The 56,624-nt window shown below is 58.8% G+C and carries 54 protein-coding genes and 4 pseudogenes; 30 read left to right on the plus strand and 28 right to left on the minus strand.

The window, feature by feature from the left end; genetic code table 11:
* Nucleotides 1-193: 193 nt before the first annotated feature.
* Genes AC07O1_RS25765 through AC07O1_RS25780 form a run of 4 tightly spaced genes read right to left on the minus strand, consistent with a single transcriptional unit; the run spans nt 194 to nt 1,272 of the window.
* Complete coding sequence (locus AC07O1_RS25765; protein WP_495090625.1) at nt 194-535, minus strand: hypothetical protein; 342 nt, start codon at nt 533-535, stop codon at nt 194-196.
* Nucleotides 536-540: 5 nt separating this feature from the next.
* Nucleotides 541-780, minus strand: coding sequence for a hypothetical protein (locus tag AC07O1_RS25770; RefSeq protein WP_494992920.1), 240 nt, complete (start codon nt 778-780; stop codon nt 541-543).
* Between the two features lie 49 nt (nt 781-829).
* Nucleotides 830-1,102, minus strand: coding sequence for a hypothetical protein (locus AC07O1_RS25775; protein WP_495090674.1), 273 nt, complete (start codon nt 1,100-1,102; stop codon nt 830-832).
* Nucleotides 1,099-1,272 carry a LysR family transcriptional regulator gene (locus AC07O1_RS25780; protein WP_495090626.1) on the minus strand — a complete coding sequence of 58 codons (174 nt, stop codon included), beginning with the start codon at nt 1,270-1,272 and terminating at the stop codon, nt 1,099-1,101. Before AC07O1_RS25780 ends, AC07O1_RS25775 begins: the two co-directional genes overlap by 4 nt.
* 148 nt (nt 1,273-1,420) lie before the next feature.
* On the opposite strand from AC07O1_RS25780, the gene AC07O1_RS25785 reads away from it, so the two are divergent.
* Entirely contained in the window at nt 1,421-2,041 is a 621-nt protein-coding gene (locus AC07O1_RS25785) for an isochorismatase family protein (RefSeq protein ID WP_495090627.1), read from the plus strand.
* Between the two features lie 187 nt (nt 2,042-2,228).
* Here the strand turns inward: AC07O1_RS25785 and AC07O1_RS25790 are convergent, their stop codons facing one another.
* Both AC07O1_RS25790 and AC07O1_RS25795 read right to left on the minus strand, forming a co-directional pair.
* A complete protein-coding gene (locus AC07O1_RS25790; RefSeq protein WP_495090628.1) occupies nt 2,229-4,229 on the minus strand; it encodes a peptidase U32 family protein in 2,001 nt (666 codons plus the stop codon).
* Nucleotides 4,230-4,365: 136 nt separating this feature from the next.
* Nucleotides 4,366-4,746, minus strand: a complete 381-nt coding sequence (locus AC07O1_RS25795) for a RidA family protein (protein ID WP_495090629.1) — start codon at nt 4,744-4,746, stop codon at nt 4,366-4,368.
* Between the two features lie 514 nt (nt 4,747-5,260).
* Here AC07O1_RS25795 and AC07O1_RS25800 point away from each other — a divergent pair.
* Nucleotides 5,261-6,097: an SDR family NAD(P)-dependent oxidoreductase gene (locus AC07O1_RS25800; protein ID WP_495090630.1), complete on the plus strand. Its 837-nt coding sequence runs from the start codon at nt 5,261-5,263 to the stop codon at nt 6,095-6,097.
* Between the two features lie 97 nt (nt 6,098-6,194).
* On the opposite strand, the gene AC07O1_RS25805 is transcribed toward AC07O1_RS25800, so the two are convergent.
* The 5 genes from AC07O1_RS25805 to AC07O1_RS25825 all read right to left on the minus strand — a co-directional run bounded on the left by AC07O1_RS25805 (nt 6,195) and on the right by AC07O1_RS25825 (nt 10,192).
* Nucleotides 6,195-7,109 carry an AraC family transcriptional regulator gene (locus tag AC07O1_RS25805; RefSeq protein WP_495090631.1) on the minus strand — a complete coding sequence of 305 codons (915 nt, stop codon included), beginning with the start codon at nt 7,107-7,109 and terminating at the stop codon, nt 6,195-6,197.
* Nucleotides 7,110-7,329: 220 nt separating this feature from the next.
* Entirely contained in the window at nt 7,330-8,394 is a 1,065-nt protein-coding gene (locus AC07O1_RS25810; protein ID WP_495090632.1) for an alpha/beta hydrolase family protein, read from the minus strand.
* 80 nt (nt 8,395-8,474) lie between these two features.
* Nucleotides 8,475-8,852: a DUF1330 domain-containing protein gene (locus AC07O1_RS25815; RefSeq protein ID WP_495090633.1), complete on the minus strand. Its 378-nt coding sequence runs from the start codon at nt 8,850-8,852 to the stop codon at nt 8,475-8,477.
* Entirely contained in the window at nt 8,849-9,142 is a 294-nt protein-coding gene (locus tag AC07O1_RS25820; RefSeq protein WP_495090634.1) for a hypothetical protein, read from the minus strand. The genes AC07O1_RS25815 and AC07O1_RS25820 overlap by 4 nt, the downstream gene beginning before the upstream one ends.
* Nucleotides 9,143-9,256: 114 nt before the next feature.
* Nucleotides 9,257-10,192 (minus strand): Ppx/GppA phosphatase family protein, encoded by a 936-nt coding sequence (locus AC07O1_RS25825; RefSeq protein ID WP_495024062.1) that lies wholly within the window; start codon nt 10,190-10,192, stop codon nt 9,257-9,259.
* Nucleotides 10,193-10,413: 221 nt separating this feature from the next.
* On the opposite strand from AC07O1_RS25825, the gene AC07O1_RS25830 reads away from it, so the two are divergent.
* From AC07O1_RS25830 to AC07O1_RS25855, 6 genes are all read left to right on the plus strand, one after another.
* Nucleotides 10,414-10,626, plus strand: a complete 213-nt coding sequence (locus AC07O1_RS25830; protein ID WP_495090635.1) for a hypothetical protein — start codon at nt 10,414-10,416, stop codon at nt 10,624-10,626.
* A gap of 661 nt (nt 10,627-11,287) precedes the next feature.
* Nucleotides 11,288-12,664: a pyridoxal-phosphate dependent enzyme gene (locus tag AC07O1_RS25835; protein ID WP_494993093.1), complete on the plus strand. Its 1,377-nt coding sequence runs from the start codon at nt 11,288-11,290 to the stop codon at nt 12,662-12,664.
* Entirely contained in the window at nt 12,661-13,839 is a 1,179-nt protein-coding gene (locus AC07O1_RS25840) for a trans-sulfuration enzyme family protein (RefSeq protein ID WP_495090636.1), read from the plus strand. The genes AC07O1_RS25835 and AC07O1_RS25840 overlap by 4 nt, the downstream gene beginning before the upstream one ends.
* Nucleotides 13,840-14,429: 590 nt before the next feature.
* A complete protein-coding gene (locus tag AC07O1_RS25845) occupies nt 14,430-15,170 on the plus strand; it encodes a response regulator (RefSeq protein ID WP_495090637.1) in 741 nt (246 codons plus the stop codon).
* Between the two features lie 5 nt (nt 15,171-15,175).
* The gene (locus AC07O1_RS25850) at nt 15,176-16,480 is read left to right on the plus strand and encodes an ATP-binding protein (protein WP_495090672.1); all 1,305 of its coding nucleotides are present in this window, start codon (nt 15,176-15,178) and stop codon (nt 16,478-16,480) included.
* Between the two features lie 127 nt (nt 16,481-16,607).
* Nucleotides 16,608-17,126 carry an HvfX family Cu-binding RiPP maturation protein gene (locus AC07O1_RS25855; RefSeq protein ID WP_495090638.1) on the plus strand — a complete coding sequence of 173 codons (519 nt, stop codon included), beginning with the start codon at nt 16,608-16,610 and terminating at the stop codon, nt 17,124-17,126.
* 370 nt (nt 17,127-17,496) lie between these two features.
* Here AC07O1_RS25855 and AC07O1_RS25860 read toward each other — a convergent pair whose 3' ends face one another.
* From AC07O1_RS25860 to AC07O1_RS25875, 4 genes and pseudogenes are all read right to left on the minus strand, one after another.
* Complete coding sequence (locus AC07O1_RS25860; protein WP_495090639.1) at nt 17,497-18,249, minus strand: HvfC family RiPP maturation protein; 753 nt, start codon at nt 18,247-18,249, stop codon at nt 17,497-17,499.
* Entirely contained in the window at nt 18,242-19,099 is an 858-nt protein-coding gene (locus AC07O1_RS25865) for an HvfB family MNIO-type RiPP peptide maturase (protein WP_495090640.1), read from the minus strand. The genes AC07O1_RS25860 and AC07O1_RS25865 overlap by 8 nt, the downstream gene beginning before the upstream one ends.
* A gap of 69 nt (nt 19,100-19,168) precedes the next feature.
* Entirely contained in the window at nt 19,169-19,612 is a 444-nt protein-coding gene (locus AC07O1_RS25870) for an HvfA family oxazolone/thioamide-modified RiPP metallophore (RefSeq protein WP_495090641.1), read from the minus strand.
* A 438-nt stretch (nt 19,613-20,050) separates the two neighbouring features.
* Nucleotides 20,051-20,242 (minus strand): annotated as a pseudogene (locus tag AC07O1_RS25875) (glucarate dehydratase); the annotation flags it as partial.
* Between the two features lie 4 nt (nt 20,243-20,246).
* Here AC07O1_RS25875 and AC07O1_RS25880 point away from each other — a divergent pair.
* The 3 genes and pseudogenes from AC07O1_RS25880 to AC07O1_RS25890 form a co-directional block, all read left to right on the plus strand.
* Nucleotides 20,247-21,040, plus strand: a pseudogene (locus tag AC07O1_RS25880) (LysR substrate-binding domain-containing protein); the annotation flags it as partial.
* A 246-nt stretch (nt 21,041-21,286) separates the two neighbouring features.
* Nucleotides 21,287-21,904: a hypothetical protein gene (locus AC07O1_RS25885; RefSeq protein WP_495090642.1), complete on the plus strand. Its 618-nt coding sequence runs from the start codon at nt 21,287-21,289 to the stop codon at nt 21,902-21,904.
* Between the two features lie 410 nt (nt 21,905-22,314).
* On the plus strand, nt 22,315-22,578 hold the full coding sequence (locus AC07O1_RS25890) for a hypothetical protein (RefSeq protein ID WP_495090643.1): 264 nt from the start codon (nt 22,315-22,317) through the stop codon (nt 22,576-22,578).
* A gap of 483 nt (nt 22,579-23,061) precedes the next feature.
* Here AC07O1_RS25890 and AC07O1_RS25895 read toward each other — a convergent pair whose 3' ends face one another.
* Complete coding sequence (locus AC07O1_RS25895) at nt 23,062-23,361, minus strand: hypothetical protein (RefSeq protein WP_495090644.1); 300 nt, start codon at nt 23,359-23,361, stop codon at nt 23,062-23,064.
* Between the two features lie 480 nt (nt 23,362-23,841).
* On the opposite strand from AC07O1_RS25895, the pseudogene AC07O1_RS25900 reads away from it, so the two are divergent.
* From AC07O1_RS25900 to AC07O1_RS25910, 3 genes and pseudogenes are all read left to right on the plus strand, one after another.
* Nucleotides 23,842-24,462: pseudogene (locus tag AC07O1_RS25900) on the plus strand (tyrosine-type recombinase/integrase).
* 182 nt (nt 24,463-24,644) lie between these two features.
* Entirely contained in the window at nt 24,645-25,361 is a 717-nt protein-coding gene (locus tag AC07O1_RS25905) for a hypothetical protein (RefSeq protein WP_495090645.1), read from the plus strand.
* Between the two features lie 410 nt (nt 25,362-25,771).
* Nucleotides 25,772-25,930 (plus strand): annotated as a pseudogene (locus AC07O1_RS25910) (bifunctional NADH-specific enoyl-ACP reductase/trans-2-enoyl-CoA reductase); the annotation flags it as partial.
* A 26-nt stretch (nt 25,931-25,956) separates the two neighbouring features.
* On the opposite strand, the gene AC07O1_RS25915 reads toward AC07O1_RS25910, so the two are convergent.
* From AC07O1_RS25915 to AC07O1_RS25935, 5 genes are all read right to left on the minus strand, one after another.
* Nucleotides 25,957-26,664, minus strand: coding sequence for an SDR family oxidoreductase (locus AC07O1_RS25915; RefSeq protein ID WP_495090646.1), 708 nt, complete (start codon nt 26,662-26,664; stop codon nt 25,957-25,959).
* Between the two features lie 557 nt (nt 26,665-27,221).
* Nucleotides 27,222-27,842 carry a dihydrofolate reductase family protein gene (locus tag AC07O1_RS25920; RefSeq protein ID WP_495090647.1) on the minus strand — a complete coding sequence of 207 codons (621 nt, stop codon included), beginning with the start codon at nt 27,840-27,842 and terminating at the stop codon, nt 27,222-27,224.
* A gap of 201 nt (nt 27,843-28,043) precedes the next feature.
* The gene (locus AC07O1_RS25925) at nt 28,044-28,523 is read right to left on the minus strand and encodes a VOC family protein (RefSeq protein WP_495090648.1); all 480 of its coding nucleotides are present in this window, start codon (nt 28,521-28,523) and stop codon (nt 28,044-28,046) included.
* A gap of 330 nt (nt 28,524-28,853) precedes the next feature.
* Nucleotides 28,854-29,777 (minus strand): NADP-dependent oxidoreductase, encoded by a 924-nt coding sequence (locus AC07O1_RS25930; RefSeq protein WP_495090649.1) that lies wholly within the window; start codon nt 29,775-29,777, stop codon nt 28,854-28,856.
* Nucleotides 29,778-29,853: 76 nt separating this feature from the next.
* Nucleotides 29,854-30,294: a DoxX family protein gene (locus tag AC07O1_RS25935; protein WP_495013557.1), complete on the minus strand. Its 441-nt coding sequence runs from the start codon at nt 30,292-30,294 to the stop codon at nt 29,854-29,856.
* Nucleotides 30,295-30,506: 212 nt separating this feature from the next.
* Here AC07O1_RS25935 and AC07O1_RS25940 point away from each other — a divergent pair, with 212 nt between their 5' ends.
* Nucleotides 30,507-31,406: a LysR family transcriptional regulator gene (locus tag AC07O1_RS25940; protein ID WP_495013556.1), complete on the plus strand. Its 900-nt coding sequence runs from the start codon at nt 30,507-30,509 to the stop codon at nt 31,404-31,406.
* A gap of 204 nt (nt 31,407-31,610) precedes the next feature.
* On the opposite strand, the gene AC07O1_RS25945 is transcribed toward AC07O1_RS25940, so the two are convergent.
* Nucleotides 31,611-31,940 carry a hypothetical protein gene (locus tag AC07O1_RS25945; RefSeq protein WP_495090673.1) on the minus strand — a complete coding sequence of 110 codons (330 nt, stop codon included), beginning with the start codon at nt 31,938-31,940 and terminating at the stop codon, nt 31,611-31,613.
* 360 nt (nt 31,941-32,300) lie between these two features.
* Between AC07O1_RS25945 and AC07O1_RS25950 the strand changes: the two genes are divergently transcribed.
* Both AC07O1_RS25950 and AC07O1_RS25955 read left to right on the plus strand, forming a co-directional pair.
* Nucleotides 32,301-32,780 carry a hypothetical protein gene (locus tag AC07O1_RS25950; protein WP_495090650.1) on the plus strand — a complete coding sequence of 160 codons (480 nt, stop codon included), beginning with the start codon at nt 32,301-32,303 and terminating at the stop codon, nt 32,778-32,780.
* A 406-nt stretch (nt 32,781-33,186) separates the two neighbouring features.
* Nucleotides 33,187-33,756 (plus strand): hypothetical protein, encoded by a 570-nt coding sequence (locus AC07O1_RS25955; RefSeq protein ID WP_495013545.1) that lies wholly within the window; start codon nt 33,187-33,189, stop codon nt 33,754-33,756.
* 315 nt (nt 33,757-34,071) lie between these two features.
* Here the strand turns inward: AC07O1_RS25955 and AC07O1_RS25960 are convergent, their stop codons facing one another.
* The gene (locus tag AC07O1_RS25960; protein ID WP_495090651.1) at nt 34,072-34,656 is read right to left on the minus strand and encodes a hypothetical protein; all 585 of its coding nucleotides are present in this window, start codon (nt 34,654-34,656) and stop codon (nt 34,072-34,074) included.
* A 131-nt stretch (nt 34,657-34,787) separates the two neighbouring features.
* Complete coding sequence (locus tag AC07O1_RS25965) at nt 34,788-35,246, minus strand: hypothetical protein (RefSeq protein ID WP_495090652.1); 459 nt, start codon at nt 35,244-35,246, stop codon at nt 34,788-34,790.
* A gap of 1,083 nt (nt 35,247-36,329) precedes the next feature.
* On the opposite strand from AC07O1_RS25965, the gene AC07O1_RS25970 reads away from it, so the two are divergent.
* From AC07O1_RS25970 to AC07O1_RS26005, 8 genes are all read left to right on the plus strand, one after another.
* A complete protein-coding gene (locus tag AC07O1_RS25970; protein WP_494992949.1) occupies nt 36,330-36,632 on the plus strand; it encodes a putative quinol monooxygenase in 303 nt (100 codons plus the stop codon).
* A gap of 541 nt (nt 36,633-37,173) precedes the next feature.
* Entirely contained in the window at nt 37,174-37,950 is a 777-nt protein-coding gene (locus AC07O1_RS25975) for an ABC transporter substrate-binding protein (protein WP_495090653.1), read from the plus strand.
* A 92-nt stretch (nt 37,951-38,042) separates the two neighbouring features.
* Nucleotides 38,043-38,732 (plus strand): ABC transporter permease, encoded by a 690-nt coding sequence (locus tag AC07O1_RS25980; RefSeq protein ID WP_495090654.1) that lies wholly within the window; start codon nt 38,043-38,045, stop codon nt 38,730-38,732.
* Between the two features lie 12 nt (nt 38,733-38,744).
* On the plus strand, nt 38,745-39,443 hold the full coding sequence (locus AC07O1_RS25985) for an ABC transporter permease (protein WP_494992952.1): 699 nt from the start codon (nt 38,745-38,747) through the stop codon (nt 39,441-39,443).
* An 8-nt stretch (nt 39,444-39,451) separates the two neighbouring features.
* Nucleotides 39,452-40,564 (plus strand): succinylglutamate desuccinylase/aspartoacylase family protein, encoded by a 1,113-nt coding sequence (locus AC07O1_RS25990; protein WP_495090655.1) that lies wholly within the window; start codon nt 39,452-39,454, stop codon nt 40,562-40,564.
* Nucleotides 40,565-40,582: 18 nt separating this feature from the next.
* Nucleotides 40,583-41,347 (plus strand): ABC transporter ATP-binding protein, encoded by a 765-nt coding sequence (locus AC07O1_RS25995; RefSeq protein ID WP_494992954.1) that lies wholly within the window; start codon nt 40,583-40,585, stop codon nt 41,345-41,347.
* A 132-nt stretch (nt 41,348-41,479) separates the two neighbouring features.
* Nucleotides 41,480-42,388: a MurR/RpiR family transcriptional regulator gene (locus AC07O1_RS26000; RefSeq protein WP_495090656.1), complete on the plus strand. Its 909-nt coding sequence runs from the start codon at nt 41,480-41,482 to the stop codon at nt 42,386-42,388.
* 489 nt (nt 42,389-42,877) lie between these two features.
* Nucleotides 42,878-43,771 carry a CHAD domain-containing protein gene (locus AC07O1_RS26005; RefSeq protein WP_495090657.1) on the plus strand — a complete coding sequence of 298 codons (894 nt, stop codon included), beginning with the start codon at nt 42,878-42,880 and terminating at the stop codon, nt 43,769-43,771.
* A 300-nt stretch (nt 43,772-44,071) separates the two neighbouring features.
* Here AC07O1_RS26005 and AC07O1_RS26010 read toward each other — a convergent pair whose 3' ends face one another.
* Together AC07O1_RS26010 and AC07O1_RS26015 are read right to left on the minus strand one after the other, a co-directional pair.
* A complete protein-coding gene (locus tag AC07O1_RS26010; RefSeq protein ID WP_495090658.1) occupies nt 44,072-45,685 on the minus strand; it encodes a PEP/pyruvate-binding domain-containing protein in 1,614 nt (537 codons plus the stop codon).
* 9 nt (nt 45,686-45,694) lie between these two features.
* On the minus strand, nt 45,695-47,632 hold the full coding sequence (locus AC07O1_RS26015; RefSeq protein ID WP_495090659.1) for a DUF47 domain-containing protein: 1,938 nt from the start codon (nt 47,630-47,632) through the stop codon (nt 45,695-45,697).
* 515 nt (nt 47,633-48,147) lie between these two features.
* On the opposite strand from AC07O1_RS26015, the gene AC07O1_RS26020 reads away from it, so the two are divergent.
* The 4 genes from AC07O1_RS26020 to AC07O1_RS26035 are packed head-to-tail and all read left to right on the plus strand — an operon-like array spanning nt 48,148 to nt 52,870.
* Nucleotides 48,148-48,669: a winged helix-turn-helix transcriptional regulator gene (locus tag AC07O1_RS26020; RefSeq protein WP_494992959.1), complete on the plus strand. Its 522-nt coding sequence runs from the start codon at nt 48,148-48,150 to the stop codon at nt 48,667-48,669.
* A gap of 23 nt (nt 48,670-48,692) precedes the next feature.
* Nucleotides 48,693-49,820 carry an HlyD family secretion protein gene (locus AC07O1_RS26025; RefSeq protein ID WP_495090660.1) on the plus strand — a complete coding sequence of 376 codons (1,128 nt, stop codon included), beginning with the start codon at nt 48,693-48,695 and terminating at the stop codon, nt 49,818-49,820.
* Nucleotides 49,817-51,382 (plus strand): DHA2 family efflux MFS transporter permease subunit, encoded by a 1,566-nt coding sequence (locus AC07O1_RS26030; RefSeq protein WP_495090661.1) that lies wholly within the window; start codon nt 49,817-49,819, stop codon nt 51,380-51,382. The genes AC07O1_RS26025 and AC07O1_RS26030 overlap by 4 nt, the downstream gene beginning before the upstream one ends.
* 21 nt (nt 51,383-51,403) lie before the next feature.
* Nucleotides 51,404-52,870, plus strand: coding sequence for an efflux transporter outer membrane subunit (locus AC07O1_RS26035; RefSeq protein ID WP_495090662.1), 1,467 nt, complete (start codon nt 51,404-51,406; stop codon nt 52,868-52,870).
* Between the two features lie 176 nt (nt 52,871-53,046).
* Here the strand turns inward: AC07O1_RS26035 and AC07O1_RS26040 are convergent, their stop codons facing one another.
* Nucleotides 53,047-53,709 (minus strand): hypothetical protein, encoded by a 663-nt coding sequence (locus AC07O1_RS26040; RefSeq protein WP_495090663.1) that lies wholly within the window; start codon nt 53,707-53,709, stop codon nt 53,047-53,049.
* A gap of 797 nt (nt 53,710-54,506) precedes the next feature.
* Between AC07O1_RS26040 and AC07O1_RS26045 the strand changes: the two genes are divergently transcribed.
* Entirely contained in the window at nt 54,507-55,058 is a 552-nt protein-coding gene (locus tag AC07O1_RS26045) for a GNAT family N-acetyltransferase (RefSeq protein ID WP_495090664.1), read from the plus strand.
* 166 nt (nt 55,059-55,224) lie between these two features.
* On the opposite strand, the gene AC07O1_RS26050 is transcribed toward AC07O1_RS26045, so the two are convergent.
* Nucleotides 55,225-56,118, minus strand: a complete 894-nt coding sequence (locus AC07O1_RS26050) for a pirin family protein (RefSeq protein ID WP_495090665.1) — start codon at nt 56,116-56,118, stop codon at nt 55,225-55,227.
* Nucleotides 56,119-56,624 lie beyond the last annotated feature (506 nt).

Genomic DNA, 56,624 nt, shown 5'->3' on the forward strand with positions numbered 1-56,624 from the left:
GACGCTCTGCGTCCGCTGTAGAGGTGACGCAGAGCGTCACCGGATGCATTCCCACGCGGGAGCGTGGGAACGATCAAAGCCTTTGTTCATTCGCAGAAAAAAAAAGCCCCGCAACCGAATGCGGTGCGGGGCAAAAAATTGGTTGGTTGCGGCCAACCAAAGGAGCTCTATGAAAAGCGTTTACGGGCCGGGGTCAGATGCAATCCTGTGCGGCGCGTTCAAAACTCGAAGGCAGGAAGTTCGAGGCCAGCAAATGCCGCTCGTAGATGAACACCTTGCCGCCGTTCCCGGCCTTGTAGGCTTCCAGCACGTTGTCCGCCGAGACTTTGCTCGGCACCACGATCCGGTAGCTGCGCTGGGTCTGCGAGACAGTCGGGTTCAACGCACTGCCCTGCAATTTCGGTACGACGCAGTCGGCGTATTGGGCAGGGGTCTTGTTGGTCTGCAAGGTCAGGGTCGGATCGTTCGGCGCGGAGGCACAACCGGCGAGCAGCAAAGAGGCAAACGCCGTGGCAGGCACGAAAAAAGGACGCATCGGTCTCATCCTGAAAATAAAAGGTTCGGTTCATCAAACAGCGGAACTGCGTCACGAGCGCCGCCATTGCCATTGGTGTTTTGTGTGTTCAACCAGGTGCAGTAACCACTCCGCCCGTCAGCAGGGCTGACCAGAGCCAGTCGGGTCAATGTCTTCATCGAGCAAAGTTCTTGAGCCGCGTGTTCGATGGAGGCGATTTTCCGACTATTGCCGACAAAGCAGAACTTGCGTTTCGTAATGGTCACTATCACTTCTAGCAATAGTTGCGCGCCGTGCAGACGGATGCACACTCCATCACAACCAGAAAAGATTGATGAGGATCTCTCCTTGAGAACTTTTGACCTGATCCGCGACGCCGTTTTGCCCGATTTCCGTGACCGGGTGGCCGAGTATTTGATCCAGTACGAAACCGTACTGTTGTGCGAAAACGCGCCCGACCCGGAGCTTGCGCGGGCCACCGCCCTTTCTTGCGATCTGAAGGTGTCCAATGAGCAATAACACCGGACGAGCCACCTTCAACGGCGGGGCCAGCGCGTGGCGATGGAACTCCGCGCCGATCTCCGTCACACAAAACGCCGTGACGTGCGCTGAATCAGCCGTGCACCCAGCGATGCCTCCAGCGCGAGGATGCGCCGGCTGATGCTAGACTTGGGTACGTCGAGCGCCCGAGCCGCAGCCGTGATGCCAAGGTGTTCGACCACCCTGGCGTAGTAGTAGACGTCACTGAGATCGAGCATCGGCAGCCCTCGGTGCACACGGCAGCCGACGTCTTGCGTCGACTTATCGTCCCGTCGTATAGACGATGGTTCTCATTTTGGCTAATTGTTCTCGGATTGTCCCAGCGCCAAGGTTATTGCATCTCAACCCGCCCCGGAGAGCCTTGCCATGAACTCGCCCCAGCTCCACGAACGCCTGACCCGCGAAAATGCCATCCTGCTGCTGGTTGACCATCAGGTCGGCCTTTACACCGGCGTGCGCGACATCGACACACTGGCCCTCAAGCACAACGTCGTCGGCCTGGCCAAGGCAGCGCTGGCGCTGAAGTTGCCGATCATCGTCACCACGACGACCGAGGGGATGTGGGGGCCGCTGATCCCTGAGCTCGTCGAAGCGCTGCCGGGTGTGAAGCGCATCGAGCGCACCACCGTCAATGCCTGGGACGAGCGTCGCGTCGTCGATGCGGTCAAGGCGACCGGCCGCAAGAACCTGATCGTGACGGGTATCTCGACCGACGTTTGCCTCGCCTTCCCGGCGATCTCGGCAATTGCCGACGGCTACAACAGCTATGCAGTGATCGATGCTTCCGGCGGCTTCACCCAGACGCAAGTCGCCATGGGCGTGGCGCGCATGCAACAGGCCGGCGTGATCCCCGTCGGTTATTCGAGCGTCGCCGTTGAGATTCTGGCCGACAACGCCGCACCCGAAGCCGAGGCCGTCTACGCTGCGCTTGGCATGCCCTTCGCTGGCCTCGTGTATGGCCTGAAGAAGTACTTCTCGCACAGCTGAGCGCCTACCGATTCACCACCAACCCTCCCTCTACAAGGAGTAAGGAGATGAGCAAGAAGAGCTATACGTAGACCAGGTTCCGCGCGGACGATGCAGCGCTTGTCCCGGATGGCTTCCTGCCCCTTGATCGCGCGAAGTTTGGCCAAGCGCGCGGGCGCGGTGCCGTAACTTCGCGCTCGCCCGTCACTCAGTGCGGGGCGCGAGGGATAGTCTTGAGCAGGTCCTCGGGGCTGATGTGCCCGACGACCGACTGCACCGCGCTGCCCGGTTGCGGCAGGTCAAGGATGTGACCCTTGATCTTGCCGACCACGTGCATCTCGCAGGGCTTGCAGTCGAACTTCAGCGTCAGCACCTCGTCGCCGTGTATCAGCTGCATCGGCGCGACCTTGGTGCGCACGCCGGTGACGCCCTTGGCTTGCTTGGGGCACAGGTTGAAGGAGAAGCGCAGGCAGTGCTTGGTGATCATCACCGGCACCTCGCCGGTCTCCTCGTGGGCCTCGAAGGCCGCGTCGATCAGCTTGACCCCGTGACGGTGATAGAAGTCGCGGGCCTTCTGGTTATAGACGTTGGCCAGGAACGACAGGTGCGACTCCGGGTACACCGGTGGCGGCGTGGTCTCGGCCTTGCGTCCGCCCCGTGGGTGGGCATTGATGCGGGCCGCGGTCAGCGCTTCGATGACTTCGCGGCGCAGGGCCTTGAGCTGCGAGTTGGGGATGAAGTACGCCTGCGGTGCATCCAGTTTGACGTCCGTGGCGTGGTACTCGGTGGTACCCAGCTGGCCGAGCAGGTCGTGCAGTTGCTCCAGGGCCTGTTCCGGCTTGTTGGCCAGACCGAACGGACCGTCCAGGGCGATGCTGGCGCTGATGCCCTCCTCGCTGGTGGCGGTCAGTTCCAGGCGTTCCTCGCGCAGGCGAGCGACCCAGGCAAGGCCCACCCGGCGCTCGGCGGAGGTCTTGAGCAGGGCCTGCTGCCAGTTGTGATCCAGGTTGCGGCTCAGCGGGTGGTTCGGCCGTAGCTTGTACATCCCTTCCGGCATCTCGTTGGGCTCGACGCGGTAACGGTAGCGTTTTTCGCCGTCCTCCTCGAACTCGCCCTTGGGTTCGGCGATGTTGGCGCGAAAGCCCACCACTTCGCGCTTGACCTGCACGTTGAGGCCATCACCGTTGGACAACGGTTCATGGGTCACCACCTGCAAATCGCGCTTGCCGACCTTCTCCACCACACCCACCGGCAAGCCGGTGAAGGTTGGCGTGTCGAAGGCGCCTATGTCGATCTTGCGCTCGCTGACGAAATAATCGGTGCTGCCACGGTGGAAGGTCTTTTCCGGGTCGGGCATGAAGAAGTGCGCGGTGCGGCCGCTGGAAGCACGGGCCAGGTCCGGACGGTCTTCGAGGACATCGTCCAGGCGCTGGCGGTAATAGGCGGTGATGTTCTTCACATAGCCCATGTCCTTGTAGCGCCCCTCGATCTTGAACGAGCGTACTCCGGCCTCTACCAGGGCGCGGATGTTGGCGCTCTGGTTGTTGTCCTTCATCGACAGCAGGTGTTTCTCGAAGGCAACTACGCGGCCCTGGTCGTCTTTGAGGGTGTAAGGCAGACGGCAGGCCTGGGAGCAGTCGCCACGGTTGGCACTGCGACCGTTCTGCGCGTGGGAAATGTTGCACTGGCCGGAGAACGCCACGCACAGCGCGCCGTGGATGAAGAACTCGATCGCCGCATCGGTCTCATCGGCAATGGCGCGGATCTCCTGGAGGTTCAGCTCGCGGGCCAATACCAGTTGGGAGAAACCGGCTTGATCGAGAAACTTCGCCCGTGCCAGGGTGCGGATGTCGGTCTGGGTGCTGGCGTGCAGCTCGATCGGCGGGATATCCAGCTCCATCACACCCAGATCCTGGACGATCAGCGCGTCGACGCCGGCATCGTACAGTTGGTGGATCAGCTTTCGGGCAGGCTCCAGCTCGTTGTCGTGCAGGATCGTATTGATGGTGGTGAACACCCGGGCGTGGTAACGACGGGCGAACTCCACCAATTGGGCGATATCGCTCACCTCGTTGCAGGCGTTGTGGCGGGCGCCGAAGCTCGGGCCTCCGATGTACACGGCGTCGGCGCCATGCAGGATGGCCTCGCGAGCGATGGCCACGTCGCGGGCGGGGCTGAGCAGTTCCAGGTGATGCTTGGGTAGGGACATTTTTTTTAGTCTGGCTTGTCACGGTCAAGGCACGCATTGTAGCGGCGAAACGCTTGACCGGCACCCGTGTGCTGCCCGGTGGCGGCCGCTCGCTGAGCGGGGCCGCCGGATAAGCTCACAGGATAAGCCCGCGGGTTCAGCTCCGGGCCGCCATCGCGGTGACTTCCACGCGCATGCCTTCGACCGCCAGCGCGGCCACGCCAACGGCGGCGCGAACCGGCCATGGCCTGGCGAAGAAGCGCTGGTAGACCTCGTTGAAGGCGGCGCGGTCGGCCATGTCGGTGAGGTAGATGGTCAAATGCAGGACCCGGTCCATGGAACTGCCGGCGCGCTCCAGCGCTACTTTGAGCGCCTGCAGGGTGCACTCGCTCTGCAGGGCGATGTCGCCCACCTCCAGGCTGCCATCGGCGCGGGTGGGGATCTGAGTGGAGACCAGCAGGCCGCCAAAACCGGCGACGTCGGATGAGATGGATTCCGGGTCGGGGTCGGGGATAAAGGTGAGGTCGTGGTTTGCCATGGGGATCTCTTGCTTGAGGTGGTAAAGGGGCGGTCGTGTATGGGCGGTGGGCCCGACATCGTCAGCGGGCTCGGTCCGCCAAGTCCGCTGGGGCATTCAATGAAGCAACGCCTTTTGCGCGGCCAGTTTACAGTGCCATCGTCGGGCCGTTCGTGAATTAGCTCGAAAACCCGGAAGGCAAGCAGATGGGCGTTTGCCGTGCTGGTGTATGCCCATCAGGCCGACGGGGTGATCCAGCTACGCGCTTGCGATCCGATTGAATCGTCTACTCCGAGCGCCGAATCCCCCCGATATCGAGAAAAATCCATCGAGCGTTTCTGATGCAATTCCGTCATTTCAGGCAAGAAATGCACCGATCCATGCAAGCTGTTTCACAGCGGGCCGCAGACAATGGCAGCGGGAACAAACGCTTTACGCTTGCCACTTGCTCACCTTCATTCGTGAAGCATGACCAGCCACCGTTGAAACCCGCCTCCCGAGCAGCATGCACACAACGAGAAATGAGGAACAGCACATGACTGAGAAAAAAGTCTGGATGATCACCGGCGCAGGTCGCGGGCTGGGCGTAGACATCGCCAAGGCGGCGCTGGCCGCCGGCCACGCAGTCGTCGCCACCGGTCGCAATCCCGAGAAGGTCGCGGCAGCACTTGGCGCCCACGCTGACCTGTTGACCATCAAGCTCGACATCACCCGCCTTGAGGACGCCCAGGCCGCGGCCAAGGCGGCTGTCGAAAAGTTCGGTCGCATCGATGTGCTCGTCAACAACGCAGGCAATTTTTACGCGGGCTTCTTCGAAGAGCTCAGCCCCGAGCAGGTCCGCGATCAGATCGAGACGCTGCTGTTTGGCCCGATGAACATCACGCGCGCCGTGTTGCCGGTGATGCGCAAACAGCGCTGCGGCCTGCTGCTCACCCTCTCCTCCACGGCCGGCATCACCGGTGGACTGTTTTGCTCAGCGTACGCCGCCGCAAAATTCGGGATCGAAGGCTGGATGGAATCGCTCACCCCGGAGATCGCCCCCTTCGGTATTCAGACGATGCTGGTCGAGCCCGGTTTCTTTCGCACCGAGCTGCTCACCACCAGCTCGACCACCTACGCCACGCCCAACATTGACGACTACGTGCAACGCACCAGGGAGACCATCGCGGCCTGGAACAGCATGGACGGTAAGCAGGGCGGTGATCCCGCCAGGCTCGCCACCGCTCTCGTGCAGTTGGCCGGGCTCGAGAAGCCCCCTGCCCGTTTCGCCGCCGGTGCCGATGCCGTACAGACCTTCGAGGCCAAGGCCAACGATCTGCGCGCCCAGGCCGACGCCTACCGAGCGCTGTCTTGCTCCCTCGCCTACGACTGACAGAACCGATGAAACCACGACGCGCGGAATGATGAGGAGGCCAATGCTGATCCCGATCGTCGTCGCCAACACCGCTAGGATCAGCAATGGCCTGCCATCAATGCACACGCATGCGCTTGATGTCCCGCTGCGGCGGCTCGCCAAACAACCGGCTGTATTCGCGGCTGAACTGGGATGGGCTGACGTAGCCCACCCGGTCGCCCGCGCTGCCGGCATCGACGTTTTCGCTAAGCATCAATTGCCTGGCCTGCTGCAACCGTAACTGTTTCTGGTATTGCAGCGGGCTGATGCCGGTGACGGCGCGAAAGTGCTGACGGAACGTTGAGGGGCTCATGTGCGCCCGGGAAGCCAGTTCATCCATGCGCAGCGGCAGACAGAAATTCAGCTTGAGCCAGGCCACCGCCTTGGCGATCTGCTGGCTGGGCGAACCGGCGGTGACGATGTGGCGCAACTGCGGACCGTGGGGACCGGTCAGCAGCCGCACGATGATTTCGTCCTGAATCAGCGGCGCCAGTTGCGGCAGCAACACCGCTTCGTCCAGCAGGTCAACCAGCCTGACCAGGGCATCGAGGGTGGCCGCATCCAGCGTCTGCACCGTGATCGGTCGATAAACACAGTCCTTGGGCGGCTGCGGTAATTGCATCTCGGCGGCAATGCGCATGATCGTTGTACTGTTCAATAACAGCATCAAGCCGAGAAAAGGCTGCGAAACGCTGGCCCGCGTCACATGAGAAACCACGGGCAGGTCAACGGTGCTGAGCATCGATTGGCCCGCAGCATAGGACAGCACTTCGTCCGCCACCATCACCTGCTTTGCGCCCTGGACCGTCACCCCTAGCCCAAGCCCGTAGAGGCAGTGCATCGGCGCCGTCGCGGCCTTGCGCCGATGAACAGTGAGTGCAGGAAGCGCGGTGTTGTAATCGCCATCAGTCGGGGCAATTCGGGCAATTGCGCGAGCAAGCGCGCTGGTATCTACGGCGCTGGGCGTATTTACTTTATCTTCGGGACGCACTGTCAACTCCAAGCGTTTGACTCAATGCTCAAAGCATAGCGCTCTGTGCAGTCGCAAATTCGCTGCCTGACCTGACGCCTTCATTTCAGGCAGTAAAATGGTGGATGGCTGGATACTCTCCTTGATCCAACCCTGGCGTTAACCGTCGCAGTCATCCGCGGCTCAGTCAACAGGCTTGCGGCCCACTGTGCCGGCTCGATTCAGCAAGCCCGTTTGTGGGTCATGCAAAGTGGGAATCAAACCACTCCAGCATCAGTTCAGGATGAGTCCCGAAGTAGTTGTAACCCTGAAAACGCTGGTCCGTCCCCTCAATCCAGAACAGTTTCTTGTCGCGCGAAGAGAGGGTATCGAAGATCTCCTGCACGTTCGACGGCTTGGTCAGAAAATCGTTACGGACCTGGGCGACCAGGGTCGGAACGGTCACGGCCCTGGCATATTCCATCGGCCAGACGTCGGCCAGGCGATAGCCCGTGCGCGTGTGGAAGGCCACGTCGAATCTTTCAACACCATTGGCGATTTTTTGCGTTTGCATGGCGGTTTCGACGAAGACTCGCGGCGTCACCGGTTGCAGCGCAATCATCGCGTTGATGTGCTGGAACTCTTGCGGGTGCTTTTTCATCCCCACGATGGTGGCATTGGCACCCAGGCAGCGGCTGTACAGCGCGGTCTTCATGTCCTTGGTGTCGGACCGGGATTTCGCATAGCGCAAGGAGCCAATCACGTCACGGTACTCCAGCACACCGTGGCCATTGACCCCACCGCTGCCCGTTCCACTGCGGCCATGGTTGCGCATGTCGTAGGCAATAATGGTGTAGCCCGCCTCGTGCAGAATTTTGTACTCCGGCAGGAAGTTCACCTCGAAGCCACCAAAATTGGTCCAGGGTTCCAGGTGCCCCGGGTAGCCGTAGCGGTTGCAGGGCATCGGATGGTTGCAGATGATGAGCCGGTCTGATTTGCCTGGAATGAACCAGCCCTCGATCGTCACGCCATCCATTGCCGGAAAGAAGATCTCCTCGTACTCCATGTCGTACTCATTCGGCCATCTCAAGATGGGCGTACGCGTCGAATGCGCCATCAAGTCGGCCAGACCATTGATGAACTCGTCGGATTTAACTTCGGGCATTTTGATACCTGTGCTGGTTTGCTTGTCCGCAGCCTGAACGGCTCCGAGTGTGGCGGCCACAATCGGCAGCGCGGCGAGGGCCGCGCCTGCTTTCAGAATTTGTCGACGGCCGTGAGCAGGGACACTCTGCGGCTGAACGGTGATGTCACGGGGGTTGCCCATATCAAGCTCCTGATTACCGTTGAGAAGTCGATTCAGCTGAGTGTTGGGGGAACAGAACGCCCCTTGTGCATCGCCCCCCACTACTGCTGCGCAGGCACCAATCCTTCAGTGATCACGACCGAGCCTTGGGTGGCCGCGATGCGAAGTTTCTTCGCCGCGGTGTATTCAGCAGAGTTGTAGAAGCGCTGAGCGTCGGCAAGACTTGGGAACTCAGCGATAGCCATCACCGACTTTGGCTTGCCTTCGACTACCGGTGCGTTGAGGTTGAAAACGATCACCTTGCCGCCGTATTTCGGCGCGAGCGGCCCGGCCGCTTCCATGTACTTCTGGAACGTTGCCTGATCCTTGATTTCGTAGTTGGCGATCATGTAGCCGTGCGGTTGCGCATCCTGTGCCTGGCTGATGGTGGCAAGCGCCAGGATGATCGCAGCAACACCACCTATGACGAGCTTCTTCATCGTATGAATTTCCATGGATTTGAATGGCAGACAGCACGAAACACCAGCCGATCCGGATGAGTCATCGGCGATGAATCGTGGTGCTCGAAGTATGTGGTGCAGTGCCCGGAGCGAGTTGCCGGATCTGTTTCTTCTATTGCCTGATTCAGTGAATTCGCCCGCCGGGTCGTGAGCGGGACTCTGTCCTTACCTGAGATCAGGCAAACATTCTGAGCAGTAAGGTGGCCAGGATGACGGTTGAAGCCCCCCCCGATACGCGTGGATATCTGCGCGAAGGGCATCAAGGACATGCGATTGGATGTCGAGAGAGGATTTCTTTGCTACTCCGAGCGCTCGTAGAGCGCCCGGGCACTTGAGACTTAGACTCAGATATCGCTGGCGGGCCAGTAGGTAGCTGTCCGTGATTAGTGTTTACACATCAGACCATGAAGAACCCCGAACCTTAAGCCTGGCTCGGATGGCGTCATATGCGGGATGCCAAATACCTTGAACGCCGCCAGCATGACCACCAGACCGCCAGGCAGGATGCTGAGGCGATGGCTTTGCAAGCCCGCCAATTTGAGTTGTTTGACATGCCCCACTTCGAGCAGACGTAACGACAGGCGCAACAGACCGCCGTAGGTGATACCACCTTGGTCATAGTCGTTCAATCCGTTGGCCTTGAGCACTTTGGCCAGCATCCGTGCGGTACCTGAAGAGCCGATAGTCTGCTGCCAACCCCGCGCGCGATAACGGCGCACTACTTTTTCAAACTGTAGAGTGGCCACACGCTCAGCCTCCAGGAGCGCCTGGGCCGTGATACGCCCCCCTTGAAAGTAACGCGCACCAATGGTGCCGCTGCCAATGGCAATACTTTCGGTGACAAGGGGCTGAGCGCCCCTCCCGAGAATCAATTCTGTGGAGCCGCCGCCGATATCCACGACCAGTCGCATGCTCTCTGCACCAGGTATCCTGTGGGCAACACCGGCATACACCAGTTGCGCCTCTTCATGCCCGGAGATGACGTCAATACGAAAACCCAGGTGCCGCTCCGCGCTGCCCAGAAACAGTTGAGCATTATCAGCTTCGCGCACGGCACTGGTCGCCACTGCCCGCACACGACCCGCCTCAAAGCCGCGTAATTTTTTGCCAAATCGCGCGAGCGCTTGCCATCCCCGATCCAGTGCCAACTCATCCAGATCCCCGCCTTGAAATCCCTCTGCCAGACGGACGGGCTCACGCAGGGTTTTCACCTCCTGGATCACGAACTGCTGGTTCCGTTTGACCGACTGACCAATCATCATGCGAAACGCATTGGAACCCAGGTCAATGGCCGCAAACAGGGAGGCGTCGCCTTTCATGGGGGATTCCTTGCAAATTCATCAACCAGCAGGCGGATGCCTGCTGTGCGCTCAAGACGGTTTGCGAGGATCTTGCCATTAGTTCGATGACGCCAAGATGACACCCTCTAACCTTTTCAAATGAACAGACACCCGGCCAATCTACCTGGATAACCGTGATGCTCCGGCACACTAGCCATGACGCTGCTAGGCTTTTCAGTTCACTCTGAGGAAATGTCGCCATGCCAGCAACGCCCCAACTGCCGGACATACTCGAAACCCTTCACGAAAACCAGCTCGCGCTTGCCGACGCCATTGAGTCGATAGCGATGTGGATCGATCAGAGGGGATCCACTGGCGTTTCCAGCACCGCTCTTGGAGCTGTCGCCACACTCGACTTGAACGCCGAGTCCGTCAGAAAGGGAATTGAGTCGCTGAGAAAAAACCTCAGATGAAACCCGTCAACCAGTTACCTGCGCCGCTTGCGCGTCGCTATCGAGATCTCGAAATGGTACGAGCTTTTTTGCCTGGGCTCGTAATTGACCTGCACCACCTCACGAAGAAAGGGCTCCAGTGATGCTGATCAGAATCGAGGAAACGAACACGCCCGAAGGCTGGGTTGTCTGGATGAACGCGTGGTGCGTCAAATTTCGCAGCTATGCAGAAGCCGAAGCATTCGTGAAAAGACTGGAAGACCGCATAAACGCATCGCATCCCTTGCCTATCAGCATAAACAGACCTGTAGCAGAGCTGTCTTAAGGAGCCGTCTTCGATGCAGCAATAAATTCGTCATCGAGAACCGGCGCTCGCACGTCACCAAAGCCAACACCATCTTCTTGCACTCCAGACAGACCGACTACGCCGCCTGTGCAATGAAGGCGATGACGCGGCTCTGGCTGGCGTAGGCGTAAATGTGCGCAGAGGTTAAGCGCACTGCAATGGTGTTCATCCGGTTGGTTGTCGTTCAGGCGGCGACGCTACCGACTGGCTGCGCAAGGTTGCGGGCGGCGCAATCCCGGCCTATGTTCCAAGCGAGACATTGCCAGCGACTGACGCACGATAACTCGCCGCAGGTTGCTGTCCATCCAGTGCCGATTGCTGCAGCGAGGTGACGACATGCCGAACGACTCCCGCCCCGCCGTGCTCGAACTGATCGGCAATACGCCGCTGGTGCGTGTCAGCCGCTTCGATACCGGTCCGTGTACGCTGTTCCTCAAGCTCGAATCGCAGAACCCCGGTGGTTCGATCAAGGATCGCATCGGCCTGGCGATGATCGACGCCGCCGAGCGCGATGGCCGCCTGCGACCCGGCGGCACCATAGTCGAAGCCACCGCCGGCAACACCGGCCTCGGCCTGGCCCTGGTCGGCCGCGCCAAGGGTTACCGGGTGGTGTTGGTGGTGCCGGACAAGATGTCCACCGAGAAGGTCCTGCACCTCAAGGCGATGGGCGCCGAGGTGCACATCACCCGCTCCGACGTCGGCAAGGGCCATCCCGACTACTACCAGGACGTTGCCGCGCGGCTGACGCAGGAGATTCCCGACGCCTTCTTCGCCGATCAGTTCAACAACCCGGCCAACCCGCTGGCCCACGAGTGCAGCACCGCTCCAGAGATCTGGGCGCAGACTCAGCATGATCTGGATGCCATCGTCGTCGGCGTCGGTTCGGCCGGCACGCTGACCGGGCTGACCCGCTTCTTTCGCCGCGTGCAGCCGGACCTGGCCATGGTGCTGGCCGACCCCGTCGGCTCGGTGGTCGCCGAATACAGCCGCAGCGGCACCCTCGGTACGCCCGGCTCCTGGGCGGTGGAAGGCATCGGCGAAGACTTCATTCCGTCGATTGCCGACCTTTCCAGCGTGCGCCAGGCCTATTCGATCAGCGACGAGGAAAGCTTCGATCATGCCCGCCAACTGCTGCGCGCCGAAGGCATTCTCGGCGGCTCTTCGACCGGCACGTTGCTGGCGGCGGCACTGCGCTACTGCCGCGAGCAAACCGAGCCGAAGCGGGTGGTCAGCTTCGTCTGCGACACCGGCACCCGCTACCTGTCGAAGGTCTACAACGACCAGTGGATGACCGATCAGGGCCTGATGCAGCGTAAGCACTACGGTGATCTGCGCGACTTGATCGCGCGGCGCTTCGAGGATGGCCGGGTGATCAGCGTGGGCCCGGACGACACGCTGCTTACCGCCTTCCAGCGCATGCGCCTGGCTGATGTGTCGCAACTGCCGGTGCTGGTGGACGGACAGCGGCTGGTCGGCGTGATCGACGAGTCCGATATTCTGCTTGGCGTGTACGAAGACGCTTCGCACTTCCGTATGACCGTCACCAGCGCGATGACCGACAAGCTGGAAACGCTGCCTCCTGGCGCCAGTCTGGCTGAACTGCAGGCGGAGCTCGACCGTGGGCTGGTGGCGATCATCAAAGACGCCTCGGGCTTCCACGGCCTGATTACCCGCGTCGACCTGCTCAATCACTTGCGGAGATCCCTGCCATGAGTCAGCACGATGAAACCGCCGCGCCACGCGCCTTCGCCACCCGGGTGATCCATGCCGGACAGGCGCCGGACCCTTCCACCGGGGCGCTAATGCCACCGATTTACGCCAACTCCACCTATGCGCAGCAGAGCCCCGGTGTACACAAGGGCCTCGACTACGGGCGCTCGCACAACCCCACGCGCTGGGCGCTGGAGCGTTGCGTGGCAGACCTCGAAGGCGGTACCCGTGCATTCGCCTTCGCCTCCGGGCTGGCCGCGATCTCCACCGTGCTCGAACTGCTCGACACTGGCGCGCACATCGTCTCCGGCAACGACCTGTACGGCGGTACTTTCCGACTGTTCGACAAGGTGCGCCGGCGCAGCGCCGGGCATCGCTTCAGCTTCGTCGATCTGACTGACCTGGCGGCCTTCGAAGCGGCGCTACAGGACGACACACGGATGGTCATGGTCGAGACGCCGAGCAATCCGTTGCTGCGCCTCACTGACCTCGCCGCCATCGCGCGCATCTGTCGCGAGCGAGGCATCATCTGTGTGGCCGACAACACCTTTGCCAGCCCGTGGATACAGCGCCCGCTGGAGCTGGGTTTCGATATCGTGCTGCACTCGACGACCAAGTATCTGAACGGCCACTCCGACGTGATCGGCGGCATCGCGGTGGTCGGGCAGAACGCCGAACTGGCCGAGCGCCTGGGCTTCCTGCAGAACGCGGTGGGTGCTATCGCCGGGCCGTTCGACGCTTTTCTCACCCTGCGCGGCGTGAAGACTCTGGCGCTACGCATGGAACGCCACTGCAGCAACGCGCTGGAGCTGGCGCAATGGCTTGCGCGTCAGCCGCAGGTGGCGCGCGTCTATTATCCGGGCCTGCCGTCGCACCCGCAGCACGAACTGGCGCAGCGGCAGATGCGCGGTTTCGGCGGGATGATTTCCCTCGACCTGAACAGCGACCTGGCCGGCACCAAGCGTTTCCTCGAAAGCATGCGGATCTTCGCCTTGGCCGAGAGCCTGGGCGGGGTGGAAAGTCTGATCGAGCACCCGGCGATCATGACCCACGCCAGCATCCCCGCAGAGACCCGTGCGCAGCTCGGCATCGGCGATGCGCTGGTGCGTTTGTCAGTGGGTGTCGAGGATGTCGGAGACCTGCGCGCCGACCTGGCCCAGGCGCTGGCGCGGATTTGAATAGATAGTTGCAGCAGCGAATTTATTCGCGATAAAAGCGCCAATGAACTGGCAAGCGAACTTGCAGCTTATCTCGCAAGGCGCTTGCCGGTGGGCAACAGCGGCATGACTAGCCTCTCCTTATGTCGGAGAGATTGTCGCAAGAATACCGATCACGATCGTTAACGCTAAAAATCCGCCCAAGAAAATTGCAAGCTTAGCCATTAGGCCTCCTGAATGAGAGGTTTGCGGTACAGCGAAAATCGAGTCACATAGCGACTCTCCCATCAGGCTCAACTGGTGAGGCCCGCCGGGAGGATCATTGTCCGACGGACGCTGGTTTCGATACAGATGCAGGTAGCGAAGAAAAACACGGATCAGTGCAACGGACCGGTCTGTTGAGTGATTCGCTTCACTGCGAGGAGGAAGCCCCTTCCCCGTTGGCATTCATTTCAGGCTCGGGAGTTGTTGCGGATGTGTCCGTGACGGGGGCCGGTTGCCTCGCCACGTATCTGCCGGCGCACTGGATACACTGCAATACAAAGCGCGGCAGGCAAGTGCCATCGGGCTCTGTACACTTCAGGGCACAACCACAGAACAGGTGCCGGGCGATGGAGCATGTCGATCACATCCTGATCGTTGACGATGATCGCGAGATCAGGGAACTGGTAGGCAACTACCTGAAGAAGAACGGACTGCGCACCACCATCGTTGCCGACGGCCGGCAGATGCGCGCCTTCCTCGAATCCAACGCGGTCGACCTGATCGTGCTGGACATCATGATGCCCGGCGACGACGGCCTGCTGCTGTGTCGCGAGCTGCGCGCCGGCAAGCACAAGGCCACGCCGGTGCTGATGCTGACCGCACGCAACGACGAAACCGACCGCATCATCGGCCTGGAAATGGGCGCCGACGACTACCTGACCAAACCCTTCTCTGCGCGCGAGCTGCTGGCGCGCATCAATGCCGTGCTGCGCCGCACGCGCATGCTGCCGCCGAACATGACCATCAGCGAAAGCAGCCGGCTGATCGGCTTCGGCCAGTGGCGCCTGGACACCACCGCGCGTCACCTGCTGGACGGCGACAACACCCTGGTCGCGTTGAGCGGCGCCGAGTACCGTCTGCTGCGAGTGTTCCTCGACCACCCGCAACGGGTGCTCAGCCGCGAGCAGTTGCTCAATCTCACCCAGGGCCGCGAGGCGGATATCTTCGACCGCTCCATCGACCTGCTTGTCAGCCGCCTGCGCCAGCGTTTGCAGGACGACGCCCGCGAGCCGGCCTGCATCAAGACAGTACGCAGCGAAGGTTATGTGTTCTCCCTGCCCGTGCAACTGGTCGAGCCACAATCGTGAAGAGCCTGCCGCACTGGCCGCGCACCCTCGCCTCGCGCCTCGCGCTGATCTTCTTCAGCGGGCTGGTACTGGCCTACGGGTTGTCCTTCGGTTTCCAGTTCTACGAGCGCTACCAGAGCGCGCGCTCGATGATGCTGGGCAACCTGGAACAGGACGTGTCCACCTCGGTGGCGATCCTCGACCGCCTGCCAGCGGCGGAACGCGCGGACTGGCTGCCACGGCTGGAGCGGCACACCTACCGCTACCGCCTCGACGAAGGCGAACCGGGCCAGGCGCTGGACCTGGACGAGGCGCCCATTGCGGCACGGTCCCTCGACAAGGCCATCGGTCGCCAGTACGCGCTGGACTTCCAGACCATCCCCGGGCCGGTCCCCCACTTCCAGGTCCATCTGCGCATGGCCGACGGCAAACCGCTGACCGTTGACGTGACCCCGGCACCGGTGCCCCTGTCGACCTGGCTGCCGGTCGTGCTGCTGATCCAGCTCGCCGTGTTGTTGCTGTGCACCTGGCTGGCCGTGAAAACCGCGATTCGCCCGCTGACGCGCCTGGCCCAGGCGGTGGACCGCCTCGACCCCAACGCCCCCGGGCCGCACCTGGATGAAACCGGGCCACGGGAAGTTGTCTACGCGGCGGTGGCCTTCAATGCCATGCAGGCGCGCATCGCTGCCTACCTGAAAGAACGCATGCAACTGCTGGCCGCCATCTCCCACGACCTGCAGACGCCCATCACGCGCATGAAGCTGCGGGTCGAGTTCATGGACACGTCCGCCGAGAAGGACAAGCTGTGGAACGACCTCGAAGCCATGGAACATCTGGTGCGCGAAGGCGTGGCCTATGCCCGTAGCGTGGAGGGCAGCACCGAGGCCAGTTGCCGGGTGAACCTTGACGCCTTCCTCGACAGCCTGGTGTTCGACTACCAGGACAGCGGCCAGCAGGTGGACCTGTGCGCGAAGAATGGTGCAGTGATCGAAACCCGGCCCCATGCCTTGCGCCGGGTGCTGGTGAACCTGATCGACAACGCCCTCAAGTTCACCGGCGCCGCGCAGCTGGAAGTCCGTTCCGGCGCAGGCCATACGACACTGATCCGAGTGCTGGACAACGGCCCCGGCATCCCCGTCGAGGAATTGGAAGAAGTGCTCAAACCCTTCTACCGCCTGGAAACCTCACGTAACCGCAGTACCGGCGGCACCGGCCTTGGGCTGGCCATCGCACATCAATTGACCCAGGCCATCGGTGGCACCCTCACCCTGTCCAACCGCGACGGCGGCGGCTTGTGCGCGCAGATCGAGCTGTGCGGTCCAGCGGCCTGAGGGCCGCCTCTACACTGGGATACACAACGGCCTGCGGCGGACACACTGCCGATAAGACCGGTTGCAAGAATCCTGAACACAATAAGCGACGGCACCCCGCTGTCGCCGGTTGAATCAGGAGCTCTCCATGAGAACCATCGCCTTGCCATCGGGCTGGAAACTGTTCGGCATCCTCGCACCGCTGAACCAACTGGGCGCCTGGAGCGCCGACCTCGCCCTGCGGGTGTTCCTCGCCTGGGAGTTCTTCGAATCCGGCAGGGAAAAATGGAACGGCGAAAACTGGTTCGCGCAGATCCAGTCTGCCTTCCCCTTCCCCTTCAACCACCTGCCCGCCACCCTCAACTGGGAACTGTCGATGTGGACCGAACTGCTCGGCGCCCTCTTCCTGCTGCTGGGCCTGGGTACGCGGCTGTCGGCGCTGGTACTGATGGTGGTAACGGTCGTGGCGATCGCCGCCGTGCACTGGCCGGCGCAGTGGTCGAGCCTCGCCGAACTGGCCCGGGGTTACGCCATCAGCAACCAGGGTTTTGGCAACTACAAACTGCCGGCCATCTACCTGGTAGCGCTGTTGCCGCTGCTGCTGAACGGACCGGGCAAACTGAGCCTGGACAACCTGCTCCAGCACTGGCGCCGGCAACGGGCCTGAGCCCGCAAGAAAAGCCCGTCTTGCGACTAATGCCAGTCAGTTAAGTAAATCTGTAGGAGCGAGCTTGGTCCGGGCGGCGTTCCGACGATGGACCTGAGGGCGACGCGTTTATCCAGAAAATACGCGTTATCGTTAACGTCCATCGCGAGCAAGCTCGCTCCTACATACCCTTAACTGACTGGCATTGCGTCTAGCGACGGGCTTTTTCTTGGGCGCTGACTCGTCCTGAATAAGGTTTACACCTTCTGGCTTCTTATCAGGAAGGTACGATGGATACTGGGACAAAACGCAGTCGGCGCGATTACACGCTGACTTTTAAATTTTCGGTCGTGGATCACGCCGCCCCCGGTGTGGAAGCGGCAGTGGGGATTCAGAGGTGGACCTGGGTGCCGATCACGATGCCCTGGGCGCGCAGCGACTCTAGCAGCGCCAGGCCCTGGTGCTGGATGGCCTGGGCATCGCCGCCGGCCGCTGCGGCCAGGGCCTGCAGGTGCTCCCGCCCACTGCGCGGGTGAGCGGCCAGCGAGGCCAGCAAGTGATATGCCAGAGGCGCCAACCGGGCAAAATGCACCTGGTGCCCGGCATCGCGGTGCACCAGCAGCAAGGTCGGCACTTGCGCTGCCTCGGTGGGTTGATGGTCCGCAGCGATGCGGGTCACCGGCCAGCGGTACGCCAGCGGCATGGCCAGGCAGGACAGCAGCGGGACACCGGCCAGCAGGTCAGCGTCCTGCTGGTGCGGCGGGTCCTGGGCGTCACTCAGGTACAACTGCGACTCGACCCACTCGTAGTGGGCCAGCTCCACCTGCCAGGGCGCGGCCGGGTCGGTATCCGCCTGCCGCTGTTGCAGGTAGGCGACGAACTCTTCGGCGATGCCCGTGAACAGTGGCGTCTGGCTGCGATGCCCGGCATAGAAGTCGCGCACCCGGGCATGCCAGCGTGCATCCCCGAGGGTGGACCGCAGCACCGGGAAGCTGCCGGCCAGCAGCCCTTCGATGGCGTTGTAGAACAGCTCGCGATAGACCTTCAGGCGCCGCGCCTCGATGCCCGGCGGCGGCGCCTGACGGGTCGGGTCGCGCAGGTGGCGGGCCAGGGTGAATTGTTGCTCGCGCAGGGCTTCAGACATGAGCGGCACTGCTGTTGGCAAGCGCGCCAAGACAGGCCTGCTGGATGGCTCGGATGCGCCCGGTTTCTTCCAGCAGGTCGGCCAGCGGCGGGTAGTTGAAATCGCGTTCCAGCACCGTGGGGTGCACGCCGAAACGCTGGTAAGCGGCGGCCAGCAGCGTCCACACGCCGTCCCTCACTGTAGCGCCGTGGGTGTCGATCTTCAGGTCCGCGGCTTCGTCGTAGTGGCCGGCGACATGCAGGCTGGTCACCCGTTGCAGCGGTAGCGCGTGGAGGAATGCCAAGGCATCGTAACCGTGGTTGCAGGCGTTGACGAACAGGTTGTTGACGTCCAGCAGCAGGTCGCAATCGGCCTCTTCCAGCACCGCTGTGATGAAGTCGATCTCGCTCAGTGCCTGGTACGGTGCGGCATAGTAGCTAATGTTCTCCACCGCGATGCGCCGGCCGAGGCGCTCCTGGGTTTCGCGGATGCGCGCGGCGACATGCTGGATGGCCTCGTCGGTAAAGGGGATCGGCATCAGGTCGTAGAGGTGGCCGTCATCGGTGCAATAGCTCAGGTGCTCGCTATACAGGCTGACCTGGTAGCGTTCGAGAAACTGTCGCGTGCGGACGAGAAAGTCCCGGTCCAACGGCTCGCTGCCACCCAGTGACAGCGACAGCCCGTGGCAGGCGACAGGAAAGCGTTCGGCCAGGCTGGCCAGCCCCTCGCCAAAGGCGCCGCCGACACCGATCCAGTTCTCCGGCGCGCATTCGAGGAAGTCCACCGCGCCGTCCTCCATCGCCAGCAGCGCGGGTAGCAGCCCACGGCGCAGGCCGAGTCCGGCCTGGATTGGGTTATCGATCATGCTCATGGTGTGGCTCCGGAAAAACGCACGATGCCCCACCTGTCAGACAGGAGGGGCGCGGCGCAAGTGGGCAGGTCAGGACTTGTCGTTCTGCAGGTGGCTGAACAGGCCGTCGGGCATCGGCTTGCCGTTGGCCTGGTAGATGGCCTTCAGATGGTCGTAGGCCTCGCGTTCAGAAATGAAGCCGTCGTGGTTGCTGTCGATCTTGTCGAAGTCGGCGGCGCGGTCCTTGGCCACGACCAGAAACTCGTCGCGCGAGACCTTGCCATCATGGTTGCTGTCGGTGCGTGAGAAGGACGCATCGCCGCACTTGCCCTCCCCGCATTTGCCTTCGGCCTGGCTCACCTTGGTGCCGGCGCCGCATTTGCCTTCACCGCATTTGCCTTCGCCGGCGGTTTTTGCCGAGGCCAGTTGGTAGCCCTGGGCCAGGGGGTCCACCGCGAAAGCAGAACCGCTGAGGAACATTCCGCCGACCAGGGCGGCGCCGATCAGGCCAAGGGTGCAGTGGGTACGAGACATGGTAATTCTCCGGTATGGATTACGGCAGCGCCGTAGGGTTTGCGCTGCCCGCCGGGGCGGCGCGTCGCAAGGTCATGGCTCGAACAGGTTGAGGTCAGCGGGAGGTGGCATTTGCCGGATCCTCACCTCGCATGGCCCGCCGTGTTCGGGTGTGGCCATTTCGAGGGATGGATGTATCACCGGTGTATCCCGGCGCGAGGGGTTTTGTAAGGCAGTTGCAACACACAGCCGCGAGATACAGTGTGTTACAGCGGCGCGGACGGCAGACGCCGGCCAGCAGGTCCATGTCCTCAAGGGGGGGATGCCCCCCCGCCACGCCAAGGATCAGCGCAAGTCAGGTCATCAAAACCCGTCTTCGCGCTGACACAGTTCGGCGCGCCCTGCCCACCGCCCTGCCCCGACGGGCTTGCGCCCCATCAGGCCAAGTACCGGACGGGCTCAAAAACGCGGTTTGATGGTCTTCCACTCCGGCTTGTAACGTTGCATCTGTTTCACGTCATCGCGCTGTCGAATGCCGCAGGTCAGGTATTGGTCGTGCAGTTTGCCCAACTGATCGTGATCCAGTTCAAAACCCAGCCCGGGCGCACGGGAGATCTTCACGCAGCCATCGACGATGGGCAGCTTGCCGCCTTAGATCCAACTGTTGGAATACCACCTGGGCGTCGAGTTGTTCACCCGCAGCACCCGTAGCGTCGCCCTCAACGCCGCCGGCCGCGCCTTCTTCGTCGAAGCGCAGAACCTGCTGGAGCGCGCCCAGCAAGCCGCAGTGACCGCCCGACGCTTCGCCGAGGGGGACATCGGCTCGGTCAATATCAGCTTCGTCGGCAGCGCCGGGTACGAATGTCTGCCCAAAGTCATCGCTGAAGCACGGCTCAAACAGCCCCATGTCAAATCGACCTGTCGGAGATGAACACCTGCCAGCAGCACGAAGCCCTGCGCGCCCGCCGTATCGACCTGGGCATCGTCCGCGCGCCCTTGCTGGAGCCGGGTTACGCCACCGAATGCCTGGTGCGCGAGCCGTTCGTACTCGCCGCTCCCGGCAACCACCGGCTGGCCAGTGCCGAAACCGTGTCCGTCAAAGACCTCGACGCACAACCCTTCCTGATGTACGCCCATTCCGCCTACCCACCGTTCAACGAGCTGCTGACCGGCACGCTCCGCTCCGCCCGCGTGGCCCCGGAGTATGTGCAATGGCTTGGCTCATCATTGACCATCCTGGCCATGGTCAACGCCGGAATGGGCCTGGCCCTGGTCCCTCGCTGCGCCACCGGCGTCGTGTTCAAGAACGTGGTGTTTCGCGATATCGATTTGGGAGATGGAGTGCAGAGCGAGTTGCATTTGATCTGGCGCGAAAACAATGACAATCCGGCGTTCGCGATGTTACTGGAGGGGATCCGCAGGGCTGCAAAGGAGGGATGGGAATTATGAATAGCCAGAAGCCTTGAATGGAGTCCACCAGGAAGTTTATCGCCCCAGCCTCCCTGGACACAGGAAGATGTCTGATAGACAGATTCGGGGCGCTTCTTGCCATTCGTAATGGACAGCTAACGGCCAGGGGCGGACCGTGAGCACCATGCTCAAGACACTGTACGTGCTCAAAAACCACGTCATTCGTTCTCTTGACTCTGTGTCGCGTTTTCTGCCGCTACACTCAAGCGGAACAAGGCATTACATATGGACAAGGCGCGTTATAAGACAAAAGTGGCGCAAAACATTACGCCATCTATATCACCTACTTATAGTGAGTCGCTCATGAACCGTCGATTGCTCACCGTTTTCATCGCGATGTCTCTTTCATGGTCAAGTGTGCATGCCGGTTACTGGAAGGATTCAAATGGCAATCCATCCCCAGACACCGAATCAAGACGATCCATCGGCGAGTTTGGTGGCTCACTATTAATCACTTCCGATCTCGACTGGGAAAAAAAGTGGAGTACTTCGCCCGAAACCATTCCCGTATTTAACGAAGCAAAGATTGTTACCCAAGGTAAAAGAATCTTCACGTTGATTTTTTTTGCAAACCCGAAGCTGGATGCCAATCACGAAGCAAACATAACGTGCGATCTGAAAGTCATCAGGCCGGACGGTACTGAATCGATCAATCAGAAAGATACCGTTTGTTTTCAACGACGCCTCAAGGGGAAGCCGAACAACCTGTACCTCGCCGCCCCCGTGATCGATTTCATCGGAGAGCCAGGCGACCCCACAGGTATCTGGACGGTAGATATCATTCTTAAAGACAACTTGCGCAAGGTTGTCCTGCCACTAAAAACAACTTTCACTCTGAAGTAGGCGCGCGACAACCCAAGCGCCGCCTTAATAAATTTAATATGCATTAAATATATAAGGAGCTGAAATGTTTAAATATATTAAGCGAGCTTTAGGAGTGCTAGCACTAACATTATGGTTCTCATCATTTTTCGTATGGGACTATTATGCCACTCATCGAGAGTCAACATATAGGCCTGGCAGCGAGAAAGTTTACCCTCTAAATACTCATGGATCCATCGTATACATAACATCGAGTGAGCATTTTTTCCTGTATAGCTTGATGGTTGGTGGAGCCATTTGTTTTTTGTTGACAGCAATAGTACACCTGACTGGAGGCCGAAATTAATTAAGGCAACTGGGTTTTACTGACAAAACGGAAGATAGGGTCTGAGTCGTGGTCATCAGGTAGTGGACCTGCAATAGGAGGGTGTATGCTTAGATTAACTTTACAACTGATGATGTTGTGGTACATATTTATATCAGCTGCAATGGCGTTTGTGCCAGAGCGGGTGCTCGACTGTATAAAGCGAAGTCGCATCTGGATGTGGTACATGAAAACCATGTTTGGTATTACAAGCGAGTCTCTTAGTAGTAAAGCTGCTGTTCGATGGGTGCTCATTCAAGGAGGCATAGGTTTGGTTGCAGCACTGCTGGCGCAGTATGCTTGGCTTATTAATCCTACCTCTAGCCCATAGGCAGCCGTTCATCGGCGCCAATATTCACCGCATCCACGAATATTAACTCCTTAATTTAATTAAGGTATTTTCGCTGTAAAAGATCGACGGCGATCATTACTGATATTAAAGCCGCAACACCCAAAGACAACATATAAAGATGGTCGGATTGCGTCGAGGTTATATATGAATAGGCCCCGTGATTATTGATCAAAATTTGATGCGTCGCGTCTGAGCTTTTCGTGCCTTCCTCCGCATATCGAACAAACAAGCTATTTCGATAGAAAAACAGTAAGACACCAGAAAACCCAGCCAAAAATTTAGAAGCAAAAATAACCATTTTCATGTTCGTCATCATAAATGCCCAACAGGTCTAGGAGCAGTATTCGTTTGTCTAGCAAAAGCTTCCTCGCCAATCTCACCACCTAGCATCAATCTCCCCCCCTATTGCCATTTTACTTTTCGCCACAGTCGCCCAAACTAACGTTATTGCACCGAGAAAAGTCATGATCCACGAATGTTGAGAACTATAAATAGTGAGAATAAAAACACAAGAATGGCTGTTACTATTGCATAACAAAAGCTAAAGCCGATTTTGATAAGCAATATGTCGTCCGCTGCAACTTTATAGCCGATATATCCATTTATCAAAGCAGATGTTACGACTCCAATTGCCAAAATAGAAGGTGTTTTGTAGTCTGGAGCAAACACTGGAATGAGAGCCACATACGTTCCGCTTGTCGAGATGGTGAATATAACAACAATTCTTATAGCTGAGATAATATTGTTTTTCGTTGCGCTCATATTTATTCCCCTCTGATAGTGGTTTCCAAATAAGACTATTCAGCTTAATCGCGCATTTTGCATGGCAAGTTTTTTGAGTCTAGCACTGTGATCGGTATAACCAGTTAAGACGTCCATATAATTTCCCTTTGGCTCAACACGAGTAAGCCCCGGTTGAACAGACGTCGCTACCATAATTTTCCCGGCGGGTTTACTGCTGACTGCTAACGCTGACAGGGCCACTGAGGCCCGTCGCGCACGCCCCTGAGTTTGGCACCGAGATCGGCTCTTGGCCGTCATCAGCAGGCAATCTGCGGCACTGGTTGTGCGAAACAGCCAGTGCCTGCAATGTAATTTGCGCAAGATGTGGTTCCATACCGCTTGTAAGCTATTTGAACGCCGTTTCTTGCGATCAATCCAATGACTGCTGTGGGTCGAATAGCGACCACCACTCGTTGTGGCTGATCCACCCTTGTCCTCCCTCAACGTGGAGGACGAGCCATGAACACTATTGCTACATATAACCAACAGCCTTGGAACAAGGGAAAGCTTGTCGGGCAGAAAGCCCCGCTCCGAGTCAGAGATATCTGGGCCATCCGGGTCAGACTCCAGCTCGCGGAGAAGACACGTGATTTGGCGCTCTTCAACTTGGCCATCGACAGCAAGCTGCGTGCCTGTGATTTAACCAAACTGCGAGTACGAGACATAGCCCATGGGGAGCATGTTCCGTCACGGGCCATCGTGATGCAGTAGAAAACCCAGCACCCAGTGCAATTTGAAATCACCGAGCAGACCCGAACGGTCCTGGAAGCTTGGATGCAACAGGCTCATCTTCGCAGCGAAAACTTCTTGTTTCCGAGTCGGTTGCACTTCTCCGATCATCTCTCAACCAGGCAATACGCTCGAATAGTCAAAGCGTGGGTGACCGCCATTGGCCTCGATCCAACTATGTACGGTACTCATACGCTACGGCGAACCAAGACATCGCTGATCTATCGGAGGACGAAGAACCTGAGAGCTGTGCAACTCCTGCTTGGTCATACAAAGCTTGAAAGCACCGTCAGGTACCTGGGAATTGAGGTAGATGACACACTTGAAATGGCGGAACAGACGGAAGTCTGACTTTCCACTGCGACGGTCGAGGTTAGACCGTCGCTGTCCGACCCGGTGTAGATAGTCCGTCCGTTTTCTCCACATCGGACGCTCGACTCGACCAGTTATCCTACAATCATGTGGATGCAATAGACTTTCTTGAACTGTGGGCCGCTAAGAAATCATATCCAGCCAATATCAAGGAAGACCAAATGAACTCCACGCCGAACGTACTTCCCTGGAAAAATACCCCATATGAGATGGAGTGCAATCTTGCGATGGGTCATCTTCTTATGAACCTCAAGCCGCGATTGCAGGTCAATGGCCGCGTCCATGCTGAAACCTATATTGCGGCGATCGGGGCAATTGCGGGCTACGCTGCGCAGCGCACGCTGTTCGCCGAAACGCCGCCGGTTGTCGGGCACAACATTCATCGCATAGGCATGAAGTCTGGCGAACAGTACTGGTTTGGCGATGCACTGAACAATATGCTCATGCCCAAAGCGGAAGCCGATGGGAATCGCTGCCTTTGGTCGTTGGCGGCCGGCGGCGCATTAGGTGCTGGCCTGCAGCCTCAGCAATTACCCAATCTCGATGCGATGTTTAAACACGTCGTGACGACGATTGGCGGAGCAAATGAAGGTCGATCTTCAGTTCCTGCTCAGCATCAAGCTCACCTTGCTGCACGAGATCTGCTGAAACTAGTGTGGCCTTTAGCACTCACCTGTCTTTCAGGAAAAATTCCTGGTGCCAAGCGCGAATTTGGAGCCGCGCCTGTCGCATGGTGGTCGGCCATCGCAGCACAAGCCTCGAATCGCCCTATCCAGGATGTGAAACAAGTGTTGGCCCCCGATATCGCTCTGACCTTGCTTATGGAGTCCGCAATTTATTGCAGCAAACTTGACCAATCGAGTATCGAATCAACGTAGGACCGCTTGGGGCCTGGGTAGCAATGCCTGGGGCATATTGAAACTGTTGAGCACTTTTGGGCGTCGAACCAGCGGCTATTGTTTGCGATCTGAGTAGGCCCGTCGACTGTCGGCTTCTGGCCGATTCTGTTGAAAAAGTCGGCTTCAGTTTCCGCGACAGAAAAGTACGCGTCTGAGATTGAAATCCGAGTTTTGCGCAGAAGGTTCATGACTCAGATTTTACGTAGCAGCGCGCTGAAAACGCGCTTTCACCGCTTAATACATGGGTAGCCAGGCCGGGTCGACTTTTTCAACACAATCGACCCGTTGCCGTCATTCAGATCGCAGCTCGGCAACGGCCATACTCAAAGTCTAACGGCCATTCGCCCACGTGGGATCGCCTGGCGCTTGTCGGTCTTTGCCGACATATGGACCAGGTCACGAACGAGAACCTGTACGAGCCAACCGACTTCGCCAGCTACAGGACCGACTCCCCGCGTCTGTTCGGCTCCGAGATCGCCGACGTCGACTACAAAGCTGACGTGAACCCGGACGTGAAGATCCCGGGCATCATTGAGGTCACGGCCTGACCCGACAGGCGACCGCTCCGGCGCCGTCAGTGCGGCGTCGCCTCATTCAGATAGACGCCCGCCGACAGTCCGGCCTTCACCTGCCGCGTGAGCTCGTCAGTGCACACTTCCTCCGCGCCCGCCTCGATCGCGTCGTACGCTTGGCGCACGACATCGGCCGGCGTCGCCTTCGGTACTTCCAGCCCGCGCGTCAGCTCCGTATCGATAAAGCCGGCATGCAGCCCGACGACCTGCGTGCGCTGCTCGCGCAGCGAATGGCGCAGGCCGTTGGTCAGCGCCCACGCGGCCGACTTCGACACGCCGTAGCTCGACAGGATCGGCCGGTTCACCCAGCTCGCGACGGACAGCACGTTCAGGATTGCGCCGCCGCCGCCGTTGCCGGCGAGGCTCGCCGCGAACGCCCGCGACATCGCCAACATCCCGAGCACGTTGGTTTCGAAGTGATCGCGCAACGCGTCGAGCGCGCCGTCGTCCATCAGGCTGCCGAGCCGTGCGATGCCCGCGTTGTTGATCAGCAGCGTGACGTCACGCGCCGCGTCGGCGGCCGCGGCCACTGCCGCCGGATCGGTCACGTCTAGCTTCACGGGCACGACACCCGGCAGCGTCACGCTGGCTGGATCGCGCGCGCCCGCATAAACCTTCCGCGCCCCTCTATCGAGCGCCTGCTTCGCGAACTCGAGGCCAAGCCCGCGGTTCGCGCCCGTCACGAAAATGACAGCACCTTTGATTTTCATAACCTTTCCTTTCGAATGATGAATCGCATGCGCGCTGGTTCGCCCCGCGCGTGAGATCCGGTGGAAACAAGGCTGCAATCGCGTAACGAATCATTGCACCGCCTATCGACCTTTTCTGCAAAGCCACACCACACACCATCTGCGCTCGCGCTCTGCGACTGAGACCGCCGAGCCCTCGATGTGTCAAGACCGGAAAGGGATAGCGACAATACGACCGTTAATCGCTCATTCGCCGTTTCGGACTGACTTGATAAGATTGTTCCGCAGCGCCACGATCGCCTTTTGCACTTTAGCGAACTCGTCTGGCGCGAGGCCAGTCGCCTCAGAGAGACTCATAGTCAGGGCTTTTTCGCGCAGCTGTCGACCGCTTTTCGTGAGCCTGACAACCGACCTCAAGAGAACCCGCATTGATTTCATTCAATGCGGGCAGTTAGGGAATGAATCTGATTGGTCGCAGAGGCAGGTGTGTTTGCTCGACCATGCGCCTGCTCCCGTGAAGGCCGTGGCCCGTCAGGGACGTCGGCCTTCAACGAGTTGTCAGGCGTCACGGGCTTTTCCTACTCTTCAAACGCTCCTGTGCGCACGTCGCCGCTGCGCACGTAATGGGTGATCAGCACACCGCCAGGCGTGCTGATCGAGTGCGCCAAAGTGAAGGCCGACGCTTGTGCGTTGTCGCCAAACAGGCGCTTGCCGCGCCCAAGTACGATGGGAAAAATCATAAGCCGAAGCTCGTCCACCAACCCGGCTGCAAGCAGTTGGCGCACCATATCGCCGCTGCCCTGCGTCAATAGGTGGGCGCCGTCCTGGTGCTTGAGCGCGCGTATCGCGTCAGCAAGGTTTCCCTCCAACGCATGACTGTTCTGCCAATCAAGCGTATCGGATCGATGCGTGGCCACGTGCTTGGGCACGCTGTTGAACAGGTTAGCGATGACGCGGTTTTTTGAATCGGCCCGTCTGTGCGGCCAATACGCCGCGAATATGTCGTAGGTGCGACGCCCCAGCAACAACTCGAACGGCTGCGCGAACAGGTCCTGTATGGCCTGGCCAAAGGCTTCGTCGGCGTAGGGCACTATCCAGCCACCGAGGCGGAATTCGCCGCCGGGATCTTCTTCAGACCCGCCGGGCGCTTGAATAACGCCATCCAGACTCATGAAAGCGGCAACGGTGAGCTTGCGCATACTCTTCTCCTGGTTCGTCCTCGTGAAAGTTCTCATACAGGGAACGCCTACGATCACTGCGACCAATCAGATTCATTCCCTGACGGATAGTCGAACGAGGCTCTGCGAAATCGACAGTGCGATGCCCGGATGACGCCTTGTCCAGCGCTTGGCTTGAGCACCGGCCAGCATCCGACAGCGCCCAGCCCCAAGCCGCGCGGGTTAACGCTCAAGAGCCGCTTCGATCGCAGCGATGTCGATCTTTCTCATCCCCATCATGGCTTCGAACGCGCGCTTGGCCGTCGCTCGATCGGGATCGGCTATCGCGGCCGTCAGGACGCGTGGTGTGATCTGCCACGACAGTCCCCACTTGTCCTTGCACCAGCCGCATACGCTTTCCTGGCCGCCGTTTCCGACAATCGCGTCCCACAAGCGGTCCGTTTCGGCTTGGTCGTCGGTCGCAACCTGGAACGAGAAAGCCTCGTTGTGCTTGAACGCCGCCCCCGCGTTCAGCCCGAGACAAGGGATGCCCATCACCGTGAACTCGACCGTCAAGACATCGCCCTGCTTGCCCGCCGGATAGTCGCCAGGCGCACGAAGGACAGCTCCCACCGCGCTGTCCGGGAACGTCTCGGCGTAGAACTTCGCAGCGTCCAACGCGTCCCCGTCGAACAAGAGACAAATCGTGTTCTTGCTGACCATCTTGGTTCTCCAAAATCGGGACTGACACCTTCATTCTAGCCGCGCAGCCAGCCTGACCACTTCGGCAACTTGCCTACCATGGGGTAGTGCGCATGCGCGATCGTCCCCCACGGCGCCGATCGAGTGGATTGTATTCACACATTGGATCAAGCCCATGGCCGACGCGTTTTCACAGTACTCACGACGCAGACCGCCCCAAAACTGACGCTCATTTCCTCCGCCAGTCATAAGCTCTGATTCCAACTGCTAAAGCTTTTGCACCTCGTCAACAAATCAGGCGATGCAATCAAGCGATCGCCTGCATGCTTGCGGTCTTTTATTGCCTGATTTTTATTGGCCAAGATTGAGTACGATCTTGCCACGTGTATGTCCGGCCATACTTTTTCCTACGGCCTGCTTCACCTGCGAGATCGGGAACACTTCGACCTCTATAGAGAGTTGGCCGGCATCGAACAACTCGGCGATGGCCGTGAGTTGCCTGCCATCCGGCCGAGTGGCGAAGTTTTTCGCTGAAACGCCGTGCACCTTCGCCAACTCTGCGTTCGGCGCACTGACCGGCGACACCAGGACCCCGCCCCGCTTCAATACCTTCCAGGAATGTAGCTGGGTTTCGCCGCCAATCAGGTCAAGCACGATATCCACATCCGCCACCACCTCCTCGAAGGCCTGGCTACGGTAGTCGATCAGCTGATTCGCGCCGATTTTTTCCAGATAGTCATGGTTTCCGCTCGAAGCGGTGGCAATGACCGTGGCACCGGCATGCCTGGCTATCTGCACGGCCATGCTGCCGACTCCGCCGGCGGCACCGTGAATCAGCACTCGCTGACCCGCCTTGATGCCCGCATGCTCATGCAACGCTTGCCAGGCCGTCAGTGCCGCCGTTGCCACACCACTGGCCTGCAGGGCAGAAAGACTGCGCGGCCTGAGCGCCAGGCGATCTGCTGGTACGGCAGCCTTTGTGGCATATCCGCCGACGATACCGATAAAACCAAATACCTTATCGCCGACCGCAAAACCACTCACACCCTTGCCAATCGCGGAAATCGTTCCCGCCACTTCGGTGCCCGGCGTGTAGGGCAACGGCAACGGGATGAAGGCTTTCATGGAGCCGGAAAGAATCTTCCAATCGATCGGGTTGACCGCGGCACCTTCCACGTCGATCAGCACCTCGCCCTCCCCCGCAAGCGGGTCGGCGATGTCTTCCAGGCGCAGCACATCTGGGCTGCCGTATTCATGCACACGTATGGCTTTCATGGTGAATCCTCGGATGATTTCGAAAGATGAAACCCGGGAGGCGCCGCAAGCGTTCATTCACTGCGGCGCCATTGGCTCAGCGACGACGGGCATCGAGGCTGAAGCGACCGGCGCCGAACGCGACGACCTGCAACAGGCCGCCCGCCATGGCGATGTTCTTGAAGAAGTGGATGAACTGGTTCTGGTCGCTCAGACCGTTATGGAATGCCAGGGCGGTGAACACGCTGAACAGGGCAAGCACCAGCGCAACAGTACGAGTGCGGTAGCCAGCGATCAGAGCAATACCGCCGCCGATTTCGATGATGATGGCCAATGCCAGAGCGAGCTGCGGGAACGGCAGACCAACCGAACCGATGTAGCCGATCATCATCGCCGGGGCGCTCAGTTTGGAGACGCCCGAGAGGATGAAGATGGCGCTGAGGAACACACGGCCGACCAGAGCAGCCGTGGCGGTGGTAGCGACAGAGCCGGACAGTTCATGGGTATCGCGGGAGGTAGTTGCTGTAGATTGAGACATGGGTTGTTCTTCCATCAAATAGGGCACATCCACCATGGAGCGCCGCATTGAGGAAAGTCTGCCACCCACTCTACAATCGCAATAGCCGACTAATTTCGACGATTACGTTCTAGTTTTTCGAAATGTAATGGCGCCCTGCTCTTCTGGTTCTTGCGGCACTACTGCACGTGAAATCAACATAAATACCCCCGCAAGTGTTCAAGGAAATCGAAATGATCTCAGACCCAGGCACCCCCACTCTCGATCAACTGCGTGTATTCCTGACGGTTGTCGAGGTCGGCAGTTTTGCCGCGGCGGCACGAAAACTGAGCAGGGCCACTTCTGTCATCAGCTACTCGATTTCCAATCTGGAGATGCAACTCGGCGTTGTTCTGTTCGATAGAAACACCACCCGCAAACCCCAGCTGACCGATGCGGGACGTACCGTGCTCGCCGAAGCACGCACCATCACCAATGGGGTCAATGGGTTGCGGGCCAAGGTAAAGGGGCTGCTGCAAGGCCTGGAGGCAGAGATCCACCTGGTGCTCGATGTGCTGTTGCCTGCCGAGCGCGTGGTCGATGCGCTCAAATCATTCCAGGAGACTTTTCCGACCGTATCCCTGCACCTTCATATGGAAGCCCTGGGCGCCGTCACTCAGCTCGTGCTCAATCGCAAGGCCAGCATCGGTGTGGGTGGCCAACTCGATAACATCATCGATGGAATCGAGCGCATCGGCATCGGTAGCGTCGAACTGGTGCCGGTCGCAGCGCCCAGCCACCCGCTGGCAACGACTCGGCTGAACGCCCCAGGCGCTGGACGCGAGCACGTCCAGTTGGTGCTGTCGGATCGTTCACCCTTGACCCAAGGCAAGGACTTCGCCGTCATCGGCACGAGGACCTGGCGCCTGGCAGATCTGGGGGCCAAACACATGCTGCTCAGGGAAGGGATCGGCTGGGGCAACATGCCGTTGTCCATGGTCAGGGATGACTTGGCGGCAGGCCGCCTTGTGCAACTCGACATGCCGGACCTCAAAAGCGGTGTCTACAGCTTCGATGCCATCTATCGCACGGATACACCGCCCGGTCCGGCGGCAAAATGGCTGATCGAGCGCTTCGCACAGCAACACGAGTAAAGCACCGATCACTCCAGTTTTTCGACCATTAGCGTCGACTTTATTCGGCTATTGCGTGTTCTTTGCGTGTGGCAAATTCCTCCTCGCCGTGGCAGCGTCGCCGCGCCCGATCAGGAGCCCTGCCATTACAAAGGTGAATCACTTCCTGGCGCTTCTCTTGTGTGCGGCAATCTGCACCAGCGCCAAGGCCTCCATGCCACATCGTCATTTACGCGCCAACTTATACCTGACGCACTCTTCATAGAAGCTCTGCCGGACGGCAGCGGGCTTGAATCGGGATTTACTGTCGTAGGTTTGCTCGGTAATGCCCAAGGCCATCATTCGCATCCACCCCTTGCTAAACTTGTAAGCCTGTATCTTCTGGCGAGCGGCATACAGTGAAACCCCCGACAGCTTGAGTTCCTGGGCTCGTTGCGCGGTACCCGCTCCCCAGCTGCACATAAACCGATCATTCGACATCAGCTCCCTGGCCTGGGCAGAGACTGCAACGCTCGCCAGGGCCAACGAGATGAGCGCGATCAATACATTCCGCATTTGCATTCCGCCTAACCACCTGAAAATAAAGTAATTTTGGCGATAACTTTCAGGCTTGGGGGCCAGCAATATGCCTTCTATTCGGCTTGCTGGAGTTACTCAGTGACACCCGGCCGAGATGGGTCCAGACAGTAGCCGCTGTTTCGGGTCGTTCTCTGCCAGTGGTGACTGACTGCAACCGGCCAAAAGCAGTCCGTCGTGGCGCCTAAAAAGCCGGTGTGATTCGAGTTTCCTCAACGAGGCTATTCAAAGTCTCGGCGCGCTCAAACCACCTGCCGCAACAGTGGTCACTAAGTGGCACAACCTCCGGGATGAAACTACGCTGATGAAACACTTATTTCCCTCCTATGGAGCTGGAAAATGAAAAGGATTTTTTCTGCCACTATCGTGTTCACAGTGCTCGTCGCGTTTTCAAATACAGTGTCTGCTGAAACACCCTCTCATAAGGATGCTCGCACATTCGTTGCCCAGGCACAGATAGGTAGTAACCTCTCTACCCTTGCACTTTTGGCAGCGAAAAGAACGAACACCTACGCGATGATCGCCACAAAGCTGGGAAGTGCAGATGCAAGCAGTGCCGTGTCTGATGAAATCAATGCATTGCTGCCGCAGTATCAGCCTAAGTGGAATGAAAACCTTGCAGCAGCCTATGAGAAGTCATTCTCTCAAGAAGAGTTGTCATCACTCGTATCTGAAGGCCGCGCATCAAAATACGCGGGAAAAGTGAAAGAACAACAATCCGAAATTGGTAGAGATATGCAGTTGAGTTCCCAGCCAATTCTGATTGCTCTTGTCACCGAGGCGCTTAAGGCAACCCTGTCCAAATACATCCCGAAATAGACTGTAAATCAGGGCGACCGGCATCGCGGCCTCGAACGAAAACGCCCGCAAGACACAGGAGTCGTACATCAAGGTGGCAGAAGAGCGCATCGTCGTTTACCTCAGCCTAATCAGTTCGCTGATGACAGAGACACAGTACACGGCCGTGGACCCTCGCGGTCGAAATGTCCTGTCCGAGTTCATCAATTCGATCTTCGACGTCGACAAGATGCTGTATTTCGTTGCGCCGGATTGGTGGAAGCCGCGTCAATTGCGCGCCCGTCAATTCCTGAGCCTGGACGATCTTCAGGCAATGCTCGCCGGCTCAGTGGTGACCTGGGGTCCACCGAGGCAGGACAAGTCCGTTAGAAAAACATCTGATCAAAGGTATGAGAGAACGTTAATTAGACGGTGTTAAGGAGGGCGTATGCGTAATCCATCAACTTCGAAGCTTGTGCAGGAAATTGCTGGTGATGCTTTTTATCGAAGGTGGATAGTTTGGCTTCCATTATTGTTCACGTCTGTAATAGTTTTTGGCGGGTATAGTGAGGACGTTATGGGGGTTCAATGGGTGGCGGGGCTTGCCGCGATCGCCGGAGCCAATATCTCATCGATAAACGTTTGGGCCGGAAAATCGTCATTTCCTGAGGCTACACAATTAATATTTTTACTGGCTTGGTTGTTTAGTTTTTATTACGCCTTTCTTGTCGCGCGATGGAAACCCTATAGGGAAATGTATGTTGGTTCGCTTACCGGGTGGAGGCGTCATCTGAAAGCATTACCGGGATTGGTGATGATTTGCATTGGACTATTTTTCTTGAATGTTACGCTTCCGGCAGAGCCGAATTGCATGAGGATGTGTATCTATGAGTCAAAATTTATTCAAGTGATCTATTCCTCTGGGATCTCTATGCTTTTGGGGTATGGGTTTGCGCTGATTTATTGGTGTCTGGCTAACTTCTCAAGAGTTTATTTATGTGGGAAAAAAAATGAGTAGCCAGGAAGTTAGTTATTCTGATTTTGAGACTCATGGACCTGTTACAGCCGACGGTTTTCAAGACCGTTTCCTTTTGGCCGATTGTAGCCCTTCGTGACCGGCAGAAAACGGCCAATAGCAGTCGTTCGCGGCCGGCTGCTTACGACCCAAAGCTGACGGTGGAGACAGGCAGAAATCGGCCAAAGCGGACTTTCGAGTGAGTATAGGAAACAGTGGCGATTCAGTACATTGGTCAACGCGGACGAAAATGGTGATCGGCACCGATGTATTTATCTGGTTGATAGGAATGCAAACCTGCGAGGAAGTGGGATACAACTACCCACCATGACAGGCCAACATGTCCTCAAAAAACTCCTTGAACATCGTCGAGAACCACTCGAAAGCATCGTTGTGCCCTTCTAATTCGGTATCGGCAATAACGAGTCCCGCAGCGGATTGAGGGTGTACGATTCGGTTTCTAAGTTGGATAGATGTGTTAATACGTTCTAAATCTGATTCGTCGAATTGCGGTACCCAATTTAGAGCAAAATGCTTGGCAGCTATTTTGAAAGTCCGCTTGATGTTCTCGACCGCACCCTCGCGATTTCCCCTGACATTAACCTTGCCATCAACCGATACGTCGAATCGCTCCTCCGTCAAGAATCGACGCTCTTTGCGTGTCACTTCCACAGCTCCGAGGTCGACGGCTGTTAATGTCATTCTCTTAACTCCGAAGACCAGACCTTCAACATAGGCCCATGATGCCCTTACCAGCGAGCGACGCAGCACCTGGTTGCTCCGATCATCATTGAAAACGTCCAGCAACGTATGCAGATCCTCTCGAAGAATGTCATTCATTGACCAAAGACTCTCCATATCCTTGGCAAGCTGTCGTCCATAGGCTCTCAGCTCATGCGTCATCAACAGTGCTCCAAAGAGTGGAAGTATCCCCGGCGCATACTCAACGAATTTGCTAGCGGGGGTTCGATTCCTTATCCACGGCATCCTCTTTAACTTCATCCAATAATAATGTTGAAATGGGGCCCATGCTATCAGCTGCGAATATTTTTGGAGTTTTGAATATCGATTGCTGCTTCTCTCGCGGCGGCAAGTATTTCATCTAAAATAGGAGACTGTCCGGGTGATAGCTTTTCCATTCGAAATGAAAACGTTTTTTTTATTAAACTGAAGCCGGATGGAAGCGGGTAAAAGGGCTCACTCGAAAACTGATAAATAATCGCGAGGCCGCTAACTAAGAATGTGAGGCAGACGGTTTCCTTGTGGTTGATTGATATAAAACTGCTTATAACGGATCTCGTATCTGCTCCGTCCCAAAACCACCTGGAAACCCCTATTTGAAGAAAGTCCTGCAGACCGGCGGCACCCCCGACTAATGAGCCGTTTCTTAAAGCCTGTCTTATTAGTTCGTCCAATTCTGATGGTAGTTGCACAGCCTTGAACATAGAGTGTGATGATTTGGAGGCTCGCCATAAAATACTAAGCCAGAACATATAAAAGCGCTCGTAGTCGAATCCTGTAATGGTCAAGCGAGTAGCGTGTTCAATTTTTTTTGTTTCAAGACAGCTATTTGTGAGATTTCGTACGAAAGATTAATGTGTTTTTCGCAATCGCTACAGAGAAGCTTTTCATTCCAGTTAACGTTGTCTAAAAAAGGAGTTCCGGACTCGGTTCCGTTTTTTTTGCTGCTGTCTAATGCAATGAGTTGTTTGTGTTTGCCTTTAGATATTTTGAGCAAGCCTTTAGGTATGATATGCGAATCACACAGGTGATTATTTTTTTGGCAGAGTCTACATGGTTCCTGTTTCCTCAAGTCACACCTCAAAATATTGATAGAGTTGAATTCGGCTCGGTCATCATTTCAGCATTACGGTAGAGAAGCGTATTAGGGCAATTATAATGCAGTCGAGCGTAAATCATGCGCGTCGGAAACCGCCATGAAAAGTCGTTACGGTGCTTAGGATCCGTGGTCGGCGGCTTTTCTGTCGCCTAGCTCAGCGGCACGCAAACGGTCAGCGAAAAAATTGAAGCCGAAAATACGTTTAACGCATGGCTCATCGTCGACATCCTTGCTGATCGAGGAAGAGTTGTGCCTGACATTGGGTGGCAAACCGATTTTGCGATCTCGATCTGATTTCGGCGCATTACATTCCGTTGAGGACGCATGGAGTCTAGATGACGGCGCTGACAGCAATGAACAAGGGCTAATTGGACCTCAATCAATGGTTTGGCCGGAGCAAATGGAGCCAATCATGGCTGACCGCTCCTGGCCGATTGCGGCCATTCACTACTGACCGCTTTCGGCCAGGAACTGCCGATCAGCAAAAATTTAGCGCCAATGAAGTTTACTCAAAGAACTATGCTGGTTTACTCGGCACGAGTCCTGGAAGCCCACTGACTCAATGCTGCGTCTGAAGCAACACCCTCAGAGGCGGCGGCAACGGCCACATTGCAACGCTTGGGCGGCTGGGCAGTACCGTTGTGGCGGGTGTCTATGCCGAATCGGAGAGTATCGCGTCGGGCTTGCTGGAAAGCGTGACGCAGGGTGATGCAGTCATAGCAACAGGAGGCACATCATGGTCAAAGTAGCGTTGTTCGTTCGTCTGCAAGCAAAACCCGGGAAAGAGAAAGAGGTAGAGAGCTTTCTCCTGGGTGGCCTTCCAATCGTGGAGCAAGAGCCAGCCACCACGGCCTGGTTCGCAATCCGCTTGGGACCGTCCACCTTTGGCATCTTTGACGCCTTCCCGGATGAAGCAGGCCGGCAGGCCCATCTTTCGGGCAAGGTCGCAGCGGCGCTTATGGCCAAGGCTCCCGAGCTGTTTGCCAAACCGCCGTCAATCGAGCAGGTTGACGTCCTTGCGGCCAAACTACCCGGTTAAGCCGGCTCGACAAGGCGCTCCAGGCAACGTCCCTGCTGCCCGCGTTGCCTCTCCGATGTGCAGGGGATCAACGCCGTAGAGATCCTGCAGATCGTTGCCAACATACGCGTAGCGGTGCTGTAACGGGGCTGCGCGGCCTTCGCTCCAGCGTTGCCCACCCGATGCAACGCTGCGCTTGTTCCCCCCTTCCGCCCTTTCAACCTCAGCGTGAATTCGTTATTGCGACGGATCTGGTACGCCCACGCCCCCCCGGTTTGCACCCATCTGCAGAAATGACGACCCGGCTGGAGACTCACCAGAAATGATGTTTTTATTTTCATAAATTTGATTTATGAAATAAAACGTGTCATTTATAGGCTCGACAAGATCATCAATACCGACCCACCTCGCCAGACCGGACGGCAAGCACCCTCACCTTTCAGGGCAGATCGCGACGCCGACTGAGGCAGTACCTCAGCCACAGCAGTTCCCCGAGAAGCGCCCACGCCGGGTACTTGCGGGTATCGAACCACCCAAACACCCTACAAAAGGAGTCAACAATATGAACAAGACTGGACTTCTAGGTGCTCTGGCACTTTGCGCCTTCAGCATCCTGGCCCACGCCGACGAAGAGAGTCTGCGTATCGGTATCGAAGCCGCCTACCCACCCTTCTCTTTCAAGACCCCGGAAGGCAACGTCAGCGGTTTCGATTACGACATCGGTAACGCGCTATGCGAGGAGATGAAGGTCAAATGCCAATGGGTCATTCAGGAATTCGACGGCATGATCCCCTCGCTGAAAGTACGCAAGATCGATGCTGTGCTGTCATCGATGTCGATTACCGATGACCGCATGAAGTCAGTCGACTTCAGCAAAAAGTACTACCACACGCCGGGCAAGTTCGCGATGAAGGACGGCAGCGTGATCAACAACCCTCTGGTTGATCTCAAAGGCAAGAAAGTCGGCGTGCAACGCTCCTCGACTTACGACCGCTTTGCCACTGAGCAGCTTGAGAAAGCCGGGGTCGAGGTCGTGCGCTACTCCGCACAGAATGAAGCGTTCCTTGATCTGGCTTCAGGTCGTCTGGACGCTACGCTCGCAGACATCGTCAACACCGATGAAAGCTTTATCAAAACGCCTGCCGGGAAAGGTTTCGCCTTGGTAGGGCCGGACATCAACGACCCGAAATACTTCGGCAGAGGCGCCGGGATCGCCGTGCGCAAAGGTGACAGCGCGAACGCCGCACGCCTGAGTGCAGCGATTGACGCTATCCGGTCCAATGGCAAGTACCAGCAAGTGATGGCCAAGTACTTCGCGTTCGATATCTACGGCGAATAAGCGTCCACCCGTAACTCCGGCGCCGGCCCGTTGCAGGCGCCGCCTTTGGCTTGTCCCGCGCGCCTCCCGGCGCTCGTTTGAGGAACTTCATCATGCTTCACGGCTACGGATCGAGCATTCTCGATGGCGCCTGGCTGACTATTAATCTGGCCCTGACCTCCATGACCCTGGCCATTGCCCTGGGTCTGATCGGTGCAGCATTTCGCTTGTCATCGATCAAATGGCTGGCGGCGCTGGGCGAAGGTTACACAACCGTTATTCGCGGCATCCCGGACCTGGTGTTGATTCTGCTGATCTTCTACGGCGGCCAGGATCTGGTGAACCGCATTGCCCTTGCGCTCGGTTACACCCGGTACTTCGACATCAATCCCTTTATCGCCGGCGTCTGCACCATGGGCTTCATTTTCGGCGCCTATCTCTCGGAAACCTTTCGCGGCGCCTTTATGGCGATCCCTAAAGGTCAGGGCGAGGCCGGGGCAGCCTACGGCATGAATGGCGCGCAGGTGTTCTGGCGGATTCTGGTGCCACAGATGATTCGTTTCGCCATTCCCGGCTTCACCAACAACTGGTTGGTACTGACCAAATCTACCGCGCTGATCTCGGTCATCGGTTTGCAGGACATGATGTTCAAGGCCAAGAACGCAGCGGATGCAACCCATGAGCCCTTTACCTTTTTCCTCGCGGTGGCGGCTCTTTATCTGATGCTGACCAGCCTCTCGTTGCTGGTGCTGCGCTATCTGGAAAAACACTACTCGGTCGGCACCAAAGCCGCCGAACTGTGATTGGGAGCGAACATGATCCTCGACTACAACCTGATCTGGGAAAACCTGCCGCTGTACTTCAATGGCGCCTTGCTGACCCTGAAAGTTCTGCTGATTTCCCTGGCCTTTGGACTGGTGCTGGCAATTCCGTTGGCGCTGATGCGGGTGTCCAGATCACCGCTGATCAACTTCCCTGCCTGGCTTTACACCTATGTGATTCGCGGCACGCCAATGCTGGTGCAATTGTTCCTGATCTATTACGGGCTCGCGCAGTTTGAAGCGGTACGCCAAAGCGTGCTCTGGCCTTACCTGTCCAGCGCGACCTTTTGTGCCTGCCTGGCCTTTGCGATCAATACCAGTGCCTACAGCGCGGAACTCCTGGCCGGTAGTTTGAAGTCCACTTCCTGCGGAGAGATCGAAGCGGCCAAGGCCATGGGCATGTCGCGCTTTACCCTGTACCGCCGCATTCTCCTGCCGTCGGCCTTGCGCCGGGCGCTGCCGCAGTACAGCAACGAAGTGCTGATGATGCTGCAAACCACCAGCCTGGCGTCCATCGTCACGCTGGTCGACATCACCGGGGCCGCGCGTACGGTCAGTTCGCGGTTCTATCTGCCGTTCGAGGCCTTCATCACCGCCGGCCTCATCTACCTGGTCCTGACCTTCATCCTGGTTCGTCTGTTCAAGCTGGCCGAGCGCCGCTGGCTGGCGTATCTGGCACCGCGCAAGCACTAAGGAACTTTATGAAGCACATTCAATACCTGTTGCCGTGGAGTGCCTCGGGCACTGAACGACACCTGTCGCTGTTTCGTTTTGGCAGCGGGCCGCGCAAGGCTTATATCCAGGCATCGCTGCATGCCGACGAGTTGCCGGGCATGCGCGTCGCCGTTGAACTCAAACGCCGCCTGCGCGAGCTGGAAGAGCAAGGCCGCCTGACGGGCGTGATCGAGTTGGTGCCGATGGCCAATCCGATCGGTATCGCGCAGATGTTCCAGGCCACCCACCAGGGCCGCTTCGAGTTCTCCAGCGGGAAGAACTTCAATCGCGACTTCCCGGAGTTGGCTGACGCCGTGGCACCACACCTGGAAGGTCAATTGGGCGAGGATGCCAACGCCAACGTCGCACTCATCCGCCGCGCCATGAGCGATGCCCTCACCAACATGAGCGCACCGACATCGGAACTCGATGGCCTGCGCCGACTGCTGATGCAGCACGCTTGCGATGCCGATTTCGTACTGGACCTGCACTGCGACTTCGAGTCGATCATGCTGCTTTACGCCATGCCGCAAAACTGGCCGCGCTTGCGCTCGTTGGCCGCGCGCCTGAATGCTCGCGCCGCGCTGTTGGCGCAGGATGCTGGCGGCAGTGCGTTCGATGAAGCCTGCGCCATTCCCTGGCTACGCCTGGCCGAACGCTTCCCAGCCGCCAATATTCCGCTGGCGTGTGTGGCCACCACCATTGAATTGCGCGGCATGGCCGACACCGAGCGCGAGCAATGCGTCGACAGCGCAGACGCCATTCTTGGCTTTCTTGCCGAACAAGGCCTGATCAGCGGTGACTGGCCGGCCGCTCCGCCGACCTGCTGTGAAGCCACGCCGTTCGCCGGTGCGCAATACGCCTATGCACCGCACCCGGGTGTGGTGAGTTTTCTGCAACCGGTGGGTGCCTGGGTCAAGGTCGGCGACCCGCTGTTCGAAGTGATTGATCCGCTGACCGATCGCCACAGCGTGGTGCTTGCCAGCACCGACGGCATCCTCTATGCCCGCGAACGTCTGCGCTTTGCCCAGCCCGGATTGTGGCTGGCCAAGGTCGCAGGCGTTACCCCTATTCGCCAGGGTCGCTTGCTCAGCGACTGATTCAAAAGAGTGGAAACCATGTACAAACTCGAGATTCAGGATCTACACAAAAGTTACGGCACACATGAAGTACTCAAGGGCGTGTCCCTGGAGGCGCAAGCCGGTGACGTGATCAGCATCATCGGCTCCAGTGGCTCTGGCAAAAGTACCTTCCTGCGTTGCATCAACCTGCTGGAGCAGCCCAACGCGGGCAAGATTCTGCTTAACGGCGAACAGTTGAAACTGGTGACCAACAAATCCGGCGGGCTCAAGGCCGCCGAGCCCAAGCAGTTACAACGCATGCGTTCGCGGCTGGCAATGGTGTTTCAGCACTTCAACCTCTGGTCGCACATGAGCGCCCTTGAAAACGTCATGGAGGCCCCCGTGCATGTCCTGGGCATGGACAAGCAACAGGCCCGGGAAAAGGCCGAGCACTACCTGAACAAAGTCGGCGTGGCGCACCGTCTGGACGCCTACCCGGCGCACATGTCCGGCGGCGAGCAGCAACGCGTGGCGATTGCCCGCGCGTTGGCCATGGAACCTGAAGTGATGCTCTTCGATGAGCCGACTTCAGCACTCGACCCTGAACTGGTCGGCGAAGTGCTTAAAGTCATGCAGGACCTCGCCCTGGAAGGTCGGACCATGGTGGTTGTGACCCATGAAATGGGCTTCGCTCGCGAGGTATCCAACCAACTGGTGTTCCTCCACAAAGGCCTGGTCGAAGAGCGCGGCAACCCGCGCGAAGTGCTGGTCAAGCCACAGTCCGAGCGCCTCCAGCAGTTCCTGGCCGGCAGTTTGAAATAACCGGCACCCTCACTCACCAACCGTTGGCTCGGCGCTGCACGCCAACGGTTGGCTTCGGATACACTTCAGCCAACCTTATGCCAGGGCACCAGGCACAGTCCCTTCTAACCATCAAAAAATGTTGAGCCGGATATGCCGACCCCATCGAAAAACACGACTGTCTATGCCGCACCGGTGATGCGCAAACTGGCGGAAATCGTTTCCGATTTGCAGCCTTCACTGCGCAAGGTGGCGGACTTTATCCTGCGTCACCCACTCAAGGCAGCCACGCTGACCATCGAGGAACTGGCTCACGAAACGTCTACCTCACCAGCCGCGGTCAACCGCCTGGCCAAGGCCTTGAATCTGGGGGGCTACACCGGCATGAAGGCCGAGCTGGTGGCGACCTTGCAGCAAATGGTGTCCCCGGTCGACAAACTGCGCAACGAACTGGCACACCGCACCGGTGGCGCGTTTGGCCTGCATGAGCAAATCCAGAGCGCTACCAGCAATCTCGGCACCGCAGGCACCAACAACCATGCAGATACCTTTGAAGCTTTCGTCACCTGCCTGACCAAGGCCCGCAAAATTTACATACTGGGATTCGGCAACAGCGTCTACATGGCGGGACTCGCAGCCTCGACCCTGATGCCCTTCTGTGCCGACGCCACCGCCATCAGCATGGAGGGCGGCAACGAAAACGCCGCTTACCGCCTGGCCGCCATCACCGATCAGGACATCCTGTTGGCGATCTCGCTTCCGCGCTATTCCCTCGACACCCTGCAGCTCTCACGCTTTGCCCATGAACGTGGCGCTACAGTGCTGGCGATCACCGACTCACCCGCCTCGCCATTGACCAATATTGCCCAGCACGTGCTATTTGCCCCCGCCGACCACCCGGTACTGACCAGTTCCAACATCGCCGTACTCGCGCTGATCGAAGGATTGGTGGCGGGCGTGATGGCGCGCAACAAAGAAGCCGTGAAGCTGGCAACCGAACTGACCGAAAGCGTGATGTCTTACCTGCATATACCCAATAGCAGCAAATCGTCAAAGAAGTGATAACGCGCTCAAGGCGGCGGGCACATCGAGCGCCTGCCGGTGGCAGCATCACCCCTCGTGAGGCGCAGCCGCCAGACCGGAGTGCTTCACCGCTTCACGCAGCAGATCGGCCAGGTGGTCCTGAAGGTTGGCATAGCTAGCTTCCAATGCAGGCACTTCGTGGAGTGGGCGCGAAAGCAGAGCATGGCAACACGGGATGAGGAAGTTTCATGGCCGCTAACCAGTACGAATGCACGCTAAGCTGACGAAAAACTCAGAGCGCAAGCGTTCTGTTATGTGAGCCAGACGAACGTTAGATGTTCTGAATACGACGACCTTCTGCTGAGTGAGGGCATGAAACACATGCCTGTACCGGGCAGAAGGTCGTTGTTTATTGCCCGGCACCCTGCGTATTGACCCGATCAGTGTTTCACTGAGGAAAGCTTTCCTCTAAGCCCAAACTTCCTCTGCTAATCTGGCTCCATCATCTCTGCAGTTGGATGGAATTTGATGGCATTCGTAGACTTGTTCGTTGCCCAAATCGTAGCGATCGAGGTAGGGCTCTACCATGCTCACGCCCGAATGGACGCCAGGACGGACAGTGAAGCGTTGCATGACCTCAGAATCAATCTGCGGCGCATAAGAAGTCTGTTACGGCCATTACGCGAATTAGAAGGCATCGCACCACTGAATGAGGCAGCCGCCGAGGTGGGCAGGCTGACCACCCCCGAGCGTGATCTGGAGGTATTGATCGAAGAGCTTGAGGCGCAAGGGTTCACAAAGCAGGCCAATGTCAGAAAGGCTACTTTACAGGCCAGCTATGGCCGGATTGTTAGAGACCGTGCGATCAACCAGCTCTTTTCACAACTGGATGAGTGGCCCCTGGTTTTCCGAAGTGCTGAGCGGGCAGGCGCATTACGCAATATTAAAAAGCAGATCATCAAACGCTTGCACAAGCAGGTCGAGCGTCTCAAGACTGCGTTAGCAGACCCGCAGTTTGATCGCCATCAGTTAAGAATTCTGGTCAAACGTACGCGCTACCTGAACGATGCTTTTCCTCAACTTTCACTCCTGTCTGATGAAGCCGCAGCATCGCTCAAGGCAGTACAGTCAGCCCTCGGCGCTTGGCACGACCATTTCCAGTGGTGCCTCAAAGCCAAACACGAAAAAGACCTGCAGCCGCTTGCGCAGGTGTGGCACGCAGCAGCCGAAACTGCACTCATGAAAGCAGAGGCTCAGTTGGCACAGCTGCTACGGCTACTGGCGACGAAAAAGCGCTTACCTCAAAGATCTGGCAAAAAACAAAATAAAGACCTGCCGATGCACGGCAATGCCACTCACGTAGCGCTCGCGGGCAATGACAATTCCGTCAGCATTTCACTGCAGCTTGTCGGTAGGGAATGAGGAGCATCGAGTCGAGCTTGCAGTCGCTCGGCAAAGGCTTCTGCTTGCTCATGACTGCCAAAACTCACAGCGCAGGTACCCAATGTTACCTCCCACCCAGCCTTGCTCTGTGCTGGTTTTATCTCAACTTTCATCCGTAAAGTCCTCAGGGAAATGACACAAGGAGCAGATGATAGCTTGTTCACAGCATGTGGCCAAACGCCATGTGATGGCTCTATCTTGCGGCTTTCAGGCTTTCAGGCTTGCTGATTATTGATGCCGTCAGTTGGCAGGATAGCGTTTTAGACCACTCGCGCTGCGCTAACCCGGGCCGTCGCGCCAGCGCCGCAGGTCGGCCAGCCAGGCCTCCGGCCGCTCGATCAGCGTCTCGTACTCGCCGCGCCAGACTTCGCCGCTGTCGCCGTCCAGGGTGATCAGGTCGCCCTCGGCCAGCACCTCGCCGCTGGCGAACTGTAGGTAGCCGCGCTCGGCCTCGACGTGCAGGCTGTTGCAGCCGACCAGGCAGACCTTGTCCATCTGCCGTGCCACCACCGCAGCATGGGCGGTGCGCCCGCCGCGCACACTGAGCACGCCGTTGGCCAGGGCGATGCCGGCGAGGTCCTGGGTCGCCATCTCCGTCCTTACCAGGATTACCGACCTGCCGGCTCGGTGCAGCGCTTGCGCCGCGGCCAGGCTAAGGGCGATGCAGCCGCTGGCGACCCCAGGGCTGGCGGGCAGGGCACGCGCCAGCGGCATATCACCGGGGCGCAGCGCCAGGTGGCGGCGGCCGACAGCCTCCAGATCCAGACCCGCGAGCCGTTCCAGGGCGCGCGCCGGGTCGATCCGGCCCTCGCGCACCTGCTCGACCGCCACCACCACCGCCGCCCAAGGGGTGCGCTTGCCCGAGCGGGTCTGCAGCAGGTAGAGCACGCCTTCCTCGATGGTGAATTCGAATTCCTGCATGTCCCCGAATGCGGCCTCGAGCACCGTGGCGGCCTCCTGCACCTCGGCCGCCAGCGTCGGCATGCAGCGCTCGAACAGGTTCAGGTCGCCCAGCGCGTGGCGGCCGGAGACAAGGTCCTCGCCCTGACTGTTGAACTGGAAGTCGACGTACAAGTGCTTCTCGCCGGTCGCGGGGTCGCGGCTGAAGGCGACCCCCGAGCCCGAGGTGCCGCCGCTGTTGCCAAACACCATCGCCTGCACCGCGACCGCAGTGCCGAGGCCTTCCGGGATGTCGTTGAGCCGGCGGAAGGTCGCCGCCTTGCCCGAGTCCCAGGATCTGAGGATCGCCAGTACCGCGCCCTGCAGCTGGTCCTGCGGATTCTGGGGGAACTCATGGCCGGTTACCGCGCGGAACAGCTCGAGGCTCTCCCGGGTGAGCGCGCGCAGCGCGTGGAAGTCGAGCTCTGCCGGAGCGGCGACCCCCGCGGTGGCGAGATGCCGGGCGGTCAGATCATCGAAGCGACCCGCCGGTGCGGCATGCACCACTTCCGCGTAGCTTCTCACCAGGCGCCGGTAGGAGTCCCACACCAGGCGCGGGTTGCCGGTGGTGCGCAGCACTCCTGCGGTAGTGGCGTCGCACAGTCCTATATTGAGCAGGGTCTCCAGCATGCCCGGCATGGACACCGGCGCGCCGGAACGCACCGACACCAGCAGCGGCCGGCGGTGGCCGCCGAAGCTGGTGCCGCTGCGCTGTTCCAGCCAGCGCATGTGATCTACCAGCGCACCGCCGAGTGTCGGCAGCGCGCCTCCTGCCTGATGCCAGGCCCGGTACCAGTCGGTGGTGAGAACGAAGGCTGGCGGCACCCGCAGACCGGCCGCGGCCATGCCCGCGAGGTTCCAGGCCTTGACCCCGAGCCGATCGGCGCCGGCCGCCGGTGCCGCCTCGCCGGCACCGATATGGAAGATCTGCTGAATGAGGGGCAGGTCGCTCATAGGTACTCCTCACAGGGCCGCGCGGGCCAGCGTCTGATCCCGCAGCATCTGCACGGTGTGCCTCAGTGCATCGGTCGCGCGCTCCAGATTGCCGGCGATGGCGTCGAGCACATAGAGCTCGCGCGCCTCGATCTCCTCGGCGAGCAAGGCATGGCGGACCTGACGCAGGGTGTCGTCGGCCATCTTCTCCAGATCGACTACCCGGTGTGCCGCCTGGAGGAAATCCTGCATGTCCTCGCGCGCCGTTCCCCGCCCCAACGCCTGTGCCGCGACCAGCGCCTTGAGGTATTCCTGAGTCGCCGACAGGGCGAGCGCGAACAGCGCCGCCAACGGAGCAGCGGCCGGGTGCGCCAACGGACTGCGCGGCAGCAGCGAGCAGTGAAAGGCGGCCTCTTCCAGCTCATCGGTGACGTCGTCGGCACGGCTGGCGAGCCGGAGCATGAATTCACCGCATTCGACGCGCGGGCTCCTCTCGCGCACGCGCAGCACCAGGTCGTCGGCGCGCCGCTCCCAGTCCTTGGCGCGCAGGGCACGGGCCGCCAGGCACTGGTTGAAATCGGCGATGCCCAGTTGCAGCCAGGCGTCGCGCAGGCTTTCGGCGATCTCGACGGTGTAGGCCGCGTGTTCGACCACCGCGTCGAACAAGTCCTGTTCAGCACTGTGCAAGTAGCTGAAGAACTCGGCTTGCACCTCGTCGCGCACCAACGCCTGGGAGCGCCCGGCGAGCAGTGCATTGCTGCAGGCGGCAAGCACGAACTGCAGCAGGTGGCGCGCCTGCGGCAGGCCGATGATCTGTTGGAGTTGTTCGCCATAGCGCAGGCTGCCGTGGCCAGCAGACTCGAGCGTGTCGTATAGCAACTGCTGGCCACCACAGAGCAGGAAAGCTATGTGTCCATAGCCGTTCTTCGCCGCCCAGGACAGCAGCGCGATCGTCTCCTCGTTCGGCAGGAACGCCTTGAGCTGCTTGCGCGCCTTGTTCCAGTCGATCAGGAACACCAGCCGCGAGCCCAGCAGGTCAAGGAACTGCAGCAGCTTGTCGCGCTGGGCGGAGCGGAAGCGACCGATGCACAGGCGATAGAGCCCATCCTCCATGCTCGGGTCCTCGCGCGAACGGGCGCCTTCCCAGTCGACTTCGACGGCATCGAACAAGCCTTGGAAGAACTGCAAGCGCTGGAGGTGGACATCGGTGTAGGTGACGGTCACCTCGTCCACGCGCACATGCACCACCAGTACATGGGCGTCGGTGGTGCCGATGTCGTTCTGGATGATCAGGGTGTCGCCCGAACGGGTCGCCGTGGTGCCAAGGCCGGGATGGTTGAACTTGAGCGGCGCCGTCTGGTGGAGGCCGGCCATGAACGCGCGTACTGCGTCCCGATCCGCCTCGTCGATGTTGTAGACCGCCGCCCCTTCCAGATACTCCGCAGCAAGCCGGCTTTGCACCTGGTTGAGCGCCTTGTGCGCATCCATCACCAGCAGATGCCAGCTGTCACCGGCTTCGCGGTCGCCTGAGGTCAGCAGGCCCAGGGCCTGGTCGTCGAGCAGGTCGTCGGCAGGGCGCTGGATCCGTTCTGACAGACGTGCCAGTCGCGTAGTGAATTCCGCCTCTTCGCCGCTTGCCAACAGACCGAGCGGCACCAGCATTTGCTGCATGTCCTCGACGATACCGCAGACCAGTCCCTCTGCATAAGGGATGCGATAGCGGCCATTCTCCTGCAGGGCACTGCCGACCACTGTATCCAGCTCTACGCTATCCACACCGCAGGCCAAGCGCTCGACGTGCATTGAGGAAAATGGCAAGTCTGGTCGTCGCGCACGGGAGCGAGCCGCCTGCAAGAGGGCGAATCGGTATTTCAGCCGATCATTGGCGGCGAGCGCCGTGTTCACCAAGGCCGGCAGGGCGATGACCTCCTCGCCCAGGGCAAGCATGATCTTGCTCTTGTCCACCATGATGAACCCTCGCCGGGACCTTTCCCCTGTCTCTTCAGATTAGTCGCGCAGGGTGTCGCCCTGGGGGCGACTGGATGATCGGCAGCGGAGGCCGTGGCCGTTCGTCATTCATGCAAGGCAATGACGCGGTCAAAGCACATTCAGATGCTGAAGATCTGTTGTCGCTGACTACTAACCGGGCCTGACCGTCCCCCCTGATCGTAGTTCGGTACGCGGCCTCCCGCCGCCGAGGACTTGCCTGGTCACCCAAGCGCGACCAGCCACGCGATTTTCAAGGAATACGGGGCACCAAAGGCCTGCTGAGCCCAGACTAAAAAAGACCAACAAAGCCCCGCATATCCATTCGCATCCTTCCCTCCCCCTGCGCCATCGAGCGAGCAGGCAATCGTACCGGCCCGGCGCCGAGAGCTGGCCGACGATCGGCACCGATTCTTCGTCAGAGTAACTTTCATTATGAAATTCACTATGTAATATTATGACCGAAATATAAACGAACACCGATCTGGAGAATCCCGATGAAAAGAGCCAGTTTCCAACCCATGCCTTGTCCGGTCGCCCATGCCCTCGAGCACATTGGTGACGGCTGGAGCTTGCTGATCCTGCGCGATGCCTTCTACGGCCTGCGCCGTTTCGACGAGTTCCTCAACAGCCTTGGTATCGCCTCGAACACCCTGACCCGCCGCCTGAATGATCTGGTGGCAGCCGGTTTGCTGGAGCGCCGCCCCTATCAGGACAACCCGCCACGCCATGAGTACCACCTCACCGAAGCGGGCCGGGATCTACGCCCGGTCATCCTGACGCTGATGGCCTGGGGCGCCCGCCACTCCAGCGGTTCAGACAAAGTTTTCCTGGCAGACGAAACAACCGGACAACCCGTGGCGCTGGCGTTGATGGATGCCAATACCGGTAAGCCCATCACCCATGAGGGCCACCGAGTACATGTGTCGCACGATGCCGATGAATTGACTCAATGGCGTGTCCGTACCGGCCAGGCCTACCGCCAGACCGATGCTCTGGTCAGTCACTTTCCCAATTAACCTTCCGCAGAGGTCATTTCGCCATGGAAGCTCAAGTCAGCGCTGAGCCCAAACAAGCAGACACCCCCGCCTCATCCGCCCCCGCCCGCCGCAAGAAAGCATTGCGCCTGGGGCTGCTGACCCTCGCCGTGATCGGCGCCGTCGGCTATGGCAGCCATTGGTGGTTGGTCGACCGCTTCATCGAAGATACCGACGACGCCTACGTGGGCGCCGATGTCACGGTCATCAGCGCCAAAGTGCCGGGTTATATCAGTGAGGTGGCGGTGCTGGACAACCAGTTTGTCAAAGCCGGCGATCTGCTTGCCCGTATCGATGTGCGCGACTATCGCGCCGCATTGGCCAAGGCCGATGGCGCCGTGGCGGCGCAGCAGGCCAGCCTGATCAATCTCGATGCGACCGAACAGCTGCAACAGGCGGTGATCGACCAGGCCAAGGCACAGATCGATGCCTCGGATGCCGAAGCGCAACGGGCTGGAGATGATCGCACGCGCTATCAGAATCTGGTGCGCAGCCAGGCTGTGTCGGTAGAGAGTGCCCAGCGGGTCGATGCCACCTGGAAAACCGCCCGAGCTGATCGCGCTCGGGCTGACGCCGGACTGCTGGCGGCACGCCGTCAACTGGCGGTGATCGAAAGTCAACGCGGCCAGGCCCGGGCAGCGCTGCAACAAGCACAAGCCGAGCGCGAACAGGCCCAGCTGAACATCGGCTATACCGAGTTGCGCGCGCCCGTGGATGCTTACGTCGGTAACCGCCGCGCCAGGGTCGGCACCTACGCCGCCGCTGGTAGCCAACTGATCTCGGTCGTGCCGGCGAAGGGGCTGTGGATCGACGCCAACTTCAAGGAGGACCAACTGGCGCGCATGCAGGTTGGCCAAGGTGTCAGCATCCGGGCCGATATCCTGCCCGGCCGCGAGTTTCACGGTCACATCGAAAGCCTGGCGCCGGCCACTGGCGCGCAGTTCAGCGTGCTGCCACCGGAAAACGCCACGGGCAACTTCACCAAGATCGTCCAGCGAGTGCCGGTACGGGTACGTCTGGACATCGCCGATGCCGAATTGGGTGCACTACGTCCCGGGTTGTCGGTTGTTGCTCAAGTGAACACTCATGATGCGTTGCAGCACAACGACGCTGCATTGGCAGGCCAGCCATGAGCAGCCCACTGCCCACACTGACCATGGCACAAAAAGTCGCCGCCTTCGCCACCATGTGCGTCGGCATGTTCATCGCCCTGATCGACATCCAGATCGTCTCCGCCTCGCTCAAGGACATCGGCGGCGGCCTGTCGGCCGGCGCAGACGATACGGTCTGGGTGCAGACAGCCTACCTCATCGCGGAAATCATCGTGATCCCCATGTCCGGCTGGCTCTCGCGAGTGATGAGCACGCGCTGGTTGTTCGCCGTGTCGGCAGCCGGTTTCACCTTGACCAGCCTGCTGTGCGCGTTGGCCTGGAACATCGAGAGCATGATCGCTTTTCGCGCCTTGCAAGGCTTTCTCGGCGGCTCGATGATCCCGTTGGTGTTCACCACGGCATTCATGTATTTCACCGGCAAGCAGCGGGTGATCGCAGCCTCCACCATCGGCGCCATCGCCTCGCTGGCCCCGACCCTGGGCCCTGCAGTGGGCGGCTGGATCACCGACATTTCATCCTGGCACTGGCTGTTCTATATCAACCTGGTACCCGGCCTGTTCGTGACTTTTGTCGTGCCGATGCTGGTCAAGGTTGACCGGCCCAACCCTGCCTTGCTCAAGGGTGCTGACTATATCGGCATGGTCCTGATGGCTGTGTTTCTTGGTTGTCTGGAGTACACCCTGGAGGAAGGGCCGCGCTGGAACTGGTTCAGCGACAGCACCATCGCTACCACCGCCTGGATTGCGGGCATTAGTGGCGGATTGTTCATATGGCGCTGCCTGGAAATTTCCGAACCCATCGTCGACCTGCGCGCACTGGGCGATCGCAATTTTGCCCTGGGCTGCCTGTTTTCCTTTATCACCGGTATCGGCATTTTCGCCACCATCTACCTGACGCCACTGTTTCTAGGGCGCGTACGTGGATACGGCTCGCTGGACATCGGCCTGGCGGTGTTTTCCACCGGCGTGTTCCAGCTGCTGGCGATCCCGGTGTATGCGATGTTGGCCAACCGCATCGACCTGCGCTGGATTCTCATGCTGGGGCTGTCCTTGTTTGCCCTGTCGATGTGGGACTTCTCCCCCATCACCCATGACTGGGGCGCCAAAGAGCTGCTGCTGCCGCAGGCAATACGGGGCTTTGCCCAGCAAATGGCCGTTCCGCCCGTCGTCACCCTCACCCTCGGCGCCTTGGCCCCTAACCGCCTCAAGCTCGCCTCGGGGTTGTTCAACCTGATGCGCAACCTGGGCGGAGCCATTGGCATCGCCGCCTGCGCCACCGTGCTCAACGACCGGACCAACCTGCATTTTCTAAGACTGGCCGAGCACCTCAATACCCGCAACGAAGCCATGAATACCTGGCTCGACCAACTGACCGTGAATGCACAACTGCTCGGGCAGAACAGCATTGATGCCAGCCAGGTCGCACTGCATCAACTGTGGGCCCTGACCTGGCGGGAGGCACAAACGCTAACTTATGCCGACGCTTTCCTGATGATCATGGCCTGCTTCGTGGTCGCCACGTTGCTGGTGCCGTTGATGCGTAAAGTTCAGCCGCCCAAACAACCGTCCGCCGACGCTCATTAATCACGCTTGAAGGATTATTCGATGAACACTTTGCTTGATCGCATGCTTCCCTATGGGCGCTTTGTGCTGGCTGCACTGGCCATCACGGTGGCCGGCTGCACAGTGGGTCCTGACTACCAGCGCCCCGCCGATCAGGCCGCCACTCAGTTCATGGCGCAGGACGCCTTGCAGCGCCGCGACGCCGGGCGCCCCGCACCCGAGCTGGAAAACTGGTGGAAAGGCTTTGAAGACCCGCAACTGACCCAGTTGATTCAGAGGGTTCTGGCGCAGAATCTTGACCTGGCCGTGGCCATGGCCCGCGTGGAGCAGGCTCGTGCCGTCGCCCGAGAGGCCGGCGCGACGCGCCTGCCTCAAGGAAGCCTCGATGGCCAGGTCGTGCGGCAACGCCAGTCATTGAAAAGCCCGCAGGGCCAATTGGCTAGCAGCCAGCCCGGCTATGACCGCAACCAGACATTGAGCGACATCGGCGCCGGCGCGAGCTGGGAGCTGGATCTGGCGGGGGGGCTCAAGCGCGGCGAGCAGGCAGCGCTGGACGACGCCCAGGCCGCGCAAGCCAGCCAGGCAGGTGTACGCGTTTCCGTTGCCGCCGAAGCAGCTGACGCTTACTTGCGCATTCGCGGTGCTCAGCAGCGTATTCAGGTATCCGAACAGCAGGTAAAAAACCAAAGCGATTTGCTCGATCTGGTCGAGACACGCCTGGCCCAAGGGCTGGGCAACCAGCGCGAGACCGCCCAGGCCCGGGCAGTGCTGCAACAGGCGCGTACCACCCTGCCGCCCTTGCGAGCCGAACTGGCGGTGCAACTCAACCGCCTCGACGTGCTGATGGGCGCCGCGCCCGGTACTTATGCCCGCGATCTGGCCGGTACCCCGCCCGATTTTTTTGATTACAAGATTCCACAGATTCCTTCCGACATCGCCCCAGGACAAATGCTGCGCCGGCGCCCTGATGTGATCGCGGCCGAGCGGCGTTTGGCCGCCAGCAATGAGCGGATTGGCGTAGCCACTGCGGAGTTTTACCCGAAGGTTTCGCTGGGTGGCCTCCTGGGTTTCTCCAGCCTGCATGGCGGTTCACTCTTTACAGAACAGGCATTCCAGCCACAGGCGCTGTTGGGGCTGCATTGGCGCCTGTTTGATTTCGGCCGTGTCGACGCGCAGGTCGCCCAGGCCAAAGGCGCAAATGCCCAGGCGCTGGCTGAATACCGCCAGTCGATGCTGCGCGCCAGCGAAGACGTCGAAAATGCCGTGGTGACCCTGACTCAACTAGAAGCCCAACGTCAGGATCTGGCCCTTGAAATCTCCTCCAGACAAGCCGCGCGACAAGCAGCGAGCGAGGCGTACCAAGGCGGTGCGGTGAGCCTGATCGAAGTGTTGAACGAGGACCGCGAACTACTCCGCACACGAGACCAGATGGCAGAACTCAATGCCAACGATGCGCGTGCCGCAGTGGCCACGTTCCGCGCTCTAGGGGGCGGATGGACCGTAGAGTAGCGCCGGTACGGTCGGCGAAAACCCAACTTTTTGAGACTTGGGCTTGTCGAGTTGATAGACCGTCGATCATTTCCCGGGACGCATCGCTGAGTTTGTATCGCTTGGCCATCAGGGGCTCCAGCCTTTGATGGCGGCGATTTTACCCATTTCGGTGTTTCAAGGGTTTTCGTACAAACCTAGCGTGCATTCATACTGGTTTTCGGCCATGAAACTTCCTCATCCCGCGTTGCCATGCTCTGCTTCCGCGCCCACTGGGTCAGCGCCAGCATCATTGCGAACCCAAGCACAATCAGCACCGGATAAGCCATCAGCAACTCGAACAGCGAATATTTCCACGCAAGGGGGCGCCCAACGCCCAGCATCGCGGCATACATCCAGGACACGCCCGACAGCGCGCCAGAGAAAATAGCCAGCATCCGAACGCCAAACGTGAGATCGAACAACGACCCGGCCTTTTGCAGCGCAGGCAGCACGGCACGATGCAACAACATACCGTTAAACGTCAGTAGCAGGACAATGATGACTTTGGCCTGGAGTTTCGGATTCGCAAAATAGCTCATTCCCTTATCAAGATAATCCACACCTACCACAGCCGCCCCTGTGATCCACAAAAATACCAATGCAATAACCACAGTCTTTTGAAGACTCTGCATATGCGCATTATCGTGTTCGGTCGACACACGACCCTTTAATAAATCATTGACCATCGCAACATCACTGGTAAATACCAGACCAATAGCTACGCAACAGGCCACAAGATGAACATAAACAAGCCCTAACCGCAAAAACTCCATGGTTTCTTTCTGCTCGAGAAGGCTGATAATTGTATTTAACGCCACGGTTAATCCCCCACCTAATACAATAGTGCAAACTGATCACTTAACAGGCTTATGAATTGCTTCATCACAACCATGATCAATCTCGTACAAACGGAACCAAATCAAAGACTTGGTATTACAAAAAAAATCGGCTCGCCCAGCGAGTTACTGATCCTGGCATTCAGCTACTCCAAATTCCGAGTAAAAAAAGCCCCATTTGCATTCAATGCACATGAGGTTCAACGTCCACTTCTTTTTTACTACTGACGCAGATCAGGTTCACAAGGATGCTGTCCGCTGGATGTTCAGAGGCCGGTACCTCCTGATCGTTCAGTACTGCCGACAGACGGTGGCAAATTAACACCTTAACGCTACCGCCTAATGCCAGCATCCTTCTCTCTAATGCGCGTAGCAGCAGGGCTGCTTCCCAACCGGTGCCGTTGATCGCACGAACAGTGAATAAGCATGCGCAAACAGACCAATATCGACCGAATTACATCTAAGTATCATTCCCAATAACAACAAAGAACTCCCACTGACACGGGCAGACTTAAGGTAAAACTTGCGCAGCATGTCTGCGAGTTGAAGGACTTCAATCCCCGCCCCCAGTAGCTGCGGTTGACAGCATTCACTTTTGGCCTGGGTTGCGTGAAAACATTCGGGATTGTCTAACTCAGCGAATTTTCGTACAGAATCTAATTACAGTTAGCCATAATCGGAGTCTGTACGTGGCCGGGATGCTGCCGACTAACCTTGCATTCAAGAGGGACGCACTAAGGCGTGCCCCTTAATTTAGCGTTATGCACAAGGAGCAACGAGTGCACTTATTTGAAACACAGAGGCTGATCGGGCGGCCATTATCGCGGCAGGATCTGCCCGCACTTACAGAGATTCTGAGCGATCCTGAGGTGATGAAGTACTCTGTTCGTGGGGTTTGCGACGAGAATGCCACGCGTAATTTTATTGACTGGTGTCTGGAATGCTATGCATCTCACGGAATGGGTCCATGGGCGCTGGTGGAAAAGGTTTCCAATGAACTCGTTGGATTTTGTGGTGTTGGGCCAGAATTGGTTGACGGAGTAGAAGAAGCTAACTTGGGTTATCGGTTGGCCAGAAGGTACTGGAACCAGGGTCTTGCGTGCGAAGCAGCCAAAGGAGTTCTTGATTTCGCTTTTGCTCGCAGGCAACTGGCATCCGTCGTCGTAATAATCGAGCCGGAGCATGTGGCCTCGCTCAGAGTTGCTGAACATGCTGGATTTAACGAGTTCGACGTTCTTGAATTTCATGGTCGGCCGGTGCGCTTGTACCGGTTGACTTGCCAAGACTGGAATACATTGCATAACAACTCCATGCACGCGACAAGCGCGTGATGGCGGCGTCGACCTCTTGGGGCATTACATGGCTCCGCTCGCTTACGCCCAGATGCAGGTGGTTGCTCAGGCTGTCGAAGCGAGCGGTGGTGATGCCCGAACACAAATTTTCTGACAGTCCCCCTGAACCTGCATCAGTCAAAACGCTTTCAGCAGCGGAGCCGGGTCATTTGTAGATCGGTACTGAAACCGATCCGGACCGCTGCCCGGCCTCTGCCCGTAGACGTTTGCCCAACTCCGTAATCTTTGCCTCTGCGACTTTCAACGCTTCCAGGCTGGTGTGTACGGAGTAGTTACCCATATGCAGATCGTGCGGGTGAGCAATGGCCGACCCGAGCACAAACACCACGTCTTGCTTGTCCCCAGCCTCGAGTTTCAACGCACCGTTACCTGGCACGAAGGCGACGAGTTCTCCCGCCTGGACAAGCTGCGGTGTATGAACCGTTCCCCGACTGACACTGAGCCAAAGCACCTCATGCCCGGACGGTGGCTGGTATTCCCAGCTTTGACCCGCGGCCAGTGTCACCAATAGATAGTTCAGGCCCGAAGGGGCACGTACGGGGCTGCGAATGCCCTGGTATTCGCCGACGATTACGCGCGCCGGCCCTACCTGTGGGATGGCCTGTGCTTCCAGGTACTGGCTGTCGACCGGCGCGTTTTCCAGGTCAGCGGGCAGCGCGATCCACAGCTGAAACCCCTGGATCCGCGCCGAGGTGCCGGCAGACATTTCTTTCCCATGCCAGACACCCCCGCCTGCGCGCATCCATTCGACACCGCCGTAGCCGATGAGTCCGAAACCTGCATCCGGATCATCAAAGCGAAGGTTGCCTTCAGTGATCACGGTAATGGTCGCGATCCCCGAATGGGGATGCAGCGGCATGCTGCCAATGAGCGACGTATCGGCGTCGATCAGGTCGAGAAACACAAACGGCTTGAGTAACTGGCCCAGGTCCGAAGGACTCATGAGTCGAACAATGGGGCCGTGCCCATGACCGCGGGTGCGCAGGCTGATGTCGCGCGAGGCATTGTTTTGGGGAGCGGTGGCGGGACTCATGTTCATGTTCTCTCCATTTTCGAAGTGGCGTCAGAGGTATTGGCCTGCCGCAGCTGCAAGGCCACGAAGATACGAATGGCCCAGACGATGCGGTTCAAAGCCGTCGTTGAAAGTGTCATGTAGCGTTTTCCCTGAAAGGGTTTACGAAATTGAGCCCAGCGTATCCAGACGCCTATTGATTGAGTAGTAGGCATAATTGACTTGAACCCGTCCATTTCTGGAAGTAATACGGTGCTGGACCTCAACGAAATCTCGATATTTGTTCAGGTGGTGCAGGCAGGCAGTTTCGCTGGCGCGGCGCATGGGAATGCCGCCCAACACCCTGAGCCGGCGCGTTCGTTGAGCAGATCGTCAAGCATTTGCAGGAGGATGTTCTGTCAGGCTGCTAATAAGCCTGCTCATGGCATGTTGTGTTATCCGTCGATATTCCAGAGCGTGGGGGCGCGGACAAAAAGTACCCGCAAACAGAAAGTACCGATGTACAACTTCCAGCAATAGCGACTAGCCCAAGG

This window comes from Pseudomonas sp. GW821-FHT07G10 (assembly GCF_059418545.1).

Coding starts and splice junctions, on each gene's coding strand:
- AC07O1_RS25765 (WP_495090625.1), bottom strand. CDS start 535: ATGCGTCCTTTTTTCGTGCCTGCCACGGCGTTTGCCTCTTTGCTGCTC.
- AC07O1_RS25780 (WP_495090626.1), bottom strand. CDS start 1,272: ATGCTCGATCTCAGTGACGTCTACTACTACGCCAGGGTGGTCGAACAC.
- AC07O1_RS25785 (WP_495090627.1), top strand. CDS start 1,421: ATGAACTCGCCCCAGCTCCACGAACGCCTGACCCGCGAAAATGCCATC.
- AC07O1_RS25790 (WP_495090628.1), bottom strand. CDS start 4,229: ATGTCCCTACCCAAGCATCACCTGGAACTGCTCAGCCCCGCCCGCGAC.
- AC07O1_RS25795 (WP_495090629.1), bottom strand. CDS start 4,746: ATGGCAAACCACGACCTCACCTTTATCCCCGACCCCGACCCGGAATCC.
- AC07O1_RS25800 (WP_495090630.1), top strand. CDS start 5,261: ATGACTGAGAAAAAAGTCTGGATGATCACCGGCGCAGGTCGCGGGCTG.
- AC07O1_RS25810 (WP_495090632.1), bottom strand. CDS start 8,394: ATGGGCAACCCCCGTGACATCACCGTTCAGCCGCAGAGTGTCCCTGCT.
- AC07O1_RS25815 (WP_495090633.1), bottom strand. CDS start 8,852: ATGAAGAAGCTCGTCATAGGTGGTGTTGCTGCGATCATCCTGGCGCTT.
- AC07O1_RS25820 (WP_495090634.1), bottom strand. CDS start 9,142: ATGTCCTTGATGCCCTTCGCGCAGATATCCACGCGTATCGGGGGGGGC.
- AC07O1_RS25825 (WP_495024062.1), bottom strand. CDS start 10,192: ATGAAAGGCGACGCCTCCCTGTTTGCGGCCATTGACCTGGGTTCCAAT.
- AC07O1_RS25830 (WP_495090635.1), top strand. CDS start 10,414: ATGCCAGCAACGCCCCAACTGCCGGACATACTCGAAACCCTTCACGAA.
- AC07O1_RS25835 (WP_494993093.1), top strand. CDS start 11,288: ATGCCGAACGACTCCCGCCCCGCCGTGCTCGAACTGATCGGCAATACG.
- AC07O1_RS25840 (WP_495090636.1), top strand. CDS start 12,661: ATGAGTCAGCACGATGAAACCGCCGCGCCACGCGCCTTCGCCACCCGG.
- AC07O1_RS25845 (WP_495090637.1), top strand. CDS start 14,430: ATGGAGCATGTCGATCACATCCTGATCGTTGACGATGATCGCGAGATC.
- AC07O1_RS25855 (WP_495090638.1), top strand. CDS start 16,608: ATGAGAACCATCGCCTTGCCATCGGGCTGGAAACTGTTCGGCATCCTC.
- AC07O1_RS25860 (WP_495090639.1), bottom strand. CDS start 18,249: ATGTCTGAAGCCCTGCGCGAGCAACAATTCACCCTGGCCCGCCACCTG.
- AC07O1_RS25865 (WP_495090640.1), bottom strand. CDS start 19,099: ATGAGCATGATCGATAACCCAATCCAGGCCGGACTCGGCCTGCGCCGT.
- AC07O1_RS25870 (WP_495090641.1), bottom strand. CDS start 19,612: ATGTCTCGTACCCACTGCACCCTTGGCCTGATCGGCGCCGCCCTGGTC.
- AC07O1_RS25885 (WP_495090642.1), top strand. CDS start 21,287: ATGGACAAGGCGCGTTATAAGACAAAAGTGGCGCAAAACATTACGCCA.
- AC07O1_RS25890 (WP_495090643.1), top strand. CDS start 22,315: ATGCTTAGATTAACTTTACAACTGATGATGTTGTGGTACATATTTATA.
- AC07O1_RS25895 (WP_495090644.1), bottom strand. CDS start 23,361: ATGAGCGCAACGAAAAACAATATTATCTCAGCTATAAGAATTGTTGTT.
- AC07O1_RS25905 (WP_495090645.1), top strand. CDS start 24,645: ATGAACTCCACGCCGAACGTACTTCCCTGGAAAAATACCCCATATGAG.
- AC07O1_RS25915 (WP_495090646.1), bottom strand. CDS start 26,664: ATGAAAATCAAAGGTGCTGTCATTTTCGTGACGGGCGCGAACCGCGGG.
- AC07O1_RS25920 (WP_495090647.1), bottom strand. CDS start 27,842: ATGCGCAAGCTCACCGTTGCCGCTTTCATGAGTCTGGATGGCGTTATT.
- AC07O1_RS25925 (WP_495090648.1), bottom strand. CDS start 28,523: ATGGTCAGCAAGAACACGATTTGTCTCTTGTTCGACGGGGACGCGTTG.
- AC07O1_RS25930 (WP_495090649.1), bottom strand. CDS start 29,777: ATGAAAGCCATACGTGTGCATGAATACGGCAGCCCAGATGTGCTGCGC.
- AC07O1_RS25935 (WP_495013557.1), bottom strand. CDS start 30,294: ATGTCTCAATCTACAGCAACTACCTCCCGCGATACCCATGAACTGTCC.
- AC07O1_RS25940 (WP_495013556.1), top strand. CDS start 30,507: ATGATCTCAGACCCAGGCACCCCCACTCTCGATCAACTGCGTGTATTC.
- AC07O1_RS25945 (WP_495090673.1), bottom strand. CDS start 31,940: ATGCGGAATGTATTGATCGCGCTCATCTCGTTGGCCCTGGCGAGCGTT.
- AC07O1_RS25950 (WP_495090650.1), top strand. CDS start 32,301: ATGAAAAGGATTTTTTCTGCCACTATCGTGTTCACAGTGCTCGTCGCG.
- AC07O1_RS25955 (WP_495013545.1), top strand. CDS start 33,187: ATGCGTAATCCATCAACTTCGAAGCTTGTGCAGGAAATTGCTGGTGAT.
- AC07O1_RS25960 (WP_495090651.1), bottom strand. CDS start 34,656: ATGACGCATGAGCTGAGAGCCTATGGACGACAGCTTGCCAAGGATATG.
- AC07O1_RS25965 (WP_495090652.1), bottom strand. CDS start 35,246: ATGTTCTGGCTTAGTATTTTATGGCGAGCCTCCAAATCATCACACTCT.
- AC07O1_RS25970 (WP_494992949.1), top strand. CDS start 36,330: ATGGTCAAAGTAGCGTTGTTCGTTCGTCTGCAAGCAAAACCCGGGAAA.
- AC07O1_RS25975 (WP_495090653.1), top strand. CDS start 37,174: ATGAACAAGACTGGACTTCTAGGTGCTCTGGCACTTTGCGCCTTCAGC.
- AC07O1_RS25980 (WP_495090654.1), top strand. CDS start 38,043: ATGCTTCACGGCTACGGATCGAGCATTCTCGATGGCGCCTGGCTGACT.
- AC07O1_RS25985 (WP_494992952.1), top strand. CDS start 38,745: ATGATCCTCGACTACAACCTGATCTGGGAAAACCTGCCGCTGTACTTC.
- AC07O1_RS25990 (WP_495090655.1), top strand. CDS start 39,452: ATGAAGCACATTCAATACCTGTTGCCGTGGAGTGCCTCGGGCACTGAA.
- AC07O1_RS25995 (WP_494992954.1), top strand. CDS start 40,583: ATGTACAAACTCGAGATTCAGGATCTACACAAAAGTTACGGCACACAT.
- AC07O1_RS26000 (WP_495090656.1), top strand. CDS start 41,480: ATGCCGACCCCATCGAAAAACACGACTGTCTATGCCGCACCGGTGATG.
- AC07O1_RS26005 (WP_495090657.1), top strand. CDS start 42,878: ATGGCATTCGTAGACTTGTTCGTTGCCCAAATCGTAGCGATCGAGGTA.
- AC07O1_RS26010 (WP_495090658.1), bottom strand. CDS start 45,685: ATGAGCGACCTGCCCCTCATTCAGCAGATCTTCCATATCGGTGCCGGC.
- AC07O1_RS26015 (WP_495090659.1), bottom strand. CDS start 47,632: ATGGTGGACAAGAGCAAGATCATGCTTGCCCTGGGCGAGGAGGTCATC.
- AC07O1_RS26020 (WP_494992959.1), top strand. CDS start 48,148: ATGAAAAGAGCCAGTTTCCAACCCATGCCTTGTCCGGTCGCCCATGCC.
- AC07O1_RS26025 (WP_495090660.1), top strand. CDS start 48,693: ATGGAAGCTCAAGTCAGCGCTGAGCCCAAACAAGCAGACACCCCCGCC.
- AC07O1_RS26030 (WP_495090661.1), top strand. CDS start 49,817: ATGAGCAGCCCACTGCCCACACTGACCATGGCACAAAAAGTCGCCGCC.
- AC07O1_RS26035 (WP_495090662.1), top strand. CDS start 51,404: ATGAACACTTTGCTTGATCGCATGCTTCCCTATGGGCGCTTTGTGCTG.
- AC07O1_RS26050 (WP_495090665.1), bottom strand. CDS start 56,118: ATGAACATGAGTCCCGCCACCGCTCCCCAAAACAATGCCTCGCGCGAC.